At 69.8% G+C, this 57,671-nt stretch carries 50 protein-coding genes and 4 pseudogenes (1 of these 54 running past the window's edge); 22 read left to right on the forward strand and 32 right to left on the reverse strand.

Going from position 1 to position 57,671, the window contains the following annotated elements:
- The first annotated feature begins 1,048 nt into the window (after positions 1-1,048).
- The 4 genes from ectA to thpD are packed head-to-tail and all read left to right on the forward strand — an operon-like array spanning position 1,049 to position 4,131.
- The gene (ectA, locus tag IE239_RS16775; RefSeq protein ID WP_190150137.1) at positions 1,049-1,564 is read left to right on the forward strand and encodes a diaminobutyrate acetyltransferase; all 516 of its coding nucleotides are present in this window, start codon (positions 1,049-1,051) and stop codon (positions 1,562-1,564) included.
- Between the two features lie 23 nt (positions 1,565-1,587).
- On the forward strand, positions 1,588-2,877 hold the full coding sequence (gene ectB / locus IE239_RS16780; protein WP_190150138.1) for a diaminobutyrate--2-oxoglutarate transaminase: 1,290 nt from the start codon (positions 1,588-1,590) through the stop codon (positions 2,875-2,877).
- Positions 2,874-3,272 carry an ectoine synthase gene (locus IE239_RS16785; RefSeq protein WP_190150139.1) on the forward strand — a complete coding sequence of 133 codons (399 nt, stop codon included), beginning with the start codon at positions 2,874-2,876 and terminating at the stop codon, positions 3,270-3,272. Before ectB ends, IE239_RS16785 begins: the two co-directional genes overlap by 4 nt.
- A gap of 1 nt (position 3,273) precedes the next feature.
- A complete protein-coding gene (gene thpD, locus IE239_RS16790) occupies positions 3,274-4,131 on the forward strand; it encodes an ectoine hydroxylase (RefSeq protein ID WP_190150140.1) in 858 nt (285 codons plus the stop codon).
- A gap of 228 nt (positions 4,132-4,359) precedes the next feature.
- On the opposite strand, the gene IE239_RS16795 is transcribed toward thpD, so the two are convergent.
- Together IE239_RS16795 and IE239_RS16800 are read right to left on the reverse strand one after the other, a co-directional pair.
- A complete protein-coding gene (locus tag IE239_RS16795; protein ID WP_190150141.1) occupies positions 4,360-4,605 on the reverse strand; it encodes a hypothetical protein in 246 nt (81 codons plus the stop codon).
- A gap of 168 nt (positions 4,606-4,773) precedes the next feature.
- Positions 4,774-6,567: a chloride channel protein gene (locus IE239_RS16800; RefSeq protein ID WP_190150142.1), complete on the reverse strand. Its 1,794-nt coding sequence runs from the start codon at positions 6,565-6,567 to the stop codon at positions 4,774-4,776.
- Between the two features lie 224 nt (positions 6,568-6,791).
- Between IE239_RS16800 and IE239_RS16805 the strand changes: the two genes are divergently transcribed.
- The 5 genes from IE239_RS16805 (at position 6,792) to IE239_RS16825 (ending at position 12,337) form a co-directional block, all read left to right on the forward strand.
- A complete protein-coding gene (locus tag IE239_RS16805) occupies positions 6,792-7,511 on the forward strand; it encodes a hypothetical protein (RefSeq protein WP_190150143.1) in 720 nt (239 codons plus the stop codon).
- A 33-nt stretch (positions 7,512-7,544) separates the two neighbouring features.
- On the forward strand, positions 7,545-8,261 hold the full coding sequence (locus IE239_RS16810) for a DUF1775 domain-containing protein (protein WP_190150144.1): 717 nt from the start codon (positions 7,545-7,547) through the stop codon (positions 8,259-8,261).
- A gap of 95 nt (positions 8,262-8,356) precedes the next feature.
- Positions 8,357-10,126 carry a copper resistance CopC/CopD family protein gene (locus IE239_RS16815; protein ID WP_190150145.1) on the forward strand — a complete coding sequence of 590 codons (1,770 nt, stop codon included), beginning with the start codon at positions 8,357-8,359 and terminating at the stop codon, positions 10,124-10,126.
- 600 nt (positions 10,127-10,726) lie between these two features.
- Positions 10,727-11,164 carry an STAS domain-containing protein gene (locus IE239_RS16820; RefSeq protein ID WP_190150146.1) on the forward strand — a complete coding sequence of 146 codons (438 nt, stop codon included), beginning with the start codon at positions 10,727-10,729 and terminating at the stop codon, positions 11,162-11,164.
- Between the two features lie 432 nt (positions 11,165-11,596).
- Positions 11,597-12,337 (forward strand): DUF4142 domain-containing protein, encoded by a 741-nt coding sequence (locus IE239_RS16825; RefSeq protein ID WP_190150147.1) that lies wholly within the window; start codon positions 11,597-11,599, stop codon positions 12,335-12,337.
- Here IE239_RS16825 and IE239_RS16830 read toward each other — a convergent pair.
- The 3 genes from IE239_RS16830 to IE239_RS16840 all read right to left on the reverse strand — a co-directional run bounded on the left by IE239_RS16830 (position 12,326) and on the right by IE239_RS16840 (position 14,847).
- Positions 12,326-13,051, reverse strand: coding sequence for a hypothetical protein (locus IE239_RS16830; protein WP_190150148.1), 726 nt, complete (start codon positions 13,049-13,051; stop codon positions 12,326-12,328). The genes IE239_RS16825 and IE239_RS16830 overlap by 12 nt on opposite strands.
- 136 nt (positions 13,052-13,187) lie before the next feature.
- On the reverse strand, positions 13,188-13,724 hold the full coding sequence (locus tag IE239_RS16835; RefSeq protein ID WP_190150149.1) for a MarR family winged helix-turn-helix transcriptional regulator: 537 nt from the start codon (positions 13,722-13,724) through the stop codon (positions 13,188-13,190).
- Positions 13,725-13,758: 34 nt separating this feature from the next.
- Positions 13,759-14,847 (reverse strand): PP2C family protein-serine/threonine phosphatase, encoded by a 1,089-nt coding sequence (locus IE239_RS16840; RefSeq protein WP_190150150.1) that lies wholly within the window; start codon positions 14,845-14,847, stop codon positions 13,759-13,761.
- Between the two features lie 172 nt (positions 14,848-15,019).
- Between IE239_RS16840 and IE239_RS16845 the strand changes: the two genes are divergently transcribed.
- Together IE239_RS16845 and IE239_RS16850 are read left to right on the forward strand one after the other, a co-directional pair.
- Entirely contained in the window at positions 15,020-15,541 is a 522-nt protein-coding gene (locus IE239_RS16845) for a nitroreductase family deazaflavin-dependent oxidoreductase (protein ID WP_190150151.1), read from the forward strand.
- Between the two features lie 343 nt (positions 15,542-15,884).
- Positions 15,885-16,322: a hypothetical protein gene (locus tag IE239_RS16850; RefSeq protein ID WP_190150152.1), complete on the forward strand. Its 438-nt coding sequence runs from the start codon at positions 15,885-15,887 to the stop codon at positions 16,320-16,322.
- A gap of 281 nt (positions 16,323-16,603) precedes the next feature.
- On the opposite strand, the gene IE239_RS16855 is transcribed toward IE239_RS16850, so the two are convergent.
- The 3 genes from IE239_RS16855 to IE239_RS16865 form a co-directional block, all read right to left on the reverse strand.
- Positions 16,604-17,140, reverse strand: coding sequence for a copper resistance CopC family protein (locus tag IE239_RS16855; protein ID WP_229878132.1), 537 nt, complete (start codon positions 17,138-17,140; stop codon positions 16,604-16,606).
- Positions 17,141-17,172: 32 nt separating this feature from the next.
- A complete protein-coding gene (locus IE239_RS16860; RefSeq protein ID WP_229878133.1) occupies positions 17,173-17,826 on the reverse strand; it encodes a superoxide dismutase family protein in 654 nt (217 codons plus the stop codon).
- Between the two features lie 195 nt (positions 17,827-18,021).
- The gene (locus IE239_RS16865) at positions 18,022-18,792 is read right to left on the reverse strand and encodes a hypothetical protein (RefSeq protein WP_229878134.1); all 771 of its coding nucleotides are present in this window, start codon (positions 18,790-18,792) and stop codon (positions 18,022-18,024) included.
- Between the two features lie 370 nt (positions 18,793-19,162).
- On the opposite strand from IE239_RS16865, the pseudogene IE239_RS16870 reads away from it, so the two are divergent.
- From IE239_RS16870 to IE239_RS16890, 5 genes and pseudogenes are all read left to right on the forward strand, one after another.
- Positions 19,163-19,695, forward strand: a pseudogene (locus tag IE239_RS16870) (TerD family protein).
- A gap of 329 nt (positions 19,696-20,024) precedes the next feature.
- A complete protein-coding gene (locus IE239_RS16875; protein WP_190150154.1) occupies positions 20,025-20,540 on the forward strand; it encodes an NfeD C-terminal domain-containing protein in 516 nt (171 codons plus the stop codon).
- Positions 20,541-20,649: 109 nt separating this feature from the next.
- Entirely contained in the window at positions 20,650-22,083 is a 1,434-nt protein-coding gene (locus IE239_RS16880; RefSeq protein ID WP_190150155.1) for a flotillin family protein, read from the forward strand.
- A 140-nt stretch (positions 22,084-22,223) separates the two neighbouring features.
- Positions 22,224-22,571, forward strand: coding sequence for a hypothetical protein (locus IE239_RS16885; RefSeq protein WP_190150156.1), 348 nt, complete (start codon positions 22,224-22,226; stop codon positions 22,569-22,571).
- Between the two features lie 152 nt (positions 22,572-22,723).
- The gene (locus IE239_RS16890; RefSeq protein ID WP_190150157.1) at positions 22,724-23,200 is read left to right on the forward strand and encodes a CBS domain-containing protein; all 477 of its coding nucleotides are present in this window, start codon (positions 22,724-22,726) and stop codon (positions 23,198-23,200) included.
- Positions 23,201-23,539: 339 nt separating this feature from the next.
- Here the strand turns inward: IE239_RS16890 and IE239_RS16895 are convergent, their stop codons facing one another.
- Entirely contained in the window at positions 23,540-25,045 is a 1,506-nt protein-coding gene (locus IE239_RS16895; RefSeq protein WP_190150158.1) for a SulP family inorganic anion transporter, read from the reverse strand.
- A gap of 400 nt (positions 25,046-25,445) precedes the next feature.
- On the opposite strand from IE239_RS16895, the gene IE239_RS16900 reads away from it, so the two are divergent.
- Complete coding sequence (locus IE239_RS16900) at positions 25,446-25,883, forward strand: MerR family transcriptional regulator (RefSeq protein WP_373308110.1); 438 nt, start codon at positions 25,446-25,448, stop codon at positions 25,881-25,883.
- Between the two features lie 123 nt (positions 25,884-26,006).
- On the opposite strand, the gene IE239_RS16905 is transcribed toward IE239_RS16900, so the two are convergent.
- From IE239_RS16905 to IE239_RS16915, 3 genes are all read right to left on the reverse strand, one after another.
- Positions 26,007-30,881 carry a DNA repair ATPase gene (locus IE239_RS16905; RefSeq protein WP_190150159.1) on the reverse strand — a complete coding sequence of 1,625 codons (4,875 nt, stop codon included), beginning with the start codon at positions 30,879-30,881 and terminating at the stop codon, positions 26,007-26,009.
- Positions 30,882-30,957: 76 nt separating this feature from the next.
- Positions 30,958-33,003, reverse strand: coding sequence for a flotillin family protein (locus IE239_RS16910; protein ID WP_190150160.1), 2,046 nt, complete (start codon positions 33,001-33,003; stop codon positions 30,958-30,960).
- Between the two features lie 131 nt (positions 33,004-33,134).
- A complete protein-coding gene (locus IE239_RS16915; RefSeq protein WP_190150161.1) occupies positions 33,135-33,569 on the reverse strand; it encodes a hypothetical protein in 435 nt (144 codons plus the stop codon).
- Between the two features lie 530 nt (positions 33,570-34,099).
- Here IE239_RS16915 and IE239_RS16920 point away from each other — a divergent pair.
- Positions 34,100-35,161 carry a PucR family transcriptional regulator gene (locus tag IE239_RS16920; protein WP_190150162.1) on the forward strand — a complete coding sequence of 354 codons (1,062 nt, stop codon included), beginning with the start codon at positions 34,100-34,102 and terminating at the stop codon, positions 35,159-35,161.
- A 332-nt stretch (positions 35,162-35,493) separates the two neighbouring features.
- Here IE239_RS16920 and IE239_RS16925 read toward each other — a convergent pair whose 3' ends face one another.
- The 7 genes and pseudogenes from IE239_RS16925 to IE239_RS16950 all read right to left on the reverse strand — a co-directional run bounded on the left by IE239_RS16925 (position 35,494) and on the right by IE239_RS16950 (position 40,937).
- The gene (locus IE239_RS16925; protein ID WP_229878150.1) at positions 35,494-35,760 is read right to left on the reverse strand and encodes a hypothetical protein; all 267 of its coding nucleotides are present in this window, start codon (positions 35,758-35,760) and stop codon (positions 35,494-35,496) included.
- 72 nt (positions 35,761-35,832) lie between these two features.
- Positions 35,833-37,131, reverse strand: coding sequence for an ArsB/NhaD family transporter (locus IE239_RS16930; protein WP_190150164.1), 1,299 nt, complete (start codon positions 37,129-37,131; stop codon positions 35,833-35,835).
- Positions 37,128-37,586, reverse strand: a complete 459-nt coding sequence (locus IE239_RS16935) for a CBS domain-containing protein (RefSeq protein WP_190150165.1) — start codon at positions 37,584-37,586, stop codon at positions 37,128-37,130. Before IE239_RS16935 ends, IE239_RS16930 begins: the two co-directional genes overlap by 4 nt.
- Complete coding sequence (locus IE239_RS16940; RefSeq protein ID WP_190150166.1) at positions 37,570-38,814, reverse strand: cation:proton antiporter; 1,245 nt, start codon at positions 38,812-38,814, stop codon at positions 37,570-37,572. The genes IE239_RS16935 and IE239_RS16940 overlap by 17 nt, the downstream gene beginning before the upstream one ends.
- Before the next feature lie 164 nt (positions 38,815-38,978).
- On the reverse strand, positions 38,979-39,260 hold the full coding sequence (locus tag IE239_RS42970; protein WP_308435399.1) for a TrkA C-terminal domain-containing protein: 282 nt from the start codon (positions 39,258-39,260) through the stop codon (positions 38,979-38,981).
- Between the two features lie 21 nt (positions 39,261-39,281).
- Positions 39,282-39,422: pseudogene (locus IE239_RS42975) on the reverse strand (NAD-binding protein); the annotation flags it as partial.
- Positions 39,423-39,536: 114 nt separating this feature from the next.
- Entirely contained in the window at positions 39,537-40,937 is a 1,401-nt protein-coding gene (locus IE239_RS16950) for an APC family permease (protein WP_190150167.1), read from the reverse strand.
- Between the two features lie 459 nt (positions 40,938-41,396).
- Between IE239_RS16950 and IE239_RS16955 the strand changes: the two genes are divergently transcribed.
- Both IE239_RS16955 and IE239_RS16960 read left to right on the forward strand, forming a co-directional pair.
- Positions 41,397-42,101 (forward strand): alpha/beta fold hydrolase, encoded by a 705-nt coding sequence (locus tag IE239_RS16955; RefSeq protein ID WP_229878135.1) that lies wholly within the window; start codon positions 41,397-41,399, stop codon positions 42,099-42,101.
- 102 nt (positions 42,102-42,203) lie between these two features.
- Entirely contained in the window at positions 42,204-42,689 is a 486-nt protein-coding gene (locus IE239_RS16960; RefSeq protein ID WP_190150168.1) for a CBS domain-containing protein, read from the forward strand.
- Positions 42,690-42,696: 7 nt separating this feature from the next.
- On the opposite strand, the gene IE239_RS16965 is transcribed toward IE239_RS16960, so the two are convergent.
- From IE239_RS16965 to kdpF, 11 genes and pseudogenes are all read right to left on the reverse strand, one after another.
- Positions 42,697-43,446, reverse strand: a complete 750-nt coding sequence (locus tag IE239_RS16965; protein ID WP_190150169.1) for a DUF4118 domain-containing protein — start codon at positions 43,444-43,446, stop codon at positions 42,697-42,699.
- 217 nt (positions 43,447-43,663) lie between these two features.
- Positions 43,664-43,900 (reverse strand): hypothetical protein, encoded by a 237-nt coding sequence (locus IE239_RS42120; RefSeq protein ID WP_229878136.1) that lies wholly within the window; start codon positions 43,898-43,900, stop codon positions 43,664-43,666.
- Between the two features lie 211 nt (positions 43,901-44,111).
- Positions 44,112-45,416 (reverse strand): ArsB/NhaD family transporter, encoded by a 1,305-nt coding sequence (locus tag IE239_RS16975; RefSeq protein ID WP_190150171.1) that lies wholly within the window; start codon positions 45,414-45,416, stop codon positions 44,112-44,114.
- The gene (locus tag IE239_RS42125) at positions 45,413-45,562 is read right to left on the reverse strand and encodes a hypothetical protein (protein WP_229878137.1); all 150 of its coding nucleotides are present in this window, start codon (positions 45,560-45,562) and stop codon (positions 45,413-45,415) included. Before IE239_RS42125 ends, IE239_RS16975 begins: the two co-directional genes overlap by 4 nt.
- Positions 45,563-45,573: 11 nt before the next feature.
- A pseudogene (locus tag IE239_RS42130) lies at positions 45,574-46,192 on the reverse strand (cation:proton antiporter domain-containing protein); the annotation flags it as partial.
- Between the two features lie 161 nt (positions 46,193-46,353).
- Positions 46,354-48,897 carry a DUF4118 domain-containing protein gene (locus IE239_RS16985; protein WP_190150288.1) on the reverse strand — a complete coding sequence of 848 codons (2,544 nt, stop codon included), beginning with the start codon at positions 48,895-48,897 and terminating at the stop codon, positions 46,354-46,356.
- A 46-nt stretch (positions 48,898-48,943) separates the two neighbouring features.
- On the reverse strand, positions 48,944-49,627 hold the full coding sequence (locus IE239_RS16990; protein WP_190150172.1) for a response regulator: 684 nt from the start codon (positions 49,625-49,627) through the stop codon (positions 48,944-48,946).
- Between the two features lie 121 nt (positions 49,628-49,748).
- The gene (kdpC, locus tag IE239_RS16995; protein WP_190150173.1) at positions 49,749-50,360 is read right to left on the reverse strand and encodes a potassium-transporting ATPase subunit KdpC; all 612 of its coding nucleotides are present in this window, start codon (positions 50,358-50,360) and stop codon (positions 49,749-49,751) included.
- A 5-nt stretch (positions 50,361-50,365) separates the two neighbouring features.
- Entirely contained in the window at positions 50,366-52,501 is a 2,136-nt protein-coding gene (gene kdpB / locus IE239_RS17000) for a potassium-transporting ATPase subunit KdpB (RefSeq protein ID WP_190150174.1), read from the reverse strand.
- The gene (gene kdpA / locus IE239_RS17005; RefSeq protein ID WP_190150175.1) at positions 52,498-54,162 is read right to left on the reverse strand and encodes a potassium-transporting ATPase subunit KdpA; all 1,665 of its coding nucleotides are present in this window, start codon (positions 54,160-54,162) and stop codon (positions 52,498-52,500) included. Before kdpA ends, kdpB begins: the two co-directional genes overlap by 4 nt.
- Before the next feature lie 9 nt (positions 54,163-54,171).
- Positions 54,172-54,261: a K(+)-transporting ATPase subunit F gene (gene kdpF, locus IE239_RS17010; RefSeq protein WP_016434100.1), complete on the reverse strand. Its 90-nt coding sequence runs from the start codon at positions 54,259-54,261 to the stop codon at positions 54,172-54,174.
- Positions 54,262-54,677: 416 nt separating this feature from the next.
- Here kdpF and IE239_RS17015 point away from each other — a divergent pair, with 416 nt between their 5' ends.
- Both IE239_RS17015 and IE239_RS17020 read left to right on the forward strand, forming a co-directional pair.
- Entirely contained in the window at positions 54,678-55,253 is a 576-nt protein-coding gene (locus tag IE239_RS17015; RefSeq protein ID WP_229878140.1) for a hypothetical protein, read from the forward strand.
- Positions 55,254-55,659: 406 nt separating this feature from the next.
- A pseudogene (locus IE239_RS17020) lies at positions 55,660-55,938 on the forward strand (DNA-binding protein); the annotation flags it as partial.
- A 169-nt stretch (positions 55,939-56,107) separates the two neighbouring features.
- Here IE239_RS17020 and IE239_RS17025 read toward each other — a convergent pair.
- On the reverse strand, positions 56,108-56,959 hold the full coding sequence (locus IE239_RS17025; RefSeq protein ID WP_190150176.1) for a hypothetical protein: 852 nt from the start codon (positions 56,957-56,959) through the stop codon (positions 56,108-56,110).
- 332 nt (positions 56,960-57,291) lie between these two features.
- Positions 57,292-57,671 carry the 3' end of a class I SAM-dependent RNA methyltransferase gene (locus IE239_RS17030; protein WP_190150177.1) on the reverse strand. The gene runs 961 nt beyond the window's last position, so the window shows 380 of its 1,341 coding nt (coding positions 962-1,341); its start codon lies off the right edge, out of view — the gene reads right to left on this strand; it ends in the stop codon at positions 57,292-57,294.

Below are 57,671 nucleotides of genomic sequence, written 5' to 3' on the forward strand. Positions count from 1 at the left end.
ACGCGGTGTCCACCACCCGCCTGCGATTCTCCTCCGCCTGCGCCTGCGATACGCGGCCCATGACCACCTCCCATTTGGATGTCGACTGGCATCTATCTCCCTGGTGAACGGCCACTTCGACCTCACGCGAGGCGGCTACGAACCCCCTTCCCGCCCGCCACCTCCGCTCGCTGCCGGCGCAACGGCCCCGAGATGGGCGGAACGCGATCACGTGCACCACATGGCGACTCGCAGATCCGGAGCGGAGCGCCGAAGCGCACGCCAGGAAGCCATTCCGACGTCAGCCCAGGCAGGGACCGCGCCCACCGACGACGACCAAGCACGCCGGAGCTTCGGCCTCGGTTCGATAACGGTAAAGGAAGGGCAATGGTTCTACAGAGCAAAGATTGCATAGGCTCAAGATGGGAGGACTCCAGAGGTCACAGTTCGAGTCACCGAGGGGGCCCTCCCATGCGATCAGTCGTCCAGGAGGGGGCCGCCTCACGACGCATACCTGCAGCGCATCCGGCGGCCCGTCGGATCAGCTTCGCGACGTGCTTTTGACGTCCACAAGGACGGCGGCGATGCCCTCAGCGAGGCGTCGACATACCGCCGAGACTTGGTTCGCACGGGAACGCCGCGATGAGTTCACGACGCCAGAGGGGGTCGCAGCAACGAGACGAGCCCATCGCTGAAGTTTCCAGGAATTCGGAACAGGATAGCAAGCGAGGCAATTCAGGGCGGTTCCATAAGAAATCGATGAAGGTCCCGACAGTCACCCTGCACGACTCCCGCGAACCCTGACGTCGGAGCCATGAATAAATGCGCACATTTTCATTGGCGCTGAAATCCTGATCCCGAACCTCCCCCTCCCCCGTAACGAGACTGTCAAACCAGGGGATTTCCGGATCGTTATCGCAGCGTAACCCGGTTTCACAATGACCGAAATGCCCTCTGCTTATGGTGTTGTTTCATCCGTTTCATCCCGAATCGAAGTCGTCCCAGACGGGTCTCTTGTGAGAAGTTCGTGCGCTGCGGAATTCAACTTCTCCATCTAGGTTTGTCACCCATGAAATCCAGCAAGGAGACGGATTCGCCCTGCCCGACTCTCGACCTTCCCGACATTGCAGACAGCGCAGCTATGTGGCGCATCGCCCGCGACACCGGGGTCCTCGATCTCAATTCGGCCTACAGCTATCTTTTGTGGTGCCGTGACTTCTCCCGCACCTCCGTCGTGGCGCGTGACGTCCTCGGCCACCCCATAGGATTCATCACCGGATACATTCGGCCCGATCACCCGCAGACATTGGTGGTCTGGCAGGTGGCAGTGGACCGCGCGCATCGGGGTCGTGGGCTGGCCGGCCGGATGCTCGAAGACCTCGCGGTGCGCGGCGTGGGCGCAGGGGCGCGCCGGGTCGAGACGACGATCACACCCGGCAATGAACCCTCGCACCGGCTGTTCGTCTCGTTCGCCCAACGGCGCGGGGCGCGCATCGAGCGCGAGGTCCTCTTCGGCGAGGACCTGTTCCCGACGGCGCACGGGCACGAGCCCGAGATCCTCTACCGCATCGGCCCGCTGGCATGAACCGCACCGAAGGACCTACCTCAGTGACTGTCACTCAGCCTTCCCCCTCCATCTTCGAGACCCTGGAGTCCGAGGTCCGCAGCTACTGCCGCAGCTGGCCTGTCGTGTTCGACCGCGCCCGAGGCAGCCGCATCCATGACGAGGACGGGCGGACCTATCTCGACTTCTTCTCGGGTGCCGGAGCGCTCAACTACGGGCACAACAACCCGGTACTCAAACGCGCCCTGCTGGACTACCTGGAACGCGACGGCGTCACGCACAGCCTGGACATGAGCACGACCGCGAAGCGAGCCTTCCTGGAGCGCTTCCAGGATCTCGTGCTGCGCCCGCGCGGCCTGACGCACAAGGTGATGTTCCCCGGCCCCACCGGCACCAACGCCGTGGAGGCAGCGCTGAAGCTGGCCCGCAAGGTCAAGGGCCGGGAGGCGATCGTCTCGTTCACCAACGCCTTCCACGGCATGTCCCTGGGCTCGCTGGCCGTGACGGGCAACTCCATGAAGCGGGCCGGCGCGGGGATTCCGCTGGTGCACGGCACCCCCATGCCGTTCGACAACTACTTCGACGGACGCGTCGCCGACTTCCTCTGGTTCGAACGTCTGCTGGAAGACCAGGGTTCCGGACTCAACCAGCCCGCCGCGGTGATCGTCGAGACGGTCCAGGGCGAGGGCGGCGTCAACGTGGCCCGCCCGGAGTGGCTTCGCGGTCTGGCCGATCTGTGCGAGCGGCGCGACATGCTGCTGATCGTCGACGACGTCCAGATGGGCTGTGGGCGGACGGGCTCGTTCTTCTCCTTCGAGGAGGCCGGCATCGTCCCCGACATCATCACCCTCTCCAAGTCCATCGGCGGCTACGGCCTCCCCATGGCCCTGACCCTCTTCAAACCCGAACTCGACGTCTGGGAGCCCGGCGAGCACAACGGCACCTTCCGTGGCCACAACCCCGCCTTCGTCACGGCGACGGCAGCCCTGGACACGTACTGGGCGGACAGCGACAGCATGACGAAGCAGACCATCGCCCGTGGTGAGCAGACCGAGGCCGTCCTGCGCGAGATCGTCGCCGAGCACCCCGGCACCGGTGCCCGCCACCGCGGGCGGGGGCTGGTGTGGGGCCTGGAGTTCGACGACAAGGGATGGGCATCGCGGGCCAGTGCCCGCGCCTTCGAACTGGGCCTGCTCATCGAGACCTCGGGTCCCCAGGACGAGGTTCTCAAACTGCTGCCCGCACTGACCATCACCGCCGACGAGCTCGACGAAGGGCTGCGCACTCTCGCCCGGGCAGTACGCCAGACCGCGCAGGGGGAGACGAACACATGATCATTCGATCACTGACCGACATCGAGGGCACGGACCGTGATGTGACCGCCGAAACCGGAGCCTGGCGCAGCAGGCGTCTCGTCCTCGCCGGGGACGGTGCGGGATTCTCCGTCCACGAGACCGTCATGTACGCGGGCACCACGACTTCCATGTGGTACGCGAACCACGTCGAGGCTGTCCTGTGCGTCGAGGGCGAGGGCGAGCTCACCGACGAGGAAACCGGCGAGACACACCGGATCTCCCCCGGCACGCTCTACCTTCTCGACGGGCACGAGCGGCACACCATGCGTCCCCGCACCGATCTGCGCTTCGTCTGCGTCTTCAATCCGCCGGTCACCGGCCGTGAAGTGCACGACGATAACGGCGTCTACCCCCTGCTCACGGAAGGAGCCTGAGATGACCGACCTGTATCCGACACGCGGTGCGGTCGAAGTGACGACGCCCCGCCGAGACCCCGTGCTCTGGGGCGAACCGTCCGCGGAACTGGGCGACTTCGAACGTGACGGCTTCCTCACCGTGGACGAACTGCTCACCCGGACGGAAGTCCTGACCTACCGGGCCGAACTGAAGCGGTTGATCGCCGATCCGGCGGTCCGCAACAACGAGCGTGCCATCATCGAATCCTCCTCCCAGGAGATCCGCTCGATCTTCGAAGTCCATCGCATCAGTGAGGTCTTCGCCCGACTCGTCCGGGACCCAAGAGTTGTGGACACCGCTCGTCGGATCCTCGGTTCCGACGTCTACGTCCACCAGAGCCGCGTCAACGTCAAACCGGGCTTCGGGGCCGGCGGGTTCTACTGGCACTCCGACTTCGAGACCTGGCACGCCGAGGACGGCCTGCCCCGGATGCGCACCGTCTCGGTGTCGATCGCCCTCACCGAGAACCGTGACACCAACGGCGGCTTGATGATCATGCCGAGCTCACACCGCACCTTTCTCGGCTGCGCGGGAGCCACGCCCAAGGACAACTACAAGAGATCCCTGCGGATGCAGGAGGCCGGCACCCCCTCGGCGTCGGCGCTGACCGAGATGGCCCTGGAGCACGGCATCAAGCTCTTCACCGGCCCCGCGGGCTCGGCGACCTGGTTCGACTGCAACTGCATGCACGGTTCCGGGGACAACATCACGCCCTTCCCGCGCAGCAACGTCTTCATCGTGTTCAACAGCGTGGAGAACCAGCCGGTGGAGCCCTTCGCCGCCCCGGTACGCCGGCCGGAGTTCATCGCGGCCCGCGACTTCCTGCCGGTGGGATAGGTTTCCCGCGGCCCGGCCGAAGCGGAGGCGCACGGCCGGGCCGCCTGCCCTGTCGAACCTCGGAGAAGATGACGAGACCGATCAATGGCCAGGTCACGGACGCGGGGGCTCCTCAGTAACGTGTCTTCGGGGCGCCCCTGTCCGGCCGTCAGCACACCCGGAGGGCGACTGCTCTGAATGGCGTGCCCCGTCGGGCCGGGTTTCCACGGGAGCCCGCCGCCGCGCCGGTCACGTCTCGTACAGATGGGCCGAAGCCACGCGCCCCGGCCGCATGATGCGTATTTTGTGTCCCTCGCAGGAAGGGCACTGCGGTGACTGCAGCGGGGACGGTACGCGTTCGCCGTCGAGCTGGTAGTCGGCGGTGATCCGGGCGTGCTCGTCCACGGTCACGTCGATGTCGTACGCGCCTTCCCAGCCGTGTCCGCAGTCGAGGCACACGAAAGAGTACGCGCGCCGGACGTGGTTCGTGGGCATGGTTGCCTCCCGGGAGCGATGGGTGCGTCAAAGTCGCCTCTACCCATTTTTGCACAGTGCAACATAAGGGTGAAGTGCTGTGCGCTGGTCTGCGAGGGCGGAGCCGGTGCATGGGGCCCTGGCGTGTCCGGTACTCGCCCTGCCGGGGCCGTGGGGGCAGGGCGAGTTCTATGCGCCCGCCGTGTGCACCGCGCGCAGGGCGCTTTGGTGGCTGAGCCAGCCGACCGGCTCGCCGTGCGCGTGATCGAGGACCGGGACCCCTGTTCCCGCCGCCGCGAGCAGAGTGTTCAACGCCTGCGCGAGGGACTGGTCCGCGGTGACGGGCGCGGGTCGCTCGGCGAGTCGGCCGACCTGGGTGGGCACGGCGTCCGGTTGCTCGGCGAGGGCCTCGGCGACCGCCTGGGCGGTGACCACCCCGGCGTACGCGCCCGCCTCGTCCGCGACCGGCAGCGCGCCGTGGCCGGAAAGGCTCAGCAGGTCGGCGGCGTCGGGGAGCGGTGTCGACCACGACAGGGACGAGGGCAGGGGCTCCATGACGGCGTCGACCCGCTGCGCACCGAGCCGTGCGCCCCGTGCGGGACCCTCGATGTCGATGCCGCGGCGGCGCAGCTTGAGCGTGTAGACGGTGTCCCTGGACAGCACACGGCTGGTGGCGGTGGCCAGCACGATCGCCAGCATCAGCGGCAGGATGATCGAGTACTCGCCGGTGAGCTCGAAGAGGATCACCACGGCGGTGATCGGCGCGCGGGAGGCACCAGCGAAGACGGCGCCCATCCCGACCAGTGCGTACGCGCCCACCGCACCGGCGGTGCCCGGCAGCAGGTCGTGCGCGCCGATGCCGTACGCCGCACCGAGCATCGCCCCGATGAACAGGCTGGGCGCGAAGACACCGCCCGAGCCGCCGATGCCGATCGTCAGGCTGGTCGCCAGCATCTTGCCGGCCAGCAGCAACAGCAGGAAGCCGACCGCGTACCCGCCCTCGGTCGCCTTCTGCAGGACCGGGTAGCCGACGCCGTACATCTCGGGCAGGGCAAGCAGCACCAGGCCCAGCGCGAGGCCGCCGACCGCCGGGCGCAGCCACTCGGGGCCGCGCCACAGCCAGTCGCAGGCGTCCTCGATCAGGTACAGGATCCGCGAGAAGCCCACGCCGACCAGGGCGGCCACCACCCCCAGCGCGGCGAACAGGCCGTACTGCGCGAGATGGTCCACGTGGAAGTCCGGCAGGCTCAGGAAGGCCACGTCGCCGAAGGCCGCCCGGCCGATGACGCTCGCCGTCACGCTGGCCAGTACGGCCGCGCCGAACGCCTCGGTGCTGAACGTGCCCAGGATCAGCTCCATGGCGAAGAAGACGCCGGCGAGCGGAGCATTGAAAGTGGCGGCGATGCCACCCGCCGCACCGCAGGCGACGAGGAGCTTCATCCGTCCCTCAGGCACCTTCGCCAGACGGCCCAGAGTTGAGCCGAGTGTCGAGCCGATCTGCACGATCGGCCCTTCCCGGCCCACCGAGCCGCCCGAGCCGATGGTCAGCGCGGAGGCCAGCGTCTTCACGACGGCCACCTTGGGGCTGATCCGCCCACCGCGCTGGGCGACGGCCACCATCACCTCGGGCACCCCGTGCCCGCGGGCCTCCCTGGCGAAGCGGTACACCAACGGCCCATAGAGCAGGCCGCCGAGCACGGGAGCGATCAGCACGAAGTACGGGCCCAGCCACGGCACGTGCGGATTGCCGGAGCCCGGGGACGCGGCGTAGTCGCCGTGTCCGGAGAAGAGGTGTGTGAAGGTGGTGATGCACCAGCGGAAGACGATCGATCCCGCTCCCGCCCCGGCGCCGACCACCACGGCCAGTACCGGCAGCCCCCAGGGCGCGGAGCGCAGATCGGTGAGTCTCCGCGAGGGTGGGAGACCGATCGGCGTCTTCTGCGCTGCGGCCGGCCTGTTCTTGGCCGTGTGGATGGCACTCATTGCTGCCCCTTCCGTACTTTTGCATTATGCAAAGCATGTCAAGTGGGGCTATGCGAGCACGTCCGCTGGTGACGGTCTCCGGCGAGGACGACGGGCGGGCGGCACTGCGGGGCCAGGAGAGTGAACGCTGGGGGATCCGCCGCCGTACCCGCACCATGACGGGGTGCCGACGCACCGGATACGGTCGAGCCTGCGAGGGGGTAGACGTGCGAAAGGGCGCCTGCGTGTCCCTCCCTGAGAGGGGCGAGGGAGAGCGGGCGAACCCGTCGGGCGCCTGTGCCCGGGCGGGAGTCTTCGCCCTGGCGGGGACCGTCCTCGCCGCCCTCGGCCACCATGCGGCCGGCGGCGCGGCAGAGCCGTGGCGCCTTGTGGCCGCCCTTGTGCTCCTGCAGTTCGCGGGTGTCTGGCCCGCCGCCCGCCGTCGTTTCTCCCCGCTGGCCACGGTCGGATGCACGCTGGCCGTGCAGGGTGCGCTCCATCTGGTTCTCGCCTGGGCGGCCGACGGGCACCGGAGCACAGCGGTCCACGCCGGTCACGCCGTAGATGCGATGAGCGGCGGCTCGGTGACGGCCTCCGGCGACGGCCACTCCTGGCACCAGTCCTCCGCCGCTATGACCGCTGTCCACATGGGCGCAGCGCTCGCCGTGGCATGGCTGCTGCACCAGGCCGACGCGGCCGTCGCGGCCGCCTTGGCCGGCGCCCGCACGGCACGACGCGTGATCGTGGCCGCGCGTGTGCGGCTGAGACGGTTGTGGGCCAAGCTGCTGACTCGCCCGGTGCGCCGGGTGCCGCCGGTCTTGCGGCGAGCGGCGTGCCGACGGACTTGCCTGCCGATCGGATCCGGAGCGCCGGAACGTGCGCTGCCGCGCCGGGGGCCACCGGAAGACCTCGTCGTTCCGGTCCCTTCGCCATCATCCGGTCGGGTCGAAGCCCGCCCGGCCTGACGCTTCCGGAGTTCGTTCGTGCCCCTGTCTTCCGTGCAATCCCTGAATCCCGCTGCTCGCGAGTTCGGCCGCATCGCCGTGGTCGGCGCCCTCGCTCTGACATCCGCTTTCGTCCTGGCCCACCCCGCGTCCGCCCACACGGAGGTCGAGGCCGACACCCCGAGGGCTCTGGCCCGCAACGTCACCCTCACCTTCACCTCCGAGGCCGAGTCCGACACGGCGGGCTTCGCCCGGGTGCGCGTCGCCCTGCCGAAAGGCATCGAGCCGGACGACGTGACGCTCGCGCACGCCCCGAAGGGCTGGACTCTGAAGACCACCTCGGACGGCTACACGATCGGCGGCCCTGCTCTGGCGACGGGAGCGGACGCCGAACACGCGATCACCGTGCGGCAGTTGCCCGACGTCCAGGAGCTCGTGTTCAAGACCGTCGACACCTACGGCGACGGCAGGGTCTCGCGCTGGATCGAACTGCCCACGCAGGAAGCGGAGTCGGACCAGCCAGCTCCGGTGCTGAAGCTGAGGCCCGCGACCGCCGACGCGCAGCCCCTCAGCCCGCCTTCCACACGGGCGTCCCGCACACCGTCCGAAGGCCTCTCCGACGGCGGCGACGCCAGTGCCTCGGCGCACACGGAGGGTGAGAACCCGCCCGGAGGGCTGATCGCCGCCGGGGCAGCCGCCGCCCTGCTCGGGCTCGGCGCATTCGCCTGGCGGCTGAACCAGCGTCGCGCCGGGCGGGGCGGTGCGCGGTGAACCGAGCGTCCACCTTCGGCGTCCGGGTAACGCTCTCCAGTCCCGTACGTCGGCCGACACCTGGCGCCCACCGGACGTACCGGGCCCTGCTCGTCGTGGCTGTGGCGTTCACCCTCTCTCTCCTGGCCGGTGTGACCCCGGCCTCCGCGCACGCCGTGTTCACGAGCAGCGACCCCCGCGAGGGCGTCGTCCTGAAGACCGCGCCACGACAGATCACGGTGACCTTCGACGAAGCCGTCGCCCTCGTCGAGAACTCCGTCCGCGTCCTCGACCCCGACAACCGCCCGGCGACAGCGGGCGATCCGGAGCACGCCGACGGACAGGGCAACACGGCCCGCGTCCGCCTCGCCGGAGGGCTTGGCCAGGGCACGTACACCGTCTCCTGGCGGGTGGTGTCGGCGGACAGCCACGCCGTGACCGGAGCCTTCACCTTCTCCGTCGGCAAACGCTCGCCCGCCAGGCCCGCCGCCACCGCGCAGCCGGCCGTACCCAGGGCCACGAGCGCGCTGAACGAAACGGCCCGCTACGTCGCCTACGCGGGACTGGCCCTGCTCATCGGCATCACCGTGTTCGTCCTGGCCTGCTGGCCGACGGCCACGGCCCGGCGAGCCGTACGCCGACTCTTCGTGACCGGCTGGTGGGTGCTGGCGCTGTCCACCCTGGCCTTGGTGCTGCTCCGCGGACCGTACGACAGCGGCGAAGGACCGGGCGCGGTGTTCGACGCGCGGTCGCTGCGCGCCACGATGGAGACCCGGTCAGGCGTCGCCCTGCTGGTGCGGCTGGTGCTGCTGCTCGTCTTGGCCGTGCTCGTTCGGAACCGGAGGGTCCGGCAAGGCGCCGACCGGCTCGGGAGGATGGCCGGTGCCCTGTTCGCCCTGGCCATGGCAGCGACCTGGGTCGTCGCCGAGCATGCTGCAGTCGGCGTCCAGGTCCCCGTGGCGGTCGTCTCCACCGCACTTCATCTGCTCGCGATGGCGGTGTGGCTGGGCGGGCTGGCCGCCCTGCTCACCATCCTGTACCAGGCACCGGCCAAGGATCCGCTCCCTCCCGCCGCGGTCGCCCGCTTCTCCCGGCTGGCGTTCGTCTCGGTGACGGTTCTCGCCGCCACCGGCGTCTACCAGTCCTGGCGCGGGCTGGGGTCCTGGGACGCGCTGCTGCACACCGGGTACGGCAGGACGCTGTCGCTCAAGGTGTGGACCGTGCTGGTGGTACTGGCGGTGGCCGCGCAGTCACGGCGCTGGACCGGGCGGCTGCTCACGGCGCCCGAGCCGGAGCGGGCGCCGATCGCGGTGGGCGGCCGGGAGGCGGACGATCCCTGCGGCACCGTCCCGTCCAGGGCCGGGGTTCCGACGGAGCGGACAGCGCAGCGGCACGGGCTGCGCCGGTGCGTGCTGGCCGAGGTGGCGGTCGGCATGGTGGTCCTGATGCTCACCACCATGCTGACCGGGACGCAGACCGGACGGGCGGCCGAGGAATCGGCTGCACTGGCGGTTCTCGTGCCCGGTCAGCCCACTCAGTCCTTGTCGATGGTCCCTTTCGACACCGGCAGTCGCACCCTGGGACCCCTGGGGAGCGGCAGGGTGCAGATCGTCCTGGAACCCGGGCGGGTCGGACGCAACGCGGTCCAGGCGGTCGTCTACGGCGCAGACGGCGGGCTCGTACCTGTGCCCGAACTGCGTCTCGCCTTCACCCTGGTTTCGCAGGGCGTGGGTCCCCTGGATGCGGAGCTCGTGGACGAGCGCGGCTACTGGGGCAGTGACAGTCTCACCCTGCCCACGGAAGGGACGTGGACGATGCGGGTCACTGTACGGGTGTCGGAAGTCGACCAGGTCACCGTGGAGCACCAGGTCGACATCGGACCCTGACAACCCCTCGTCCCGTCTTCTCGCATTGCACAAAACGCGCGCTGAGCCTCCGGGTCGTCCATGGGCGCCTGACTCAGGGACTCGTCCGGTGTGGGTCAGGACCGAGGCGGGTGCCCAGACACGCAGCGTGGCGGACGTTCTGACCCGTCGGCTCCGGGTTCGTGAAGCAACCTGACTCTCGGCGACGGGTGACCGTCCGGGCGAGGTCGCGCTGGTCGAAGTCGATGGCGTGGATGGCGGCCCAGGCGCTGCCTATGCGGGAATCGCTGGGAAGCCGCGAAGTAGGGGCTGCCTCGGAAGTGAGCCGGCGCCTGGCGGGGCCGCGTCGCCCGAGCGGTGCGCGTCTCGGGGATGACGACTCGAGCGCAGGGGGTTCGGCCGACCGTCCTTTCGCCCCGTGCGGCCGGACGGCCGCCCGCACGGGGCGGCGACATCTGGGGCCTGATGACGGCGATCACGTCGGCGGGACGAAAGTCTTCGCCGGGTGTTGATGCCGATCTTTACCCTGTGCAAAGATGCAGGCGTGGAAGCGCTGCTGGTGCTTCCTGGTGCGCCGGGAAGTCTGGTCGGCAACTGTTGCCGAGCCGATCCGGAAAGCCGATGCCACCATCTCAGCCCGACCCGCAGGATGACGAGACGGTCGGTGCCGCACTGACGGGCGGCGACGAGTCGACCCTGCCGCAAGAGCCCCATGAAGCGGCTTCGTCCTCGAGACTGTCCGTCCGCCGGGAGAGCGGAGGACGCCTTCCGCCGCGACTGGAGTTGCATCTCGCCGGAGAGCTCGACGCCGACACCGCGCATGCACTCCGAGAGCATCTGGCCGTGCTCGCCGCCCACTCCGCCGGCGGCTTGCTGGTGCTGGACCTGTCGGGCATCACCTTCTGCGACTACCCGGGCCTGTACACCCTGCTGAGTATTCACCGGACCCTGCCCCTGGCCGGTATCGACGTGCAGTTCACCCGAGCCAGCGGGGTGCTCCGGGCCACTGCGGAGCGGGCGGGTCTGACCACCCAGCTCGCTTTGGGGGACGCGTCCTGAGTACGGGCCCGTGGCCGCCTCCGGAGTCGGCAGGAACCCACGCACCCGATGTTCTGAAGGGCGGAGCGACCTCCGCCGCGTGCCCGAGGGGCTTTGTGGACCGCTGCGGCGGACCGACCGTCGAACCGCGTCTCCCGGCGACTCTGAACACCGGCTCCGCCGGCTTCGGCCACACCCTCCCCAGGAGACCGCCCAGACTGCCCGTCTCGCAGGTCACGCCTCCCCCGCACCAGCCCGTAAAGCCCGTCACCACCCTCACTCCACCCGAGGGAGTACCGACCGATACCTGCACCACCGGCCGACTGCCACTCCGGGGCGAGGACTGTGACGCACACCACACCATCTCATGCAAAATTTGTCTCCTGCAATGATCCGGGGACGCCGCGCATCCGTACCTCCTTTCGTCCGTACTCCTCTCGTCCGGAGGCACCCATGCCCACATCGCGCAGCAAGATGGGAACGGTCTTCGTGGTCGGCGCTCTCGGCCTGACCATCAGCGCTCTCGCCTACCCGGCCATGCTCGGCATCCAGACCACATCGAGCGACACTTCGCGCATCATCGCCAACACCCAGTTCGGTCCGCTGACGGAGGCGGACCGCGACTTCGTCGTCAAGGTCCGCGCGGCGGGCCTGTGGGAGTACCCCCTGGGCGAAATGGCCATGAAGAAGGGATCGACGCAGGAGATGAAAGAGGCCGGCAAACACCTGATCGTCGGGCACGCCGGTCTGGACGCGATGTGCCTCAAGATCGCGCCCATGCTGAACGTCACGCTGCCCAATCAGGCCAGTCCGCAACAGCAGCAGTTCGTGGCGACCTCGGCGGCGGAGTCCGGCAGGCAGTTCGACAGCACCGCCGCCAACATCATGCGCGTCACCCACGGCCAGATCTTCCCGGTCATCGCGAAAATCCGCGCGACCACCAGGAACACCCTGGTCCGTCAGCTCGCCGACCTCGCCAACGACACCGTCCTGGACCACATCACCGTCCTGGAGAACACCGGCGTGATCAACAGCGAACTGGTCAACTTCCAGCAGTCCACCCCGCCCAAGCTCCCGAAGGACCAACTCACCCCGCCCCCACCCCAGCCCGGCGCCCCCATCGTCGTCCTCGCCGCCCGCCCCGACCTCAACATCAACACTTCGGCCCCGACGCCCAGTCCGTCAGCCGGATGACCATTCGGTGCCGGCGCCGTCCCGTCGGCCGGCCGACGGGACGGTCATCCGGTACGAGCGCACGACCGCGACGACCGTGGCCGCGACGAGAGCGGCCGCCCACCCGGTCAGGCCGAGCAACGCACGCAACGCCCCGACACCCGCCCCGACACCGCGCGGAGGCACCCGTCCCCGCGGGTCGTAGACGACGGCAAGGGCGTCGCCGGGGCGGGTGGCCTGCCCACAGCCACGCCAGACCCGCACCTGCAGCGGCACCCCACGCCGGTCGGCCACGGAGCAGAGATAGCGACCACGGCCGCCCCGCACCGCCCCCTCGTCCCGCACCGACGTCACCACCACGGACTGCACCCGCCCCTGCTCCCCCAGTACGACGCCGGCGGCGGCCTGCGGCGCCTGGGCCGCGAGGCAAGCCGCGAGCACGGCGACGACGCCCACCAGCGCCCGGCCCGCCCGCACCACGATCAGGTGGACAACGAGCGCGAGCGCACACACCAGGCCGACCGCACCGTCGGCCAGCCCCGGGCGCCCCGTCCAGGCCCCGAAGACGGACGTGCCGACGATGCTCGCGACGGCCAGCGCCGCCGCGAGAACGCCCTCCCCGACCAGCCACCACGGAGGGAGGCCGACGAACTCGGCAGGCCCCCACACACTGGCACGCAGATGCCCCGCCAGACGGGGCTCCACATCGCGGGGCGCGCGACGCCACCAGCGCATGCGCCACTCACCCTTTCCCGTCCCGATGCGGCGAACCGCGCCCGCACTTTTCTTGCATTATGCAAAAGGTCGAGGAGTCCGGGAAGGGCGGGCCCGTCCGCCTCTCGGCCGGCGCAGCGCGAAGGCGGCCGGGGGCTTACGCCTCTCGGGCCCCTGCCGCGTCCGCCCCCCAGCCGAGCGGATGCGGTTCCGGTTCGTCCGCTTCGAAAGCGGGCGGCTCCCCTCCCGCCTCGTTGAAGGCGCCCAGCGCCTCGACGAGCGCCAGCCGCTCCGTCGGCCTGAGCCGTGCGACGATCGCGGCGATCTCCTCACGCCGCCGGGCCGTGACCTCCTCGACGGTGCGCCGACCCTCGTCGGTGAGCTGCAGCAGGGTCTCGCGCCGGTTGCCGGGGTTGGTCTGGCGGTCGGCGAGCCCGGCGGCGATGAGCCGGTCCACCATGCGCATGGCCGTCGACGGCGCCACCTGGAGCAGTTCGGCCAGGGCGACCAGCTTGGTCGCCCCGCGGCTGGAGAGCACGACGAGCATCCGGAACTGCGCGAGGGTCACTCTCTCCTCGACCGCTGCGATCGAGCGGGCGGAGACGGCCACCAGCAACCGGGACGCGGTCAGCACCGCTCGGGTGACCTCGTCGACATCGTCCATGGCCCCCACGGGGCTCTCGTGCTGCGGCATACATCCTTTCTATCGCGCCGAAGCACCTGCTCACTCACGCGTCGCGAACAGATTTTCCCTTCCCATGACCATGGAAGCGCAGCAGGAGCATGGCCGCGTCGTCGTGCGGAGGGCCCGCCGCATGCCGCATCAGATCCTCCCGCAGGGCTTCGAGGGCCAGCTGCGCGTCGGGGTCCTTGAGCAGGTACGCCCGGTCGGCGAGCGGGTAAAAGGCCCCCCGCTCGTCCCGGGCCTCGCTGACGCCGTCGGTATACAGCAGGAGTTGCGCTCCGGGCTCGAAGTCCACCCGGTAGGGCTCGGGCCCCTCGGCCCCGTGGACCCCCAGACCGAGCGGCAGCGCGTAGGCGGGCGGCTGTGGGAAGCCCACCGTGCCGTCCTGGCGTACGACCATGGGAGGCGGATGACCGTAGTTCAGGAAGACAGCCCCGCCGGCCGAACCGATCTCCGCGAGGACGGCAGTGACGAACTTCTCACCCTCCAGCTCACGGGCCACGCTGCGCTCCAGCCGCTCCCCCAGCCCCACCAGGTCGCTCTCATCGTGGGCCGCCTCCCGGAAGGCGCCGAGCACCACGGCGGCCGTCTCCACCGCGGCCAGGCCCTTGCCCTGGACATCGCCCACGATGACCCGGACACCGTGCGGGGAGGGGACCACCTCGTACAGATCCCCGCCGATGCGCGCCTCCGCGACGGCGGAGGTGTAGGAGACCGCCGCCTGCAGCGGGCCGGCCGTCCGCGGTACCGGGCGCAGCAGCACCCGCTGGGCCACCTCGGCGATCGACCGCACGCTGGCCAGCTCGGCCTCGCGCCGCGAGCGCATCACGGCGGCCGCGACGCCCGCGCCCGTGACCCCGACCACCGAGATCAGGGCGGTGAACCCGCGGCGCCCTTCGAAGAGGCCGTCGTACAGGCCGAGAGCCAGGCAGAGCACCAGCGCCAGCACGCCGATCAGTGCGGTACGCCGCCAGCCTCCGACCAGCCCGGCGAAGGCGGGCCCGAGCGAGACCAGCGGCAGGAACCCCACCCCGGGTCCCGCCACCACGTCCGCCACGGCCACCACGCCCATCGCGGTCACCGGCAACCAGGACAGGAGCCGGGATCCGGACGCCTGCCGGCTCATGATCATGGACGTCCTCCTCAGGTGGTCGCGGTGCTCGAAAACGGCCTTCTCCCTCCGCAGGCGCGCTCTCGTATTTAGACTATGCAATGGTTGTTGCGCTGAAGCGGCGCTCACACCGGCCCTTTACCCAATCGAGGCCGAACACCGGCGCCTCCGACGACACTCCGGGAAGACGACGATGCCCCACAGAGGAACCCGTGACACCCGCCCTCAACTCCCCACCGGCTGGCGACGCCTGGTCGCGCGCGCACCTCTCCTGCTCTTCCGCGCCGGACTCGGGCCGGTTCTCGGCAAGCGGTTCCTCCTCCTGCGCCACGTCGGCCGCACGACGGGCCTGGACCGCCACGTCGTCCTCGAAGTAGTGGCGCACGAGACCCTGCACCCCGGCTGGACCGTCGCCTCCGGCTTCGGCCACGGCTCGGACTGGTACCGCAACCTGCGCGCACACCCGAAGACCGTCATCCAGATCGGCAACCGCCACCACGCCGTCACCGCCCGCTTCCTCTCCCCCGACGACGGCGCCCAGATCATGGCGGACTACGCCCGTCGGCATCCCCGCACGGCCCGCCGCCTCTGCGCGTTCATGGGCCTGCCCGCCGACGGCAGCGAGGCGTCGTTCCGCGACGCGGGCCGGGCCATACCGTTCGTCCGCCTCGAAGCTGCCGACGGACACCGCCCGCAGCGCCGCAGACGTAGGTGACGCCCTGGCCGGGGACATGCGAGGAGCCGTATCCGGCGGCGCCTTCCTCCTGCGGGGCGACGATGATCTCCCCGAGCCCTGGGGACGCGTTCCCTGTCTCGTGCACACGACGCAGCCAGATCCGCTGCGGCTCAAGCGCGGGCAAAGCCTCCCCATGAAGCGGCACATAGACTGGCGATCTCATTTTGCACTGTGCAATGATTGTGCGGGGGAGCCGAGCCGACGGCCGGTCGCCGTTTCGGCGCCCAGGAGTGAAGCTGACACGGTTGATGCGGCACGGAACGGCGCACTGGCCGTCGGCAGGCCCCCCCGGATCCGGCCAGAAGGGAGATGGGCAGGCACCGTGACTGCGCCCGAGCCCACCGGCCCCACCGATCCCGAGAGCATCTGGCTGAAGTTCCTCAACGACAACGAAGAAGCCATTCGACGCTCCGCACCACGGGAACCCTCAGCACTGGAACGGCTGTTTCCGCGCGACAGCGCCCCTGTCCGCGAAGCCGACTGCGTCGGTGACGTCTGGCAACCGGACGACGACTGGCCCGGACCGGCATGGCAGGACCTGAGCATCCGGGAAAGGGTCCGCAGAGGGCTCCGCGCCCTCGGCGCGGTCGCCGCCGTTGTCGCACTGCTGGGGATCTTCTCCTGCCTGCCCCGGGGCGCGCCGGGACTGTCCGAGGAACAGAACACCCCCACGGCAGGGCAGTCGGAAAGCATCTTCGAGCCACCGACGACCGAGGGCGCGCTTCCCTCCCCGGTGCGTCCCCGAGGCAGCGACGAGTAGCTCGGCCCGGCACGCCTGTCGCGGCGACCGTGTGAGCACCCGTCGACCAGCAGACGAGTTGCCGACACCCGGCAATCTCACCCCTGCCACAGTGCACGTCAACGGCCTGGCAATGCCGCATAAGGAACTGCGCCAAGCCGGCAAACTGCTGAGCACCGTCTGACCGCCCACCAGCCTCTGATCTGGGGCCGTGGCGCGAAGCAGGATCCCTCGCGTGTCGCGGGAACCCCGCTCGGGCCGCACCCGCCTGAGCGCGGCCCGAGAGATGAACAGGCTTCAGGTCATTCGGCGGCTCCCCCTTCCGCCGGCAGTCCTGTTCGGCGTCGTCTGCGGACGGCGACGACCCCTCCGCCCGCGATCACGGCGACGGCCCCGGCGAGAACGGCCGTCGCGTTGGCGCCTCCGAGGCCCAGGACGGTGTCGGCACCGCCGGTGTCCGGAGCCGGCAGGCTCAGATCGGCGCAGGCGGACGGGGGCTCGAAGGGCTTGGCGCCGTCCACGACCTCGAACTGGAACGCGCTGGTCTGGGCGTCCCCGTCGCCGGCGGTGACCGTGTAGGTGAGGGTGACGACACCCACGGGCAGCGGGGGGACCGCGGCGCACGCGGTGCCACCGCCGGTGACGACCGGCGCTCCGACCGGGACGGTCGTGCCGTCGGCTCCGACCATTCCGATCTTCGGCGGGACGCCGGACTTCAGGTCTTTGAAGGTCAGCGCGACGACGTCGGTCCCGGCCGCGACCTTGGCGCCTGGTGCCGGTGTGGCGTCCTCGAGTGCGGTGTGGGCGTACGCGGGTGTGCCGCCGAGAAGCAGCAGCACACCCGCGCACCCGAGCGGTCCTGACGCCGCCCTCAGAAGTCGAAGTCCGCGCATGCGATCCGGTTGTCCTGTGCCTCGCTGGGGTGGACGACGATCGCGACCGCGTCCCTGCCGGTCTTGCGGGAATTGTTCACTGTAGTCATTCCCATCCCGGACTTGTCGGCGGTGAACATCAGGTGCACCTCGTTGGGGGGCGTGGTCGCACCGCCCTTCTCGAACCGGAAGTGCTCCCCGCCGTTCTTGGCGGAGCAGTGCTGGGCGTGCAGATGGGCCATGTAGGAGGCACCGGGCTTGAGACCGGTCAGGGACACGGTCACGGTGGTGCCCTTGGAGCCTTGCGCGAGCCAGGCGCTGCCCGCGACGTCGTCCATGCCCGGCGGGCGGGTGTCGAGAAGCGTGAAGGCGCCCTTGACCACGGTCGCTCCGGGGATTTTGTCGGCGGGGGTGGCGGACGGGTCCCCCATGTCCATCCCCGCCATCCCGTCCCTGCCCTTGGCGGAGGACGAGGCGGAGGAGGCAGTCTGGGCGGAGGCGTGGTCCGCCGAGTCGCCGCCGCAGCCGGACAGCAGGACGGACGTGGCGGCCACGAGGACGCCGAAGGCGACGAGCCGGGGTCCACGGCCGAGGGGCCGGGGGGACCGCGGATCACCGGCCGCGTGTGCGGGCACGGATATGGCGTGGTGCATCAAAGAATCTCCCGATCGATGGGCGGGCTGCGGAGCCCCGCCACGACGCGGCGCTTTCGGCGGACACCGAACAGCTCGCGCGCCGGACGTAGGGCACGCCGAGGCCGAAGTGGACGGCCGACGCGCGTGAAACGGGCACGTCGGCCATGCGCCTGCCCCGGCCCAGCACCCGGGCCCGACACAGGAAAGGGTGCTTCAGGGCCGTACGACGGGCAGGGGGCCGGCAGGCGGACGAACGACTGCTGAACCCGCCGACGGCGGTCCTCTGCGGACGACGGCATGCCTCAGCAGTACGGGAGCGGTCCGCGCCGTCTCCCCCTCGGTCATGGCTGCGCATACCGAGGGGGCCCGCCGGTCGAGGGCGGGGTGCGCGAGCACGCGGCAGATCCGTCGCAGCGGCGCGAACAACACCACGGCCAGGGCCCGGCCCACCTGGTGTGCGGCCGCCTCGCCTCGCCACAGCCACAGTCCGCACACGACGGCGGCCGACAGATGCGCCAGGTACATCCCGCCGGAGCCCTGTTGAGCCACGACGGACTCGAGGAGCGCAGCGAAAGGCGCTCCGGGCGTCCCGGCGTGCCCCAGGGAGAGGCCCGCATCCGAATGGTCCATGTGCACGGCCATGCCGGAATGGGAGAACATGATCCCGTGGTCCATGCCCGGGGCTTGTCCGACGGGCGGTAGGCCGGCCCGTCCACGGACGAGCACGTGGGCCAGATCGAACAACAGGTGCAGCAATCCCTGCGCGACGACGGTGGCACCGACCACGGCGGCGGCCCCGCGTTCCCCGCCGGTCAGCCACCAGGCGCCCCAGGCCGTCCCGGCCAACGCCGATCCCAGGGTCCACCAGGGCAGGACGTCACCGGACATCACGGCGTGACCCAGCGCCGTCGTCACCACGCAGACAGCCGCGAAGACACCGGCCCGCAGCAGACGCGGGGCACGGGCGCCCTCCCGGTTCTGCATCAGGTGACCTCCCCGGCACGCTCCGCCGCCGCGGCACCTCCGGGACATCCGACAACTCCTCGAACCTGTGGGCTTCCCGCTTCATACGGACGACGGCGTGCCCGCGTTCACGCACAGGGGGGTGGCGAGTGCCGCGTCGGCAGACAACCTGCGACCACCTGGAAGGGGCCTGGAGCACCGATCGGCGGCCACTCGTGACCGCGGAACACCGATGGCCGGAGCTCCACGGGCAGCGAGGTGACACTGGACGGTGTGCGAGCACGCGCCGCGCCGCACGGAGCTACCGGGCTTCAACGGGGTGGCGGCAAGCCATACTTGGCATGCGGGAGACATCGCGTGGTGGCTTGACAGCGAAAGAGGCGACAATCCGGTGAGCAATCGCAGCAACGGGCTGGAGAAGGTCGAGGTGCGGCTCAAGTGGGACCCGAGTCCCCTGAATCAGCCTCCTCATCATCTCGACATCATCGCCGCGACCTACTCGGCGGACGCCCCCTACGGGCGGCCGGTGTACATCGTCCACTTCGACAGCCGCTCACCGGACGGCACCATCAACATGAGCCGACACAGCCAGACCGGCCAGGGCTTCGGCTACGTCGAAGCGATGACCTTGAACTCGATCGCCTCGCTCCCTCCTTCGCACGAGTGGTCGTGGGCGTGGCGATCCACCAGAACACCGGGCCCAAGACCTTCGGCGACCTGTCGAACGCCGGAGTTCTGGTCGTGGTGGGGTATGCGGAGCTGCTCAAGAACGACTTCGCGAAACTCGCGGGAGCCACCGCCGGAACCGTCGCGGAGTTCGTCAGGGACGCCTCCGGAACATGGGAGTTCCATGAGATGGTCCGAGGGTTCGGCAGCGAGCCGATCGTCTTCGGCACGGAGATGGGCTCCGCCCCGCGCCCCTGACCGAACCACAGCACGAAGAGATATGGCCGGCCACCGTGCCCGCGAACACCACGCATCCCGTCATCCGACGGCGAGGGCGGCGGACGGCGGACGGCGGACGGTGCTGCTTACCAAGGGGACGGGACGTTGCGCCATGCTCCGGCAACCTCGCTCGGCGCCCCTCGGCAAGCATGAACCAGTTCCCCCGGCTGGGGAGCGCGCCGGGCGGTGCGGAGTCCGGCATTAAAGAAGCGTAAAGATTGCCGGCAACAGGCAATGTCAGTACCACCCGAAACGTGTGAGCATGCACCCGACGGCACGGCGACGCGATGGACGGGTGGTGGGGGCGGATGGGCTGGTTTCTGGGTCTCGGCATCGCGGGAGTCGTGCTCCTCGTGCTGTCGCTCGTCCTCGACGGCGTCCTCGAAGGGCTCTTCGACGGCGTAGGCGTGCTGGACGGTCTCTTCGACGGCCTGCTCTCGCTTCCGGTCGTCGCCGGATTCGTCTCCATGCTCGGCTTCTGCGGTGCGATCGCCATGGGCACCACGGGTGTGGGCGCGGTCGGTGCGACCGCGATCGGCGTTCCGGCCGGGATCGTCGCGGGCTGGCTCGCGTACCGCCTCAGCCAGGTGCTCCTGCGAGACCGGTCCGGTGCTGCTCCGCGCGACGTCGATCTGCTCGGCGTCTCCGGATCCGTGGTGACGGCGATTCCGGTCGGCGGCTACGGCGAGGTGCTGGTCCATCTGGCCGGGCAGCCGGTGAAACTCTCCGCGAAGAGTCCGTCGCCGGTCGCTCGGGGGGTCGAGGTCTGGGTGGAAGAGGCGCTGTCTCAGACAGCGGTGTCCGTACGCCCCGTGGATCACTGACCGCACCGCACCGCCGCACCTCCCGGCGCGCCGGCAGCGCCGGTGCCCACTTCTTCACACGAACCCGTATCGATCCGCCGTCCCCTGGGAGGGCTGAGGGGGAATCACCATGAGTCCAGTCGTCTTCGCCGTGGTGGGAGTCGTCGTACTCCTTGCGCTGCTCGGCCTGGTCGTCGTCACCCGTTACAAGGTCGCCGGTCCCAGTGAGGCGTTCATCGTCACCGGCCGGCGCGGCAAGCAGGCCACCGATCCGGAGACCGGCCGGGTCTTCACCGACAACAGCGGGCAGAAGGTCGTGGTGGGCGGCGGTGTGTTCGTCGTGCCGTTCGTGCAGCAGAAGTTCACCCTCGACCTCTCCTCGCGGCACATCCCGGTGGCGGTGCGCGGCGCGGTCACCCTGCGCGGTGTCAAGGCCCACCTGGAAGGCGTGGCCATCGTCAAGGTCGGTGGCAGCGAGGATTCCATCCGTGCCGCTGCCCAGCGGTTTTTGATGCAGCAGGACGGGATCGTCGGGTTCACCCAGGAGGTGCTCTCCGGCGCGCTGCGTGCCATCGTGGGCCGGATGTCGGTGGAGGACATCATCCGCGACCGGGCCGCATTCGCCGGGCAGGTCGCGGAGGAGGCCGAGGCGAGCCTGTCCGGGCAGGGCCTGGTGCTGGACGCCTTCCAGATCCAGGACATCAGCACCGAGGGCTCCTACCTGGAGGACCTCGGCCGCCCGGAGGCCGCCCGCGCCAGGCAGGAGGCCGACATCGCGGAGGCGGTCGCCCGCCGCGCGGCCGAGCAGGCCCGGCTGAAGGCCGAGGAGGAGATCGCCATCGCGCAGCGGACCTTCGCGCTGAAGCAGGCGGAGATCAAGGCCGAGACCGACGAGGCCGCGGCCCGAGCAGCTGCGGCCGGTCCGCTGGCCGAGGCAGCGCGGCGGCAGGAAGTGCTCGCCGAGCAGGAGAAGGTCGCCGAGCGGCAGGCCGCGCTGACCGACCGCGAGTTGGACACCAAGGTGCGCAAGCCCGCCGACGCCGCCCGGTACCAGGCCGAGCAGGAGGCCGAGGCCCGCCGCATCGCCCTGGTCAAGGAGGCCGAGGCGGACGCCCAGCGGTCGAGGCTGACCGGTGAGGGCGAGAGGGCGCAGCGCGCCGCGCTCGCCGACGCCGTCCGTATCGAGGGTGAGGCCGAAGCCGCCGCGATCGGCGCGAAGGGCGCCGCCGAGGCGGAGGCGATGCGGAAGAAGGCCGACGCGTTCGGCCAGTACGGTGACGCGGCCGTGCTCCAGATGCTCGTCGAGGTCCTGCCCCAGGTCGTGGCCAAGGCGTCCGAGCCGCTCAGCGCCATCGACAAGATGACGGTGATCTCCACCGACGGTGCCTCGCAACTCTCTCGCACGGTCGCCGACAACGTCGCCCAGGGCGTCGAACTCCTCAGCTCCACGACCGGAGTCGACCTCGCCGAGCTGCTGAAGGGTATGACCAAGCGGGACGGCGGTGCGCAGCCGGGGGCCGCGGCATCGGCCGAAGCCAACGGCAAGATCGAGATCACCGGCTGACGCCGGTACGGCAGTGCAGTGAGCCCGGGCGGCTGCGAACCGCCCGGGCTTCAAGGACGGACGTCGGCGTCCCCTGATCGCCGACGAGCGGTCGCGAACGCCTTGCGGCCGCTCGGCCGTCTCGAGAAGGAGTGTGGGAGATGTTCCTGTGGGCATGGTTGATCGGCTGGTCGGCCTTCGTGCTGCCCTGGTCGATCGCCTCGTTGCGGGGCTGGGCGCCGAAGCGGGTCCGCAGTCGTACGACGCCCTGGGGCATCCGAGTCCGGGGTGTCGCCATGCTGGTGATGTGGGTCGGCGGGCTCGTCGTCCCGCTGGGCAGGTGGGGCGGGCTCGTCGGCAAGGACGCGATGTTCCTCCTGCCCGTGGTGGAGGCCGGTCTGCTGCTGTTCGCGTCGGGACTCATCGCCGGCTCCCAGCTCGGTGACCGGTTCCGCCGCAGCGCCGTCCCTCCACAGATCGGCGGCCAGGGCATCGGCGATCGGTCCTGATGGCGTCGCCGCGGACCGGCTGGGGCTTGTTCTCCCTGATGCGGTGGTTCCACCGGTGCCGCCGCGTATCTTTCGCATCAATGACCTGGCCCGCTCGCCGATGACGTAAGACGGTGAGTGAATAAACCTTTCCAGCAGATGAGGAGCCCGCCATGCGCGCGCGTGACCTGGCGGCCGAGTACGAGACGGTGAGCGTCGACAGCGATGCGATGGAGGCGGCCCGGCTGATGGCTGAGCACAGGCTGCCGGCCCTGCTCGTGGTGGACGAACGGGGCGAGCCGAAGGCGATCCTTCCCGCCTCCCAGATGATCAAGATCCTGGTGCCCGCCTATGTCATCGAGGACCCCGCTCTCGCCGCCGTCATCGACGAGAAGCACGCCGACCGGTTGTGCCAGGCCCTGGCGGGCCGACGCGTCGGCGACTGCCTCTCCAGCAAGGCCGATCCGCCGCCGATCGCCGACCCCGACGACACCGCGCTGGAGGTGGCCGCGCTGATGGCGCGGGTGCGCAGCCCTCTGGTGGCGGTGGGGACGAAGGACAAGGCCGGAACGCACGTGCTCGGCGTGATCACGGCCTCGCACCTCCTGTACGAGCTGCTCGGCGCCGGGGGGACATCGAGCCCGGCGTGACCGAGGGCTGCGAGGTCGGCGCATCCGCCCTGGGTGGGCGGGTGAGACTCGGACAGCCGCTCGTCGGGCCCCTCGTCGGCGCCGGGCTTGTGCAGTGGTTCTGGGTGCGCCGCCGCTTCTGGCCGGCAGCGGCGGGGGCCGTCTTGTCGGCGTTGCCGTGCTGTGGCAGCGCCAGGGCTGGATCGAACGCGATCCGACGACCGGCATCGGGCAGCGGCCAGCGCCGCCAGACCGCACCAAGGCTCTGGCGGAGATTCAGACCGCGGCCCTGTGGCGACTGGAGGTGGCACTGCGGGACAAGACGCTGTGGAAGATGCGCTACGAGTCGTCGGTGAGCTGTCAGTGGCTGCCGGCGAGTTCGCCGGTGAGCTTGCCATGGAGGTCTGCGCTCGGGTCGTTCAGGCCAATGATCTCGACCGTCTTGCCCCGCTGGGCGTACTTCGTCTCGATCGCGTCCAAGGCGGCCACGGAGGAGGCGTCCCAGACATGGGCGGCGGACAGGTCGATGACGACCTTGTCCGGGTCGGTGGCGTAGTTGAACTGGCCGACGAGGTCGTTGGAGGAGGCGAAGAACAGCTCGCCGGTCACGGAGTACACCACGCTGGTGCCGTCGGGGTCGGTGACCGAGGTGACGTGGGCGAAGTGGGCGACGCGCTTGGCGAAGATGGCCATAGCGGTGAGGGAGCCCGCGACGACGCCGATGGCGAGGTTGGAGGTGGCCACGACGACGACCACTGTAATGATCATGACGGTGATCTCGCCGGTGGGCATCCGCCTGAGGGTCTTGGGGGCGATGGAGTGCCAGTCGAAGGTGCCGAAGGCGACCATGACCATGACCGCGACCAGGGCGGCCATAGGGATGTCGGAGACGACCGGGCCGAAGACGACGCACAGCACCATCAGGAACACGCCGGCGAGGAAGGTGGACAGGCGGGTGCGGGCGCCGGAGACCTTCACGTTGATCATCGTCTGGCCGATCATGGCACAGCCGCCCATACCGCCGAAGAACCCGGTGACGATGTTGGCGATGCCCTGGCCGATGGACTCGCGGGTCTTGGAGGAGTGCGTGTCGGTGATGTCGTCGACCAGCTTCGCGGTCATCAGCGACTCCATAAGGCCGACCAGCGCCATCGCGAGGGCGGAGGGGGCGATGGTGGTCAGGGTGTCCAGGGTGAACGGCACGTCCGGCAGGCCCGGCACCGGCAGCGAGGACGGCAGTTCACCCTTGTCGCCGACGGTGGGCACGGCGATACCGGCCGCGACGGTGATCACGGTGAGGATGACGATGGAGACCAGCGGGGCAGGGATCACCTTGGTGACCTTCGGGAAGAACACCATCAGCGCAAGACCGCCGATGATCAGCGGGTAGACCGGCCAGGGCACGTCGTGCATTTCCGGCACCTGCGCCATGAAGATCATGATGGCGAGAGCGTTGACGAAGCCGGTCATCACCGAGCGGGGCACGAACCGCATGAGCTTGGCCACGCCGACCGCGCCGAGGATCACCTGGAAGACGCCGGCCAGGATGACGGTCGCGACCAGGTAGCCGAGACCGTGTTCACGGTTCATGGGTGCGATGACGAGCGCGACTGCGCCGGTGGCGGCGGAGATCATCGCGCGGCGTCCGCCGACGATGGAGATCGTGACGGCCATGGTGAAGGAGGCGAACAGGCCGATCGCCGGGTCGACTCCAGCGATGATCGAGAAGGAGATCGCTTCGGGAATCAGGGCCAGGGCGACGACGAGACCGGCCAGGATCTCGGTGCGCCAGACCTTCGGGCTGTTCAGCCAGTCCGGCTTGGGGCCGCGCGGCCGCCCAGCGGGAGTCACAGCAACAGAAGACAAGGAGATGCGTACCTGTCGTGCTCGGGCACACCGCGGGCAGGCCGGGCTGTGCGAAAAGGGAGCGCAGGAGACCGGCTGGCATCCCGCGGGCGGCCCGAGGCGGGCCGGGAAGTCGTGGGGGGACGCGAGCCGGTGGGCTGGGCGGTGGCCGGCCGGGCAGGTCACGTCCGAGGGCGAAGGGTCACGGCGGGCAGGCGGCGGCGATCGGCGTCATGGACTCGCGCACGCTCTCTCCTGCAAGAATCGGATCTTCGCCGGGGGCGCCATCGGCCCCGGAACGGCGGCAGCGGGCAGCTGGGCCGCCCTCACCTTCATCAACTCTACCCTAACGTTAGAGTAGAAGTCGGCAGGGTTGCACGGTACGCGGGCCGCCACGACGGGAAGGGCCAGGGACACAGGCGTGGACGACAAGCACATGCAGATCGGCGAGGTCGCCGCGCGGACTGAGCTGTCCCTGCGCACCATCCGGCACTACGAGGAGACCGGCCTCGTCATCCCCTCCGCCCGGTCCCAGGGCGGGTTCCGCCTCTACACCGAGACCGACGTCGCCCGGCTCATAGTCATCCGCCGGATGAAGCCGCTGGGTTTCACCCTGGAGCAGATGCGCGACCTGCTGGACGCCACCGACCGCCTCGACTCCGGCTCGGAGTTGGCGGCCGGTGAGCGGGAGGACCTGCTGGAGCGCGTACACGGATTCCAGGAGGCCGCGCAGCTGCGAGTGGCGGACCTGCGGACCCAGCTGGCACGGGCGGAGGAATTCGCCGCCGCACTGGGCGAGCGTCTGGCGTCAGCGCACCCTGGTCAGAGCGCATCAATGACTCCCGTGGCGGGGCCTTGACCTCAACTGAAGCCCGGGTTCTAGCCTGCACCTCAGCCACGACCAGCCCCAAGGAGCTCGTATGTACACGCCCGACGGCGGGCCATACCCGCGCCGGGCAGCGCAGGAAGGGGACGCTTCACGTCATGCCTTCCCCTCACCCCGGGCCGGCCGGGCGGCGTGCCGGGCCGGGGCGCTTGCCGTCGGACGGCGCGGGTCTGCGGCGTGGTTGATCGCCGCCTCGACGGCCGCCATCCGGTCGGCGAGCAGGCCGAGGGCTGCGATCGCCCGGTCGAGCGGGGCGCCGTCCGGGCTTCCGAGACTCTGCACGCGGACGTACGTCGCCTTCAGCTCGCGCCAGCGCAGCATCTGCTGGGCGGTCAGCGAGTGCCGCAGTTCGGCCAGCTTCAACAGGTTGGCCTCGGCGCCGGTGGTCAGGGCCTGAGCCTCGGCCTTGTAATGGTCATCGATCAGCGCGGACAGTTCGGCGTCGTTCATGACCGGCTGGATGCGCTGGGCGATCTTGTTCATGTTGCGGTACGAGCCCTGGAGCTGGAAGGGCGGTTCGGTGCGTGTGGCGTCGGACTGGGCCGCGGAGGCGATGTAGGCGCTGTTCACCGCCATCACGGTGTCGCGGGCCGTGAGCAGGTGGCGCAGCACGGCCAGGATCCGCTCCAGTTCGGCGGGAGCGTAGGGATGGGTGAGCTGGTCAGCGCGGGCCGTGGTGTCGCCTTGGGCGAGCCGGACCAGCAGGTCGAGGTCGACGCGCTCGCGGCCGGCGAGTGGGGCGAGCACCGGGTTCGCGGTGAGGGCGTTCTCGATGAAGCTGAGCGCGAAGGCGGCCTGCTTGCCGGTCAGGATGTCGCCGAGGTTCCAGACGTCGGCGCGGTTGGCGAGCATGTCGGGGACGCTGAAGCGGGCGCCGGACTCGGTGTAGGGGTTGCCGGCCATGCAGACGGCGAAGCGCTTGCCGCGCAGGTCGTAGGAGCGCGGTACGCCGTCGCGGACGCCGTCGATACGGCGGGTGGCGTCGCACAGCGGGATGAACTTCTGCAGCAGTTCGGGCGAGGTGTGCTGGATGTCGTCCAGGTAGAGGAGGGTGTTGTTGCCGGCCGCCAGCGCGAAGTTGATTTTCTCGACCTCTTGGCGGGCGGTGGCGTTCGGTGCCTCGGCCGGGTCGAGGGAGGTGACCGTGTGGCCGAGAGCGGGGCCGTTGACCTTGACCAGGATCAGGCCGAGGCGGTCGGCGACGTACTCCATGAGGGTCGTCTTGCCGTAGCCGGGCGGGGAGACGAGCAGCAGCAGGCCGCCGGTGTCGGTGCGCTTGGACTCACCGGTGGTGCCCAGCTGCTTGGCGAGGCTGTCGCCGATCAGCGGAAGGCAGACCTCGTCGATGAGCCTGCTGCGCACGAACGAGGACATGATCCGCGGCCGGTACTCGTCCAGGTGGAGCCGGGTGTGTTCGGCGGCCACGAGCTCCGTGCGGCGGCGCTGGTAGGCGCGGTGGCCGGGGACATCGTGTGTGCGGAACGCGTGGGTGCGGGCGAGGAACTCGTCGATACGGACGGGCAGGGACCCGGCGGTGATGCGCGGGTGGACGCCGAGCAGCCCGCGGACCGTCTCGGTCGTCTGCGCGTCGGAGCCGTAGCGGGCCAGGTCGGGGCAGAGTTCTGCGGCCACCGCCTCGGCCAGGTCGCCGGGGGTGGTGTCCGTGCCGGTCGAGGCGGTGTAGGAGGACAGCCACGCCTCGACGAGCTGCTTGCGTGCGGCCAGTCCGCCGAGTGCGGTGAGGTCGTCGTCGTAGGCCGATGAGCCCACCGTGCGGCGGAACTTCTCCAGCAGGGTGCGCGCACTCCCGCTGACGACGAATCCGTCAGGGCCGCTCGTCAGCTCCTCGAAGAGGTAGGCGGCCGCCGCTTCCGTGCCGATCGCCTCCGCCAGCTCCTGCCGCAGGTCGTCGATCGCGGGGGCCAGGCCGAACGTGTCCCGGGCGCGAGCCAGTGAGACCGCGCGCCGCTGCCAGTCCTGCCGGGCCTCGGCGGTCGTTCCGTGGGCCCAGAACAGCTGGGCGGCGGCACGCGCCGCAGGCTCGTGGCGCAGAGGGCCGGCGTCCGCGTACAAGCGCAGGAGCGTGGTCAGGATCAGGGCCGCGTCGTGGTCATGGACACCCCGCTCGTATCCCTCGTCGTAGGCGGTCTCCGCGGCCTGTCGTACGAGGGCGGGCAGGTCGGCCTCCTCCAGGGCCGCCGGGCCGTGCTCGTCGAGCAGCCGGGCGGCGAGGTGCTCGGCGCGGTAGACCTCCGGCGACTCCGACGGCAGGGGCCGGTGCCAGTACGGGCGGGTGGCGGCGAAGTCGAGGTCGGTGACCGGTGAGCGGTAGTCGGTGCCGGTGAGGGCGAAGGCGAGGCCGTCACCCTGTGGGACGAGGGTGAGGTCGAGGGGCTGGGTGTTGACCGCGAAGCGGTGGGTGCCGAGGCGGAGGGTGCGGCCGTCGTCGGTGTAGAGGTCGGTGCGATCGCGCAGGGAACGGAGCGCCTCCTGCCGGGCGGCCTTGAGGCGGCCGTCGAGTTCCTCCGCCTTGACCTGGTCGCCGAGTTCGCGCAGTTCGTCGGCGACGCGGCGGACCTTGGCGACCATGGGATCGGAGGTGAAGTACGTCGTGACGGCGTCCGTGTTGGCGAGCGTGGCGGCACGACGCGTGACGGTCCGCAGGACGCGGGCCGCCGAGTCGGCGAGGCGTTCGGCGCGGCGGGCGCGGGCGTCGGCGAGGGTCTGCTTGCGGGCGGAGAAGGTCTCGTGAACCTCGTCGCGCTTGTCGGCGAGGTCGCCGAGGAAGTCGTCGAACTCGGCGAACCGGGACTCAAGGTTCTCCAGCTGGACGAGCATGCGGGCGAGTTGCTCGTCGCACGCCTCGGGGCTGTCCGCGGCGGCGAGCGCGCCGGTGACCGACTGGCCCAGCAGGGCGAACTCGGCCGCGAACTCTGACCGTCCCTCCCGGTCCAGGAGTGCGCGACGGCGGCCGTCGAGCAGGGCGCGGGCGCGGTTGACGCCGCCCAGGACCTCGGCGATCCGTTCCAGAACGGACGTACGGACGGTGGCGTCGCCGATGTCCAGCCCGGCGACGACCTCGGTGACCGTGCGCAGGCCGTCGGTGAGTTCGTCGAGGCGGACGGCGACGGGCGCGGCCTCGGCGACGCTGGCGATCGCCTCCGCGCCGGCGACGAGCTGTTCGATGTCGGCCTGGTGGTCGGCGAACGCGTCCTCGCGCGCGAGGTGGGCGACGGCCCGCTGCCCGAAGGTGGCGAGGTCGCCCTCGATGTCGGAGGCGAGTTCGTCGATGCGCGCGGTGTCGGCGTACCGCATGTCCTTGAGGGTGAGCAGGTGGCCCTGGGCGTGCCGGAGTTCGGTCAGACCGGTGACCCAGGCGGCGGCGCTGCGCGGGGCCTCGCCGCGCAGACGCCGTACGACGACGGCGACCCGCTCCGCGGCCTCCGTGAGCGCGTCCGCGGCCTGCCGAATGAGTGCCTGGACGGTCTCGAACTCGGCCAGGACCTGCTCGGCGGTGACCCGCACCTGCGTGAGCGGCTCGTGCAGATCGCCGAGTCCGGGCTCGCCCAGCCAGTGGTAGGAGTCCGCCGCCCGGACGCAGGCCGCGGTCAGCGCCTCGTACACCTCGCTCGTCGGGATGGTCTCGGTGACGGCGCGGGTGATGGACAGGCAGTCAGAGATGCCGCGCACCAGGTCGGCGTTGCCGACGCGGGCGAGCGGACCGGTGCCCGCGGGCCTGGCGGCGGCGTGGGTGTCGGAGACGAACGGCGAGTTCCACAGCTGGACGGGGTGGACGCGCTGCGGTTCGTCGCTGTCCGCGCGCAGCACGACGAGCGCACCGTCGTCGAACAGCGCCCAGCCGTGGCAGGACAGCGGGGTCGCGACCTCCTTGCGGATCACGTTGTACGGCAGCAGCAGACTGCGTCCCTCCGCACGCGCGTGGAAGGCGAACAGCACGTCCTCGCCGTTGGGCGAGCGGACCGCGCGCTCGAACTCCAGGCCCTCGGTGACGACCGCGTCGAAGGTCTTGTACGCGCCCGTGGCCAGGCAGTACCCGCCGGGGAAGACGATCCCCTGGTCCTCGGGCAGCCGACGGCACGCCTGCCCGATCCCGTCGAGACGGACGACCGTCCTGGTGCGGGTGTTGAACACCAGGTGGCGGTCGGCGTCCTCCTTGTAGGGGCGGATCCGCAGCAGGGTCAGGGCCCCCACGCGCGCGTACGCGATGTCCGCGTCGGCGAGGGACTGCAGCGGCTCGTCGACAAGGTCGGCGTAAACACCCTCGCCCGTCTCCGTGTTGTTCTCGACCTTGACGGTGAGGGTGCCGCCGACGGTCTCGACGAAGACCTCGCCCTCGATGGAGACATGGGGGTGGCGGCCGAGGACGTGGTCCTCGCGGGAGGTCTGGGTCCACTCGAAGTCGTGGGCGGGCGGGAAGACGTGGTCGCGCTCGCCGCGCGCGTCGAGGAAGGACACCTGGCCGTCGTCGGTCACGGCCCAGCGCAGGACGCGGATGTCCCCGGCCCTCTCGCCGGTCTGGAAGACGGCCAGCAGCCTGCCGTCGACGCGGCGGAGCTGGAGGAGGTGGGCCTGCCGGTAGTAGCGGTAGAGGGCGGCGAACTCGCGGACGAAGGCCGGGTCGTCCAGCAGGCCGGGCACGGCGTCTTCGGGCAGCCGGTTCAGGTCGCGGTCGTGCAGCGCAAAGACGTCGGCGACGGTCGTCTCCGGCCCCCGGCCGAGGAAGACGTTGTGGCCGAAGAGCAGAACGCCGCCGACGGAGACGATGTCCCGGGGTACGCAGGTGTGCTCGGTGCGCAGACGCTCGGTGCCGGCGAGTTCGAGCCGGGTGGAGCCGAACTCCTCGGTGCGGCGGGCGTTCAGCGCCTCGGCGCGGCGGGCGAGTTCGGCGGCCTGCGCGGTGAGGCGGTCGCGCAGCACCTCGTATGTGCCGGTGTCCAGGCCGGTGGTCATGGAGTCCCTCTCAGAACGTCGGAAAAAGCGGTCCGGAGCTGCCGTCCCCTGTGCGGCAGCTCCGGACCGCGGCCTGTCAGACCCTGGCGCTGCCGTTCAGGGCCGCGAGCGAGGTGTCGGCGACACCCAGTTCGCCGGCCCTGCTGAGCAGCTGCTCCAGAGCGCCGGAATCGGCTCCGCCCGTCTTCATCAGCTTCATCAGCAGCGCGGAGACGGTCAGGTTCTGCACGTCCGCCGTGGAGACGGAGCCGAGGACGCGACTGAGGTCGTCGGTGAAGCTCGACGAACCGTCCAGCCAGGGCCCCGCGAGAGCCTGGGCCGTCTCGGAGTGCTGGACGAACCCGTCGACGCTCTTGCCGAGCGCGATCGAGGAGACCAGCCGGTCGAAGAAGACCGACTCCCCGCCGACGATGTTGATGTCGGCGTTCTCCAGTCCCGTGGCGAGGATCGTGGCCTGCGCCTCGGCGACGTGCTTCTGCATGTCCAGTCCGGCGAGCCGGATCTCCTTCTCGGCCTGGAGCCGCAGCCGGTACTCCTCGTGACCGCGGGACGCCTCGTCGAGCGCGGCCATCGCCGCCGCCTTCTCGGTCAAACCGGCCGCCTCCGCCTTCAGCTTCTCGCCGATGCCCTCGGCCTCGGCGAGCGCCTTCGCCCGGACGCCCTCCGCCTCGGCCCGCATGCGCGCCTCGGCTGCCTCGGCCTCCGCGCGGCCGGCCTTCTCGATGACCTCGGCCTCCTTGTCACGGACCTGGACGGCCGCGAGGCCCTCGGCAGCCGTCTCGGCCTGGATGCCCTCGGCGAGGCGCAGCTTGGCCTGCGCGTTGAGGTCGGCGCTCTTCAGCCGGGCCTCGGCGAGGGTGAGTTCCTCGGCGGCGCGGTGGACGGCGGCCTGCTCGGCGGCCTCGGCGGCCTTGATGTCCTTGACCAGCTTCTCCTGCGCCTCCGCCTCGGCGGCGATGATCACGGTCTGCCGACCGCGCTCGGCCTCCTCCACGGCCCGCAGCTTCTTGATGGCCTCCTCCTGCTCGGCGACCGTGCGGTCCACGGCGACCCGCTCGCGGATGACCTCGGCGATCTCCCGCTTCTCGCCCTCGACCTCCTTCGAGGCGGCGATCTGCGTCAGCTGGGTCTCGCGCTCCCTCGCGATGACCTCGAGGAGGCGGTCCTTCTCGATGCGCTCGTTCTCGATGGCGATGACCCGCTCACGGTTCTTCTGCGCGACGGCGACCTCGCGGGCCTGGTTCTCCCGCTGCACGCCGAGCTGCTCCTCGGTCCTGAGGAAGGCGGACTGGGCGCGCAGGCGTTCCTCCTCCATCACCCGCGCCGTCTCGGCCTCCTCACGGGCCCGCACGGTCTCGATCTCCCGGCGCTGCTTGATCTCGGCGTCGGCCTGGCGGCGCTCCAGCTCCAGGATGGCCTCGCGGGCGTCGACGTTCTGCCGGGTGATCTCCTTCTCCTCCGTGCGCTGGGCCTCGTTGGTGCGCACGTGCTCCACGGCCGTCAGCTCGGTGATCTTGCGGATGCCCTGGGCGTCGAGCACGTTGGCCGGGTCGAGCTGGGTGAGCGGTGTCTGCTCCAGGTAGTCGATCGCCGCGTCTTCCAGGTGGTAGCCGTTGAGGTCGACGCCGATCAACTCGATGATCTGGTAGCGCAGTTCCTCGCGCTTGGTGTAGAGGTCGGTGAAGTCCATCTGCTTGCCGACGGTCTTCAGCGCCTCGGAGAACTTCGCGTGGAACAGCTCCTGCAGCGTCCTCTGATCGCTCGCCCGCACGGTGCCGACGGCCTGGGCGACCTTGATGACGTCCTCGACGGTCTTGTTGACCTTCACGAAGAACGAGATCCGGATGTCCGCGCGGATGTTGTCCCGGCAGATCAGCCCTTCCTTGCCGGCTCGGGTGATCTCGATCGTCTTCACCGAGATGTCCATCACCTCGGCCTTGTGCAGCACCGGCAGGACCACCTGACCGGTGAAGGTCACATCGACCTTGCGCACCTTGGAGACGATCAGCGCCTTCCCCTGCTCCACCTTGCGGAACAGCCGGGAGACGACGAACAACACGACGGTGACGACGAGCAGGCATGCGGCGATGAGCACGCCGACGCCCACGGTGATGGCATCCATACGAAATCCTTGAATTCTGCGAGGAGTTGGCGCCTCGACGGCGAGGCGGGTGGCCCGCTCCGCTGCGGGCATGCGCGTCGGGCGTGCGTCAGTCGTGAGAGCGCGGTCCGGCCGTGGGGCCCGTGGACGGCTCAGCCGCGCGCAGGGGGACTGCCGGGGTCGTACGGAGCACTGCTCGCCGCAGCCCGGCGGTACAACCCGGGGCTGCCCGGGAACAGCCTGGCGATAAAGGCCGCGGACCTTCTTGTCACCGGCCAGGCGACGAGGGTGGACAGGACCAGCAGTGCGACCCGGGCCGCGGCACCCCCGGAACCGGTCAGACGTGCCAGATCCATCAGGAGCATTCCGGTGATGCTGACGAGCCAGGCACTCACGATCACGACGGAGGCGGCGACGGCGACCGGCATCCCGCCTAGCGACCTGGTCAGCAACGGGGCGTCGGCGTCGAAGGCGCGCACGTCGGCCCGGCCCAGCAGAACAAGCACCCAGAAACCGAGAGCGACGACCAGCGCTGAGGTGAGGGTGACGGTGGGAAACCGCACGGCGGCGTGCACGATCTGACCCATGTCCGCACCCCCGAGCCGAGTTCCCGAGTCCCGGCGCCCGCCCTTTCATCAGGGCACGGCACCGGGACTGCTCCCCTTGTTTCCGCTGCCCCCATCTTGAACTGCCCATGTCGTGTGGCGCATTGCCGTGTTCCGGCAGTCTTGATGCCACCTTGATGCCGGGCGACGACAACTTCGGCGAGTGCCGGGCCGTTGTCTAACCTTGCCGTCGTCGTCCGGCCTGGTCGACAGCAGCATCGAGGAAGAGGTGGGCCGAGTCGCGTACGGAGCCGTAGGAGGCCGCCGGGTGGTGGACGGCCGAGCAGACGGAGGCCGGCTCCGCGTCGGTACCGTCGTGACCGCCAGGCGGCCGACACCGTCGCAGATCGACGCCCCGTGCCCCGAGCGCAGGCGCCACCATCACCTCAGTATCAGCGAGGGATCCCGATCCGCCGTTGATGCCAGGCTCCTCCCACCGCCCCTGATCTGCCAGTCTTGTCCAGCGTGCGTCAGGAACGCGTCGGCAAGGCGCCAAGAAAACCGGAGGACGTGTGACAGGGCGGGAGGTCCCCGACGAGTATCTGGACGGGTATGTCCAGATACTGACCGAGGTGTGTGCGACGGGTCGCCGCTTCACCAGGGACGAGTTGGAGTCCCTACGAACCCGGGGGGAACGCGCCGCCGAGGCCGGCTTCGGCCTGCGGGCCGTTCTTCGCCGGCACTTGGCCGTGGCCCGCGACCACTGGCCCGAGCTCTCGGCCGCGGCGGGTGATCGCGCGCTCGCCGCCGTCGAGCAGGCGATCGACGCCTTCGCCGAGGGGCACGAACGGGCGCAGCTGCTCGCCGTGCGGCAGGAGGAGGCGGTGCGGCGCGAGTTCATCGACGACCTGCTCTACGGTCGCAGCGACCTCGGCCGCCTGTCCGAACGGGCCGAGCGCTTCGGTCTGCTCCTCTCCCGCGCCCACGCCGTCGCCGTCGCGCAGGGCGACAGGCCGGTCGAGGAGACGGACCCGGCCACCCGGCAGGTGGAGAGCGCCGTGGTCGGCCGGTTCGGCGAGCGGCGCATTCTGCTCACCACCAAGGACGGCAGGCTGATCTGTATCGCGCCGGGGGACCAGGACGACGTGCTGGCGTTCTTCGCCAAGCAGGCGTACGCGGCCACCGAGGGCGGCCAGGTCGCCATCGGACGTCCCCACCCCGGTGCCGGGGGCGTCGTCCACTCCTACGAAGAGGCGCTCAACGCCCTCGACCTGGCAGACCGGCTGCAGATCCACGAGCCGGTGCTGCGCGCGGCCGACCTCCTCGTCTACCCGGTCCTGACCCGCGACCGACAGGCCATGGCCGACCTCGTCGGCAACACCCTCGGCCCGCTGCTGAGCGCCCGAGGCGGCGCCCGGCCCCTCGTCGAGACGCTGACGGCGTACTTCGACTCCGGCTGTGTCGCCGCCGAGGCGGCCCGACGTCTGAACCTGAGCGTGCGGGCCTTCACCTACCGCCTGGAGCGCATCCACAAGCTCACCGGCGCCGACCCCGGCGATCCCGTCCACCGCTACACCCTGCAGACCGCGGTGATCGGGGCGCGGCTCCTCGGGTGGCCCGACGACGAGGTGTGACGGCCGACAGCCCATCGTGAGCCGCTGTTCCCGCGCTGACGATCAAAGCCCGGTGACAGTCCCTCCTCCTCCCCGAACGCCGCCTCCGGCGTGGGCGCGGACGCCCGTGCCGGTGCCAGTGCCAGTGCGGAACCCGTTGCGCCCAGGCCCTTGGCAGGGCCGCCGAGCGCCGGCCCGACGCCTGCCGCCGTGCCCATCGATGAGACGGACACTCGCGTGGGCGAAGACTCAGCAGGCGACGCCGATCCGCAGCCGAGGAAGGACAAGAAGGGAAAGAAGGGCTGACAGGTCTCCCGTCGGAGGCGGACCTGCCCTACCAGTGGCAAGGGACGTCACGGATTCCGGTCCGTGCCATCCGCCTGGGACGTCAGGTCGGCGATCTGAGCGACGAGCGCCCCGGTGAGCACCGCCCAGGCCACAGCGCCAAAGCCTGCGGCCTGCCAGCCGACGACAGAGACGAGCACGGCCGCTGCGGCTCCTGCCGCGACGGCCCACCGTCTGGTCAGGAACGACCACTGCCGACGCACGCTGCCCGGACGACGGATCTCCACCAGTCCGGTTCTGATCACCAGCATGGCGATGACGGCCAACGGCGCCATGAGAGAGGCATCCACGCCCGTTGCTCTCCGATCCGGCGTGATGGACAGGGGATTGGCCCGCTTCGAGCGGCGTCAGCCGAGTGCGAAGTAGCGCAGCCAGACGTAGCCGAGGGCGAGGGACACGGTCACGCCGGTGACGACGAGGCCGTACTTGGTGAACTGCCAGAAGGAGATGGGCTGGCGGTTGCGTTCGGCGATGCCGAGGACGACCACGTTGGCGCTGGCGCCGATGGCGGTGGCGTTGCCGCCCAGGTCGGCGCCGAGCGCGAGGGCCCACCACATGACGTGGTCGCTGCCACCGCCCATGTTCTGCACGAGGTCGCTGGTGATGGGGGCCATCGTGGCGACGTAGGGGATGTTGTCGACGATGCCGGACAGGACCGCGGAGGCGCTCAGCATGGTCATGGAGCCGCCGAGTTCGTTGTCACCGATCACGTCGGCCAGGGCCTTGGAGATCTCGCCGATCACACCGGTCTCGATCAGGCCGCCGATCATGATGAAGAGGCCGGCGAAGAACGCCAGGGTGGGCCACTCCACCTCTTGCAGGACCTCCCCGGTCTCCGCGGTGGAGAGGGCGATGAGCAGTCCTGCGCCGAGCAGGGCGACGACGCTGGGCTCGTAGTGCAGCACCGGATGCAGGACGAAGCCCACGACCACGAGCGCCAGGACCACGAGGCCCTGAATGAGCAGCGTCCGGTCCTTGATGGCCTCGCGCTCCTCCAGCGCCATGATCTCGGCGGCGCGGTCACCGTCGTAGACGAAGGACTTGCGGAACATCACCCGGCACAGCACAAGGAGTGCGATCACCAGGACAACCACGATCGGTGCCAGGTGGACCAGGAAGTCGTTGAAGGTCAGCCCGGCCCTGCTGGCGATGATGATGTTGGGCGGATCGCCGACGAGGGTCGCCGTGCCGCCGATGTTCGACGCCATGACCTCGGCGATCAGGAACGGGACGGCCGGCAGAGCGAGGCGCTCGCAGACGAGCAGCGTCACCGGTGCGATCAGCAGCACCGTGGTGACGTTGTCCAGCAGGGCCGAGGCCACCGCCGTGATCACGACCAGCATGGCCATCACCCGGAAGGGCTTGGCCCTGGCCTTCTTCACCGACCAGATCGCCAGGTACTCGAACATGCCGGTCTTCTTCAGCACGCCGACGATCATCATCATGCCCATGAGCAGGAAGATGACGTTCCAGTCGATGCCGCTGTGCTCGGAGTAGAACGCCGACTTGTCGTCGGTCGCCCGGATCGCGAGCATCAGGCCGGCACCGCCGAGGGCGACGGCGACGCGGTGGATCTTCTCGCTGATGATCAGGGCGTAGGAGCCGACGAAGACGACGACCGCCGCCCAGCTCTGCCAGTCGTTCACGGTCCTCCGATGAAGTGCTCCAACAAGACGTTCGCGGTGATCGCGCCCAGTAACGTGACGGCGCCGCCGTCGTGCTCGATCACCGCGACGACGGGGCAGTCCTTGCGTCTCATGAGGGCGGCGACCTCAGACGGCGAGTCCTCCGGGCCCACCAGGCCGGGCGTGGTACGTCGCCGGGGCAGCCAGTCGGCCACCGACCGCCCAGAGAGCGTTTCCTGGGAGCCGTCGTCCATACGATCGGCGATCAGAGTCAGCAGGGGATCCAGGGGGTCGGATTCGGGTACCAGGGCGCTGAGGAGCTGGGCGGTGGGGACGATCGCGTACGGGCAGTCCACCTGGTCGAGCACCAGCAGAGCGGGGAGTCGTTCGCGCACCAGCAGCCGGGCCGCGTCCTGAGCGTCGTCGTCGACCCGTACCGTCGGATACGGGCGGGCCAGGTCACGCGCGAGCGTCAAGACGGCCCTCCTCGGGCGTGGTGGTGGCGGGCTGGTCCTTGTCCGGGATGCCGATGAGTTCGTCGACGTCGAAGGCTCGAGCAATCGGGACGTCCGTGGAACTGTGGGCGATGATCGAGAAGGCGATGCACACCGCGATGAGGGTGAACGCCTCCTCGGCCTGCGGGATGCCGGACTGCAGCACGAGCAGGCCGTAGACCACCGAGGCGAAGCCCTTCGGCCCGAACCAGGCCGCCACCAGCTTCTCCTTGCGCGAGATCACGCTCGTGCCGAGCAGCGAGATGAGCAGCGAAGCCGGGCGGATCAGCACGATCGCCAGGACCACCGCCACGTACCCGCCGAAGGACAGATCGCCGAACAGCTGCGGAGTCAGCAGCGCGCCGAACACCAGCAGCGCGGCGAACTTCGCCAACTCCGCCAGCGCCTCACCGAGCGGCTCGAAGGATGTCTTCGCCTCCGGCGAGACGTGCGCCAGGGTCGCGCCCGCCGAGAAGGCGGCGAGGTAGGGGTTGGCGTGGGTGAGGTGGCAGGTCGCGTACAGGATGATGCCGGTGGCCAGCGGCAGCAAGGGCTGGAGTTTGGGCTCCGCGCCCAGCAGCCGGAAGCGTACGAGACCGTTGACCAGCAGGGGCAGTACGACGCCGAAGACCAGGCCGAGCAGCAGTTCCACCGCGATGGTGGAGCCGGAGGCGTCCGCGCTGTCCGCGGTGGGGCCCGCGGCGGCGATCAGCATCAGCACGACGGGCAGGGCGAGCCCGTCGTTGATGCCGCTCTCCACGTTCAGCAGCTGCCGCAGCTTGGCCGGGACTTCGGCGCGTCCGACGATCGCCGATGCGAACACCGGGTCGGTCGGCGCCAGCACGGCTCCGACCAGGAACGACGTCGTCCAGTCGAGGCCCACCAGGTAGTGGGTGACCAGGGCCATGAAGACGAACGCGAGCGGCATGCCCAGGCCCAGGGCGCGTGCGGGGTTCTTCCAGTTGGCGCGCAGCTTGGGCAGGGACACGTGCATGCCGTCGGTGAAGAGCACCGCGAACAACGCAAGGTCTGCTGTGACGGAAACGATCTCGCTGTCCGGCGTGATGTGGATGAGTCCGAGGAATCCGTCGCTGACCAGCGCGCCGCCGACCAGGAAGAGGAAAGACGTGGAGAGCACCGTCCGCGCCGCCAGGCCCGACAACAGCACCGCCACCAACAGTGCGGCACCGAACACCACCACGAGCACCATGGCGGCCACCTCCGATCGGAAGAGAGACTTGTCCCCTGCTCGCCGACCAGGCTTCCCGGCACACCACGGGGAACCCTACCTGCCCTTGATACGTCTTTGACAGATCACTGACGGGCACCACGGAGGCACGGGCGTTGCCGGAACCCGGCAACATTGTTCGGTCTTCAGCCGAGCTCGGCGAAGGTCTCCACGGCGTGGGTCTTGCCGGTGACGACGATGACGTCGCCCTTCTGGACGACCGTCTCGGCGGTGGCGTAGGTGAAGTCCTCGCCAGGGCGTTTGATGCCGACGACCGTGACGCCGTATCTGCTGCGGACCTGGCTCTGGCCGAACGGGACGCCGGTGGCGATGTCCGGGGCGACGGTCTTCACCAGGGCGTAGTCGTCGTCGAACTCGATGAAGTCCAGCATGCGGCCGGTGACCAGGTGGGCGACGCGCTCGCCCATCTCGTGTTCGGGCAGGACGACGTGGTGGACGCCGAGGCGTTCGAGGATCTGGCCGTGCTGGCGGCTGACGGCCTTGGCCCAGATGTTGGGCACCCCGGCCTCGAGGAGGTTTGAGCTGACCAGGATGCTGGCCGCTATGTCACTGCCGATGGCGACGACGGCGCTGGTGAACTCTGACGATCGCGATCTCGATCGTCAGATGGGCACGGGGAGTGGTCAGCCGGTGCCGCAGGGCACGACTACCGCTCCGGCCGCCGTGCCGTACGCATCACGACGTCACTCCGCCTCGGCGCGCGCCTCGACGTCTTCGATGCCGGTGGGGCGGCCGGCCCGGGCCCACCGTGCGTACAGGCCGGCCGCGATGAGCAGGGTCGCCGCCAGGGACAGCATCGGCCAGCCGCGCAGCAAGTTCACCGCCAGGGTGAAGGCGACGGCCACGGCGGCCAGGCCGTTGATCCACATCAGGGCCGTCTTGTTCTCGCGGTGCGCGAAACGGGCCATGGCCATGAGGCCGACCAGGAAGCTGACGAAGACCGCTACGGCGTAGAAGAGGACAAGCTCCTGTTCCTGACCCGCCGCGGCCACAATGATCAGCGCGGCGGCGGCCAGGTAGACGACCACCGACCAGTAGGGGGTGTGGTGGCGGTTGACCCGGCCGAGGACCGGCGGCAGTACTCCGGGCCGTTCGGGTGTGCCGGACAGGGCCTTGAGCAGTCCGGGGCCTGCCTGGAAGGAGGAGCTGGCCGCGGCGAGCAGGAGCAGCGAGCTGGTCAGCTGGAAGGCGCTGTAGAGCCAGCCGGGTCCTGCGGCTGCGTGGGCGATGTCGGCGATCTGGGTGGAGTCCGTGCCGGGGATGCCGATGTGCAACTGCACGGCCAGCGCCGTCAAGGCCAGAGTCAGCCCTCCCACGATCACGACCAGCAGCGCGAGCGTCCCGCGACCGAAGCGGCGGCGGTGGTTGTCGTCGAGCTGGCCGAGCTGGGCGATGGCGGTCGATGGCGCCTCGATCCCCGTGGCCAGCGCCATGGCGACCGGGAACGCCAGGACGACCGCGAGCATCGCCGAGCGGCCTGGGTCGGCCGAGGTGGCGGCGTGGCCGGTGGCATGGGGTGAGGTGAAGCCGAGGATCAGCACGGCCACGGAGATGATGACGAACGCCACGGTCATGAAGGCGAACAAGAGTCGTCCGCCGTGCCCGAACCAGGTCAGCCCCGCCACTACGACCAGCAGCAGAAGCGCCATCGGGATGCGCAGCGTGGCAAGCCCGGGGAAGAGGGCGATGACCGCGCTGGTCGCAGCTGCGATCGAGATGCCGATGGTCAGGACGAAGTCGACGACCAGCGCGCCGATGGGCAGGAACGTCCAGCGCGCGCCGAACGCCCGCCCGGCCGCGGCCGCTGCGCCGCCGCCCTTGGGGAAGCGCTGCACGAGCTGCCAGTAGTTGGCGGTGACGACCACGACGAGCCCGATGACCAGGCTCATCGTGGGCAGCAGTAGCGCGAGGTCGCCGTGCAGGGCGCGCAGTGCGGCCTCGATCGCGTATGCCACCGAGGAGACGGGGTCGGCGATCACCGCGAAGGCGAACGCGAAGAAGAGAACGGAACGGCGCGGGCCACGGACGCCCGCGACAGCAGACGGAGCAGCCGCGATGGCGGCGGCCGACTTCGAGACGGTCACGCGAAGACCTTCCTTGGCGTCCTTGGGGACGCATTCGTCGAGGGCAGACACTTCGCCGACCAGACTTCCCGGCACTCCGCCCCCGACACTACGTCAGGGAAGCGCAAGTAAGGCGTTAAGGATGCGTCAGGGTTCCCCGCCGGGCACCGCCCGTCGCCAGGGACGACGGCCGGCGCGACACGGCTGCCAGGTAGTCGGCCGATCCGGGCCGTTTCACGGCTCCCCTCGGTACGCCGGCGTCAGCCTGGTTCCGATACCGGCCTGCAGGGCTACGCTGCCGACGTGCCCTCCGTCTATCGCGGCCCCAAGTGCCGTCAGCAGGTGCGGGAATGGTGTCTTAAGCGGCTCGATGAGTGGGGTGTGCCGCACCACCGACGGGAGATCTCGACAGCGGCCGGTGCCACCAGTGTCGTCACGGTTGGCCCGGACCCGGCAGCCGCGTCGCCGACGGTGGTGCTGGTGCCTGGCACGATCACGAACGGTGCCGTCTACCGGCACATCGCCGAGGCGCTGGCCGCCCGGTGGCCCACGGTGGTGCTCGATGTGCCGGGGCAGCCCGGGCTGAGCGCGGACATCCGTCCGTGCCGCGGGCGGTCGGCGTGGTACGGGCAGTGGCTCACTGAGGCACTGGATCAGACGGTGCCGGGCGAGGCCCTGGTCGTCGGGCACTCGCTCGGCGGAGCCATCGTGCTCGCCTCCGCCTCCCTGCGGATCGCATGGCGGGTCGTGCTGTCCAGCGCCGGGCTGGTGCGGCTGCTCGTCCCGCCGGCCGTCTTGGTCAGGGCTGTGCCGTGGCTGACTCGGCCGACTGTGCCACGGGCAGCCCGGATGCTGCGGCCCATGGTGGCTCCGGGTGGTCGCGTGCCGGATGAGCTGGCGGAGTGGATGGCGCTGGTCGCCCGCTGTTGCCGCAGCAGCCTCGCCCCTCCCCCGCTGCCTCCGGCGCGCTGGCCGAGCGCCGGGCGGTGCCCTGTCTGGTGGCCACCGGCCGCTACGACGTCTTCCTGCCGCCGCGGCGGGTGGGTCCGGCCGCCCAGCGGCACCTGGGCACCCGGTTGCACGTCCTGGACGGCTCGGGGCATCTGCTGCTGGACGAGGCGCCCGACGAGATCGTCGCGCTGGTGGGGCGGGCCCTGGCCGCGTAGGGCGGGGATGGCGCCTTAGGCTGCGTATGTTTCCCTTCGATGACCTGGCGTATGGGGCGGGGCAGTACGACGCTGGGCGCAGGGACGTTTTGAGGCATCCATGAAGGGAGCAGTGCCGACCGTGCGCGCACGTGACCTGACGGTGGAATACGAGTCGGTGTGCGTCGACAGCGATGCCCTGGACGCGGCCCGGCTGATGGCCGAGCACAAGCTGCCCGGGCTGCTCGTACTGGACGAGCGCGGGGAGCCGAAGGCCATCCTGCCGGCCTCCCAGATGATCAAGGTATTGGTTCCCGCCTACGTCATCGAGGACCCCACGCTCGCCGCGGTGGTCGACGAGCAGCACGCCGACCGGCTGTGCCAAGCGCTGGCCGGCCGCCGCGTCGGCGACTGTCTCTCCAAAACCGCGGCCCCGCCGCCGATCGTCGACCCGGACGACACCGCGCTGGAGGTCGCCGCGCTGATGGCGCAGGTGCGCAGTCCCTTGGTGGCGGTCGCAGAGAAGGCCAAGGACGGCACGCATCTCCTCGGCGTCATCACCGCCTCGCACCTGTTACACGAACTCCTGGGCAAGACGGGCACGTTGAGCAGCACGCCGGGTGCCTGACCCCGGGTCAGCGGTCGAGTACCGGCCCCGCAGTGTCCAGTGCCGCACCGACGTGGTCGGCCAGGCTCACGGCGACAAGGCGCGTCTGCAGGGACGGCGGTGCCGCGCCGGGTTCCGGCAGCAGCATGAACCGGCCGAGGTAGCGGCCGCCCACCTGGGCGCGCAGTTCGATTTCCTCGCCGGGCCAACCGTCCTTCTCCAGGTCCCAGGGCACCCGGCCGGCGGTCACCGAGCCGTCCTGGTCCAGGCGAGGGTGTCGTCCGAGCAGCGTCCCGTGCTCGAAGCGGCAGCTGCGTAGTCCCAGGATCTCGACGAGCTGCTGCCGCACCTGATCGACCACGGCATACGGGGAGGCCCCTGCCTGGACCAGGCTCGCCGTGTCGTGGATCCGCGCCAGGTGAGCCGCGTCGGTGACGGTGACCAACTTCAAGGTGCGGGCGCGGGCCGCCAGTTGGGAAACGGCCACGCCTACCGCAAGCAGCAGCAGCGTGGTGGTGATGTCGTCGCCGTGGGAAATGGTGAACCGCTGGTAGGGGCGGGTGAGGAAGAAGTCGAACCAGGCCGCCGCCGACAGCGCGGCCAGCACCCCGGCGGCCCGGCTGCCCAGGGCCGCGACCGCCACGACGACCACGACCAGGATCAGGGCCAGGTTCGCGGACGTCATGTGCGTACGGAAGGGCACCAGGACGAGCGCGATGACGAGCGGCGCGAGCAGAGCAGCCGCCAGGGCGATCCGGTCACGCAGGGGCATCCGCATGGTCCACCACCTCACGGGAGCGAGGAGCGGCCCCTTGCCCAAGGGGCCGCCCGTACGGGGGTCGACGCGATACGACGGTCGACAAGGCAAGAATCCCGCTGCCGCTCCCGCCCCGCTACTGGGACGGGCACGCTCTTGATGCAATCCTGACGCTTCTCTCACCACGGTGGACGTGCGGTCGGGACCATCCCGCGCCGGACTCGCACCCACCATCACGTCAGCCGGTCTTCCCGCCCCATCGCATGTCGGCCTCTTCCCACTCCACGTCCCACTGCCGCACGCGTTGCCGGGCCAGGCCCACGCACACCATCCGGCCGCAGCCCCACACCGTCCCGGCCGCGCCCGAGCCGACCAGAGCGCCCGTCAGCACCGCGCGGAACGTCCCGTCCCCTCCCGCGCTCACCAGGCCCGCCAGCACAGCACCGGCTACGGCGAGCACCCAGGCAATGATCATGAGCCAGGCTTCGGCGACATCGCTGCGTCGCCGTGGGGGTCCCCCGCTCGTGCGAAGCCGGGAGTGGGGAGGGTTGCGCCGCCACCGCCACCACCGGACCGCTGTACGAGAGGTACTCGCCACCGCCGACACCCCCTCGTGAGAGGACAGACGGCACCCGTCTCCAGTGTGCTACCGACGGCCTTGCCCAGATCCCCGCGCGCAGGCCGGCTCAGGCGAGCACGAAGTACCGCAGCCACAAGTACAGCGCACTGATAGCGACCGTGACGAGCGTGACGACGAGTCCGTACCTGGTGAACTGCCAGAAGGAGATGGGCTGCCGGTTGCGCTCGGCGATGCCGAGGACGACCACGTTCGCGCTGGCGCCGATCGCGGTGGCGTTGCCGCCCAGGTCGGCGCCGAGGGCCAGGGCCCACCACAGCACATGGTGGCCGTCGGCGGCGCCGCCCATGTCCTTGACCAGGTCGGCGGTGATGGGCGCCATGGTGGCTACGTAGGGGATGTTGTCCACGATGCCGGACAGCACGGCCGAGCCGCCCAGGAGGGTGAGGGTGGCGCCGAGTTCGTTGGCGCCGGTGGCGTCCGCGAGGACGCTGGAGAGGTCGCCGATGACGCCGGTCTCGATGAGCGCGCCGACCATGACGAACAGGCCGGCGAAGAAGGCGAGGGTGGGCCACTCCACTTCGCCCAGGACCTGCCGGGTCTCCACCTTCGAGACGGCGACGAGCAGGCCGGCGCCGAGCAGGGCGACCACGCTCGGCTCGTAATGCAGGACAGGATGGAGGACGAACCCGGCGACGACGAGGGCCAGGACGGCCACGCCCTGCCACAGCAGCCGCGGGTCGCGGATGGCCTCGCGCTCGGTCAGGGTCATGACCTGCGCGGCGCGCTCCTCGTCGTAGACGAACGCCGTGCGGAACATCACCCGGCACAGCACCAGCAGCACCGCCGTCAGCAGGGCTGCGATCGGGGCCAGGTGGACCAGGAAGTCGTTGAAGGTCAGTCCGGCCCGGCTGGCGATGATGATGTTGGGCGGGTCGCCGACCAGGGTCGCGGTGCCGCCGATGTTCGAGGCGAACACCTCGGCGATCAGGAACGGCGCGGAGGCCAGGCCGAGCCGTTCGCACACCAGCAGGGTGACCGGGGCGATCAGCAGCACGGTGGTCACATTGTCGAGCAGCGCGGAGGCCACCGCGGTGATGACGACGAGCATCGCCATCACCCGGAAGGGCCTGCCGCGGGCCCGCTTCACCGACCAGATCGCCAAGTACTCGAACAGGCCGGTCTGCCGCAGCACCCCGACGATCGCCATCATCCCCAGCAGCAGGAAGACGACGTTCCAGTCGACGCCGGTGTGCTCGGAGTAGAACGCCGCCTTGTCGTCGGTGGCGCTGATCACGAGCATGAACCCGGCGCCGCCGAGGGCCGCGACCGTGCGGTGGACACGCTCGCTGATGATCAGTACGTACGCGCCGACGAACACGGCCACGGCCGCCCAGCTGTGCCAATCACTCATACGACGGTCTTTCTCTCCTGTCCGACGTCGATGCTCTCCTGGCCGTCCTCTTCCTCGGGGATGCCGACCAGGTCCTCGACGTCGAACATGCGGGCGATGGGCACGTCGGTGCTGGAATGCGCGACGATCGAGAGCGCGATGCACACCGCGATCAGCGTCCGTTGACGGTCAGCGGCAGCAGGATGCCGAAGGCGAGGCCTAGGGCCAGCTCCAGCGCGATCGTCCCGAGCGACGCCTCGCTCGTGTGATCGGCGACCGGGCCTGCGGCCGCGATCAGCAGCACCACCACCGGCAGCGCGAGGCCGTCGTTGATGCCGCTCTCGACATTCAGCAGTTCCCGCAGCTTGGCCGGGACCTCCTTGCGGCCCACGATCGCCGATGCGAACACCGGGTCGGTGGGTGCCAGCACCGCGCCGACCAGGAACGACGTCGTCCAGTCCAGGCCGACCAGGTAGTACGCGACCAATGCCATGAACACGAACGCCAGCGGCATGCCCAGGCCCAACGCCCTTGCGGGGTTACGCCAGTTGGCGCGCAGCTCGGCGAAGGAGACGTGCTGGCCGTCGGTGAACAGCACCGCGAACAGCGCCAGGTCGGCCGTGACCGACACGATCTCACCTGTCCGGCGTGATGTGGATCAGTCCGAGGAAGCCGTCACTGACCAGCGCGCCGCCGGCGAGGAAGAGGAGAGAGGTGGACAGCACGGTGCGGGCGGCGAGCCCGGACAGCAGCACCGCGATCAGCAGAGCCACCCCGAAGACAGCAACGAGTACCACCGGAAACGCCCCCGATCGGAAGAGAGATCACACCTCTGCTCGCCGACCAGGCTTTCCGGCACACCGTTGGGAACCTTACCTGCTCTTGGTACGTCTTTGACAGATCGCTGATGCGCACCAGCCGGGCGTTCAGGTTGCTGGGTTCCGGCAAGGAACACCGTCTACGGAGTTACGGCGTGGCCGTCGGTGGGGGCGTGGCTGGGGGCAGCCGGGAGGGTGAGGACCATGGTGAGGCCGCCGCCGGGTGTGTCTTCGGCGGTGAGGGTGCCGCCCATGGCCTCGGCAAAGCCGCGGGCGACCGCGAGGCCGAGGCCGACCCCGTTGCCGCGCGGGGCGTCGCCGTAGCGCTGGAAGGGCGCGAAGATACGGTCCTTGGCCTCGTCCGGGACGCCTGGGCCCCGGTCGACGACGCGCACCTCCACGCGGTCGGCGAGCGCGCTGGCCGACACCACCACCGGCTCGCCGTCCGGGCTGTACTTGACCGCGTTCTCCACGACGTTGGCGACGGAGCGCTCCAGCAGCCCCTTGTCGACGGCGACCATCGGCAGGGTTTCGGGGATGTCCAGGGCCACGGCCGCCTCGGGGTCGGGGATGCCGACGAGCGCCAGGGGGACGACCTCGTCCAAGTCCACCTCGCGGATCAGCGGCTCGACGGTGCCGGTCTGGAGGCGGGACATGTCCAGCAGGTTCCCGACCAGGTGGTCGAGGCGGTCGGCGCCCTCCTCGATCGCGGCGAGGAGTTCGGCCTGGTCCTCCTCGGACCACTCCACGTCGTCGGAGCGGAGGGAGGTGACGGAGGCTTTGATCCCGGCGAGCGGGGTGCGGAGGTCGTGGCTGACGGCGGCGAGCAGGGCGGTGCGGGTGCGGTTACCCTCGGCCAGTTCCTTGGCCTGGTCCGCTTCGGACTGCAGGCGCTGGCGGTCCAGGACGACGGCGGCCTGGGCGGCGAAGGCGGCCAGTACGCGGCGGTCCTCGGCGGGCAGCACACGGCCGGACAGGGCCAGCGACATGTGGTCCCCGACCGGCATGTCCACGTCGGCGTCCTCCGGCCGCTCCACCGGCTGCCCGGGGCCGACCCGGCCCGCGCAGGTCCACGGCTCGACGTCACTCGTGCGCTCCAGCAGGGCCGCCGACTCCATGATGAAGGTCTCGCGGACCCGCTCCAGCAGCTCCTCCAGACCGGTCTCGCCACGCAGCACGTTGCCCGCGAGGAAGGAAAGGATCTCCGACTCGGCGCGCAGCCGGGCCGCCTGGTGAGTACGGCGGGCCGCCAGATCCACGACGGAGGCCACGGAGACCGCCACCCCCACGAAGATCACCAAAGCCAGGATGTTCTTCGGATCGGCGATCGTGATGCGGTGCACCGGCGGCGTGAAGTACCAGTTCAGCAGCATCGTGCCGACCGCCGCCGAGGCGAGCGCCGGAAAGAGGCCGCCGAGCAGGGCCGCCGCCACCGTCAGCGTCAGGAACAGCAGCATGTCGTTGGTGAGACCGAGGTCCGCATCGACGTGGGTGAGCAGCAACGTGAGCAGTGCGGGACCGCCGATGCCGGTGAGCCAGCCCCACAGAACACGGGAGCGGCCAAGGCGTGCGCCCCGGGCCACCGGCAGCCCGCGCCCCTTGCCCGCCTCGTCGTGCGTGATCAGGTGGACGTCCAGGTCGGGCCCCGAATCGCGGGCCACCGTCGCACCGACGCCGGGGCCGAAGATGTACTGCCAGCTCTTGCGGCGGGACACACCAAGGACGACCTGGGTGGCGTTCACGCCGCGCGCGAAGTCCAGCAGAGCAGCGGGGATGTCGTCGCCGACGACCTGGTGGAAGGTGCCGCCCAGGTCCTCCACCAGGGCGCGCTGCACGGCCAGTTCCTTGGGCGAGGCCGAGGTCAGCCCGTCGCTGCGGGAGATGTAGACGGCCAGCACCTCGCCGCCGGCACCCTTCTCCGCCAGCCGTACCGCGCGGCGGATCAACGTGCGGCCCTCGGGGCCGCCGGTCAGCCCGACCACGATCCGCTCGCGCGAGCCCCAGATCTTCGACACCCGGTGCTGGCTGCGATACTCGTTCAGGTACTCGTCGACCCGGTCGGCCACCCACAGCAGCGCCAGCTCGCGCAGCGCGGTCAGGTTGCCGGGCCGGAAGTAGTTGGACAGGGCCGCATCCACCTTGTCCGGCTTGTAGATGTTGCCGTGCGCCATGCGACGGCGCAGCGCCTGCGGTGACATGTCGACCAGTTCGATCTGGTCCGCGCGGCGCACCACCTCGTCCGGGACGGTCTCCTTCTGCCGGACACCGGTTATCGACTCGACGACATCCCCGAGGGACTCCAGGTGCTGGATGTTGACCGTCGAGACGACGTCGATCCCGGCCGCGAGCAGCTCTTCGACGTCCTGCCACCGCTTGGCGTTGCGCGAGCCGGGGATGTTCGTGTGGGGCAGCTCGTCGACGATGGCCACCGCGGGGCGCCGGGCGAGCACTCCGTCCACGTCCATCTCGGTGAAGACGCTGCCGCGGTATTCAAGCTCCTTGCGCGGCACCTCCTCCAGGCCGTGCAGCATCACCTCGGTGCGCGGCCGGTCGTGGTGCTCCACGAAGGCCACGACGCAGTCGGTGCCCCGCTCGATACGGCGGTGCGCCTCGGACAGCATCGCGTACGTCTTGCCGACGCCCGGTGCCGCGCCGAGATATATCCGTAGCTTGCCGCGTGCCATCTTCTCGCCTCTGCGGTCGTGTGCGGTCAGGAGCATGGAGAGCGCGTCATGACTCGAAGCGGTAGCCCATTCCCGGCTCGGTGATCAGATAGCGCGGGTGGGCGGGGTCAGCTTCGAGCTTGCGCCTCAGCTGCGCCATGTAGACCCGAAGATAGTTGGTCTTGCTTCCGTACGACGGGCCCCAGACCTCCTGAAGCAGTTGCTTCTGTGTGATGAGGCGCCCGGGGCTGCAGACCAGGATTTCCAGCAGATGCCACTCCGTCGGGGTGAGGCGTACGTCGCGTCCGTCGCGGGTCGCCTTCTTGGCCAGCAGGTCGACCGTGAAGCCGTCCGTGGTGACCACGGTCGTCTCGGGGGCCAGCGGCAGGGCTTCGGTGCGACGCACGGCGGCGCGCAGCCGGGCCAGGAGTTCGTCCATGCTGAACGGCTTGGTGATGTAGTCGTCGGCGCCCGCGTCGAGGGCTGCGACCTTCTCCTCGGACGCGCGACGTGCGGACAGGACCAGGACGGGCACCCGGGTCCAGCCACGCAGCGCTTTGATCACCTCGACGCCGTCCATGTCGGGCAGACCGAGGTCGAGCACCACCACGTCGGGCTGGCGCGCGGCGGCCAGCCGGAGCGCAGTGGCACCGTCCGGCGCCGCGTCCACTCCGTAATGCCGGGCCTGCATGTTGATCACAAGGGCTCGTACGAGCTGTGGATCGTCCTCCACCACCAGCACCCGGGTCATCGGCGTGCGGCCTTCCTGTCATGGGTGGGGTCAGGGCTTTCGAGGCGGCGGCGGGAGCCGGCGGGGCGGGGATTCCCAGCCCCGCCCCGCCGGCTCCCAGTCGCCTCTGCCGCTAAGGCCATCAGTTCCTGGCCAGTTCCTTGATCGCGATGTTGAGTTCGAGGACGTTGATCGTCGGCTCGCCGAGGAACCCGGCGGTCCGGCCGTCGGTGTGGTCCTTCACCAGCTTTCGGACCTGCGCGACCGTCAGACCGTTGTGCTCGGCCACCCGCTTGACCTGGATGTCCGCGTACTCCTTGGAGATGTCCGGGTCGATCGCCGAGGCGGAGCCGGTGACCGCGTCCTTGGGGACCTCGGACTGCGGTACGTCGTTGAACTCGGCGACCTGTTTCTTGGCCGCCTTGACGTTCTTGACGAGGGTCGGGTCACTGGTGCCGAGCTGGCTGGAGCCGGTGGACAGCGGGTCGTAGCCGCTGTTGGAGGGGCGGCCCTGGAACCACTTCGGGTCCGGCTTGTCGGTGCCCTTGATGTTCCAGCTCTGGCCGATCAGCGCGGAGCCGACCTCCTTGCCGTCGACCTTCACCATCGAGCCGTTGGCCTTGTCGTGGAAGGCCAACTGCCCGATACCGGTGACCGCCAGCGGGTAGAGGACGCCGGTGACGACGGTGAGGACCAGCAGCATGCGCAGGGAGGCCCACAGCATCCGCGCGGTGTTCGTAACGGAGTTGTTCATGGCCTTCAGCCGATCCCAGGGATGAGGGAGATGAGCAGGTCGATGATCTTGATGCCGATGAAGGGGGCGATCAGTCCGCCGATGCCGTAGATCCCGAGGTTGCGGCGGAGCATCTTGTCGGCGCTCATCGGCCGGTACTGCACACCCCGCAGGGCGAGCGGGACCAGCGCGATGATGATCAGCGCGTTGAAGATGACCGCGGACAGGATCGCGGAGTCCGGCGAGGACAGGTCCATGATGTTGAGCCTGTCCAGGCCCGGGTAGACCACCGCGAACAACGCCGGGATGATCGCGAAGTACTTCGCGACGTCGTTGGCGATGGAGAACGTCGTCAACGCGCCCCGGGTGATGAGGAGTTGCTTGCCGATCTCGACTATCTCAATGAGCTTGGTCGGGTTCGAGTCGAGGTCGACCATGTTGCCGGCCTCCTTCGCGGCCGACGTACCCGTGTTCATCGCCACGCCGACGTCCGCCTGAGCCAACGCGGGCGCGTCGTTCGTACCGTCACCGGTCATCGCGACCAGTTTGCCGCCCGCCTGCTCCCGCTTGATCAGCGCCATCTTGTCCTCGGGCGTGGCCTCCGCGAGGAAATCGTCGACGCCGGCCTCGTCGGCGATCGCCTTGGCGGTCAGCGGGTTGTCGCCGGTGATCATGACGGTTTTGATGCCCATGCGGCGCAGCTCGTCGAACCGCTCCCGCATGCCCTCCTTGACGACGTCCTTGAGGTGGATCACCCCGAGGATGCGAGCGCCGTCAGTGTCCTCGACGGCGACGAGCAGCGGTGTGCCGCCCGCTTCGGAGATCCGGTTGGACAGGATGTCGGCGTCGCCGGACACCTCGCCGCCCTGCTCCCGCACCCAGGCGATGACCGAACCAGCCGCGCCCTTGCGCACCTTGCGTCCGTCGACATCCACGCCGGACATCCGGGTCTGGGCTGTGAAGGCGATCCACTCGGCGTGCGCCAACTCACCCTGGTGCCGCTCGCGCAGCCCGTACTTCTCCTTCGCCAGGACGACGATCGAGCGGCCCTCGGGCGTCTCGTCGGCCAGCGACGACAGCTGCGCCGCGTCGGCCACCTCGGCCTCCGTCGTACCCGTCACCGGCACAAACTCCGACGCCTGACGGTTGCCGAGCGTGATGGTGCCGGTCTTGTCCAGCAAAAGGGTCGACACATCGCCCGCCGCCTCGACCGCCCGGCCGGACATGGCCAGTACGTTGCGCTGCACCAGCCGGTCCATGCCCGCGATGCCGATCGCGGAAAGCAGCGCGCCGATCGTCGTCGGGATCAGGCAGACGAGCAGGGCCACCAGCACGACCATCGTGAGGTGCGTGCCCGCGTAGTCCGCGAACGGCGGCAGGGTGGCCACCGCGAGCAGGAAGACGATCGTGAGCGACGCGAGCAGGATGTTCAGCGCGATCTCGTTCGGCGTCTTCTGCCGGGCCGCGCCCTCGACCAAGGAGATCATGCGGTCGATGAAGGTCTCGCCGGGCTTCGTCGTGATCTTGATGACGATGCGGTCGGAGAGAACCTTCGTACCGCCGGTGACGGCGCTGCGGTCGCCGCCGGACTCGCGGATGACCGGGGCCGACTCACCGGTGATCGCGGACTCGTCGACGGACGCCACGCCCTCGACGACGTCACCGTCGCCGGGGATGATGTCGCCCGCCTCACAGACGACCAGATCGCCGATGGTCAGCTCGGTGCCGGGCACCTGCTCCTCCCCCTTGCCGTCCTTGGACAGCCGGCGCGCCACGGTGTCCGTCTTGGCCTTGCGCAGGGTGTCCGCCTGCGCCTTGCCGCGGCCCTCGGCCACCGCCTCCGCCAGGTTCGCGAAGACCACCGTCAGCCACAGCCAGGCGCTGATCGCCCAGCCGAACCAGTCGCCCGGGTCCTTGAAGGAGAAGACCGTCGTCAGCACCGAACCGACCAACACCACGAACATCACGGGCGACTTGACCATCACCCGCGGGTCGAGCTTGCGGACGGCGTCCGGCAGCGACTTCAGCAGCTGCTTCGGGTCGAAGAGACCCGCGCCGACGCGTCCCTCTTCCTTGTGGCCGGTGGGCACGTCGCTGTGCGGCGCCCGGGTCGGGGTAACCGTGGACATCGAGTCCTCTTGCTTCTTGATGTTGGCGGTCATGACGCCAGCCCCTCGGCGAGCGGGCCCAGCGCGAGAGCGGGGAAGAACGTCAGACCGGTGATGATCATGATCGCTCCCACGAGAAGGCCGGTGAACAGAGGCTTCTCGGTGCGTATCGTGCCCGCGGTCTCCGGGACGGACTTCTGCTCGGCGAGCGAGCCGGCCAGCGCCAGCACGAACACCATGGGCAGGAACCGGCCCAGGACCATGCACAGGCCCAGCGTCGTGTTGAAGAAGTCCGTGTTCGCGCCGAAGCCCGCGAAAGCCGAGCCGTTGTTGTTCGAGGCCGAGGTGAAGGCGTACAGCACTTCGGAGAAGCCGTGTGCCCCGATGTTGGTCATGGCGTCCTTGCCTTCCGGCAGGGCCATGGCCACCCCGGCGCCGATCAGTACCAGCGCCGGCGTGACGAGGATGTAGCAGGCCGCCAGCTTGATCTCGCGGGTGCCGATCTTCTTGCCCAGGTACTCGGGGGTACGGCCGACCATCAGGCCGGCGAGGAACACCGCGATGATCGCCATGATCAGCATGCCGTAGAGGCCGGATCCGGTACCGCCGGGCGCGATCTCGCCGAGCATCATGCCCAGCAGCAGCACGCCGCCGGACAGGCCGCTGAAGGAGTCGTGGAAGGAGTTGACCGAACCGGTCGAGGTCATCGTGGTGGAGACCGCGAACACCGAGGACGGGCCCTCACCGAAGCGCTGTTCCTTGCCCTCCATTGCGCCGCCCGCGAGTTGCGAGGCCGTGCCCGGATGGGCGTACTCGAGCCAGGTCACCGCGATCACGCCGGCGAACCAGATGATGCCCATCGCGGCCACGATCGCGTAGCCCTGTTTGACGTTGCCGACCATCTTGCCGAAGGTGCGCGGCAGAGAGAACGGGATCACCAGCAGCAGGAAGATCTCCAGCAGGTTGGTGAAGCCGTTGGGGTTCTCGAACGGGTGGGCGGAGTTGGCGTTGAAGAAGCCGCCGCCGTTGGTGCCCAGGTCCTTGATGGCCTCCTGGGAGGCGACCGCGCCGGGGCTGATGGCCTGCTTGTCACCGGTCAGTGTGGTGATCGTGTGGATGTCACCGAAGTTCTGGATGGCGCCCGCCGCGATGAGCAGGACCGCCGCGACCACCGAGATCGGGATCAGGATGCGGACGATGCAGCGCACCAGGTCCGCCCAGAAGTTGCCCAGGTCGCCGGTGCGGGACCGGGCGAAACCGCGGACCAGCGCCACCGCGACGGCGATGCCAACGGCCGCGGAGACGAAGTTCTGCACGGCCAGACCGGCGGTCTGGGTGACATGGCTCATCGCCACCTCGCCCGAGTAGGACTGCCAGTTGGTGTTCGACACGAACGACGCGGCCGTGTTGAACGCCTGGTCCGGGCTGATCGGCTTGAAGCCGAGCGACAGCGGCAGCTTGTCCTGGACCCGCATCAGCAGGTACAGGAACAGCACGCTCACCGCGGAGAAGACGAGCATGCCGCGCAGGTACGCCGGCCAGCGCATCTCCGCGTCCGGGTCGGCACCCACCGAGCGGTAGATCCACCGCTCGACGCGCAGGTGCTTCCCGGACTGGAAGACGGCGGCCATGTAGTCGCCGAAGGGACGGTGCACCAGAGCGAGCGCGCCGACCAGCGCGATCACCATGAGCACATCAGCAAGAACGGAGCTCATGTCGGGGACTCAGAACCTCTCCGGGAAAATCAGGGCGAGGACGAGATAGCCCAGCAGAGCGACGGCCACGACCAGGCCGACGATGTTCTCGGCGGTCACAGCTTCGTCACCCCCTTGGCGACGAGAGCCACCAGCGCGAACACCGCGATCGTGACGACGACGAAGGCCGCATCGGCCATCGCAAGCTCCTGGAAGAGGTTCGGAAATCCGTAAGAGGATCGGACCGCTACAGGAAACCTGCCTCCCGGGCCGAATTCGAGGGTGCTTAACGGCTCCCTTACGCCGGCCCGTACACCCTTGACGCATCCCATACGCCCAGCCCCGCCAACCCTGTCTCATCATCACGTACGACGTCCGGGCAACGCCGACGACGGGGCAACACCCTGGCCGACCCACAGCCTGAGCCGGGCCCACGCGCCCGAGCGACGGGCAAAGCGTTAAGGACGAATCGCCGACCCGTTAGCAACGCGTCAAGAAACACGGAAGGGCACAGCTACGGGCCTACCTTCGGCGTTATGGGGCGCCGTATCGATGGGCACGGGATCGACGGGATCGATGGAGATTCCGGCGAACGTGCCCTCCCGTCCGAGGGGCTGGTCCACGACCGTCACTGGGCCACGGAGCTGCGCAGCGCGATCGCGTGCGCCGGCTCGTTCCTTGGGCTCCTACTGCTGGTGGACGCGGCGGCCGGGACGTCTTCCCCGGCGCGCGTCGCCTTGTGGAGTGGACTCGCGCTGTTGCTGTTCCTCGTCCTGGTGCCACCGCGAGTGACTGCCGGCGAGGGATGGCTGGGAGTACGCGGTCCCTGGCGCACGCGCCTGGTGCGGACGGACCGTCTGGTGTCCGTACCCACGAAGGGGAGCGCAGGCCAGCGCCTGGTCCTGCGGGACGCGCTGGGCGGCCGGGTCGAGTTCGATCCGCGCATCCTGACCGCCAACCCTCTCCTGTGGCATCGCCTCGACACCGACGTACGCATCTCGGCGAGCCGGGGGTCCCTGCGTCAGGGGTGGGCCGCACTGGGCGGGCTGTCGGAACGCGTTGACCGCGAAACGGCGTTGGCGATCTTCAAGGTATCCGGCCTGGAGGAGTAGCCGGGCGGTTCGTCAGCCCGCCCCCCTGGCTATGACGTCGTCAATCAGGCTCTGTCAGCGATCACGGAGAGCCGTCACGGTCGGTGAGAGTGGCGTTCAATTCCCGCGTCTGCGCCGGGGCGCGCCGTACCAGATATCGCCAGACGTGACGCTCCCTCAGGTACGTCGAGACCGGGCCTCGGCATGCTGGACGCCGCATGCCGTGAATCGACGCTGGCCATCGCCTCTCCGTGATAGGGCCCAGCAGGGATCCATGTCGCGATATAGCGTTAGCCTTCTTCTCGCGCCGCTGCCTGCGTCGCGCGGAGACGTTCGGCAGGACCAGGACGGAAGTATGTCGGGAGAGATTTCACCCATCGGGGGAAGGACTCCAGCCTCGAATCGTCGCCCGAGCTGAGGGCCTCTCATCCGGACCGGGAGCCCCCGCGACGTCGTCGCCGTCTTCATCCCCGAATACGTCGTCGGCCACTGGTGGGAGAACCTCCTCCACAACCAGTCCGCCCTCTGACTCAAGAGCCGCCTCCTCTTCACCCCCGGCGTGATGGTCACCAACGTCCCCTGGCAGCTGACCTCCTCCGCCCGCGCCGACCACCCGGCCGGCCGCGCCCCCGGTTCCGTCTGCCGCGGCGAACCCCCGAACTCAGCCGAGCGCCCGGACAGCCCTCTGGGATCCCGACGCCCATAGCAGGCCCCACCTCAGCAGAGGCCGACAGTCTGGTGCTCAGCGGAACTCCGCAATGCGTGGCCGCAACCCGAGCACCGTGAGCAGGCCCGCGACAAGCAGTGCACCGCACGTCCACGGCAGCAGCCCGGACACGGCGGACCGGCCACCGCTCACCGAGGCGGCGAAGTGCTCACGGTTGATGGTGATCAGCTGGTCGAGCGCGTCGCGCGTTGGACATGCCCGGTTCCCAACTGATGCAGAAGGCGACCGCGGCACGCTCCTTCCCGTGCGCCACCAGCGCGCGGATCTTCCGGTCGTCGCGCTGGTAGGCGGCGTACGTCTCGACCGTCTTCTCGGCCGCCGCCCGCTCCCCGGTGAAAGTGATGTTGTCCAGCTCGCGCCGGAACTCGCCGGTGAAGCGCAGGTCGTCGTGATCGGCACGGTAGGCGTTCCACGACCGGCCGAGCTCGCCGTCGTACGAGGCGAGGGTCGCGCCCTTGAGGCCGTACAACTGCTGGGACTTGGCGAGGAACGACCGCGCGTACTGGTCACGGCGCTTCGGATCGAGGAGGTAGCGACTCTCATCGGCGTTCGCGTCGTACGCGATGGCGCGGGCACACGAGAGGGCGACGACGGAGTCGAACGCGTCGCGCCGGGCCCCGCGCAGATGCCCGGCGGAGGCGGACAGCATCTGGCCGCCGAGGACGACGGCGAGCAGGGTGCAGACAGTCGCGGCCAGAACGCCGGGGTTGAGGGTCCGGTGGAAGCGGCGGGCCAGGTACCACTGCAGGACACCGAGCGCGGCGAGCGGCAGCCCGCCGAGCACTGCGGCGGCGGCGAGCTGGGCGGACAAGGCCGAGCGGGCGCTGTCGTACTCGTCCTCGAAGGCACGGTTGTTGGAGGCCACCAACGCGCGTGCCCCGGGCAGGAGTCGGGCCTGGAGCAGATCGGTGGCCCTACGGTAGTCCCCCAGTGCGGCCGCCTTGCCGCCGGCCCGGCCGTCGTTCTCCAGAGCGCGAGCGCCTCGACCCGCTGAGCTCACCACCCCGGTTGCCCGACGTCCCCGAACCGCGAGCCGACGACCTAAGGCCCTTCCTCGGGCACTGGAGCCCTTACGGACCGACCTATTGAGCGCCCGCTCCGCCAACGTCCGACCCGCCGAACTACGGCATGCAGGAACTCGGCCTAGTTTCCTTCGAGTTCCTGCAAGACAGCCCGCGGGCACGCGCCCTCCACCTGGCACGACCTGCACAATCAGTCAGGTGACATCCCGTCAGAACGAGCGTCATTTCAGCGTCACGAGCGTCATTTCAGCGTCAAGATATCGCCGGTAACGCCCACACCGCACATAATGCGCACGCACAAAAGCGCAGGTCAGGAGCCCTTCGCGGCCGGTTCGAGGATGGCGACACACTCCACGTGATGCGTCATCGGGAACAGGTCGAACGCCCGCAGCGTCCGCACCCTGTACCCCCCGTCCCGGAAGTACCCGAGGTCGCGGGCCAGTGCGGCCGGGTCGCAGGCCACGTAGGCGATCTTGCGCGCGCCCAGGGACGACAGGTGCTCCACCGTCTTCTTGCCCGCTCCCGCCCGCGGCGGGTCCAGGACGATGAGGTCGACCTCGGTGATCCCGGTGCGCGGGAGCACGCTCTCGACCTTGCCCTGCTCGATCCGCACCCGGTCGAAGCCCGCGAGGTTGTGCCGGGCGTCCTCGACGGCGCGCTTGCCGGACTCGATGCCGAGCACCGCGCCCT

This window comes from Streptomyces humidus (assembly GCF_014649655.1).
GTDB lineage: Bacteria > Actinomycetota > Actinomycetes > Streptomycetales > Streptomycetaceae > Streptomyces > Streptomyces humidus.

Bases quoted from the DNA above. Each gene is read 5' to 3' on its own strand.
- IE239_RS16905 (WP_190150159.1), bottom strand. From the start codon at position 30,881: ATGACCACCGGCCTGGACACCGGCACATACGAGGTGCTGCGCGACCGC.
- IE239_RS16800 (WP_190150142.1), bottom strand. From the start codon at position 6,567: ATGAGTGCCATCCACACGGCCAAGAACAGGCCGGCCGCAGCGCAGAAG.
- IE239_RS16825 (WP_190150147.1), top strand. From the start codon at position 11,597: ATGCCCACATCGCGCAGCAAGATGGGAACGGTCTTCGTGGTCGGCGCT.
- IE239_RS16860 (WP_229878133.1), bottom strand. From the start codon at position 17,826: ATGCACCACGCCATATCCGTGCCCGCACACGCGGCCGGTGATCCGCGG.
- kdpC (WP_190150173.1), bottom strand. From the start codon at position 50,360: ATGAACAACTCCGTTACGAACACCGCGCGGATGCTGTGGGCCTCCCTG.
- IE239_RS16835 (WP_190150149.1), bottom strand. From the start codon at position 13,724: ATGCCGCAGCACGAGAGCCCCGTGGGGGCCATGGACGATGTCGACGAG.
- IE239_RS17015 (WP_229878140.1), top strand. From the start codon at position 54,678: ATGGGGCGCCGTATCGATGGGCACGGGATCGACGGGATCGATGGAGAT.
- IE239_RS16985 (WP_190150288.1), bottom strand. From the start codon at position 48,897: ATGGCACGCGGCAAGCTACGGATATATCTCGGCGCGGCACCGGGCGTC.
- IE239_RS16975 (WP_190150171.1), bottom strand. From the start codon at position 45,416: ATGAGTGATTGGCACAGCTGGGCGGCCGTGGCCGTGTTCGTCGGCGCG.
- IE239_RS16880 (WP_190150155.1), top strand. From the start codon at position 20,650: ATGAGTCCAGTCGTCTTCGCCGTGGTGGGAGTCGTCGTACTCCTTGCG.
- IE239_RS16940 (WP_190150166.1), bottom strand. From the start codon at position 38,814: ATGGTGCTCGTGGTGGTGTTCGGTGCCGCACTGTTGGTGGCGGTGCTG.
- IE239_RS16990 (WP_190150172.1), bottom strand. From the start codon at position 49,627: ATGACCCGGGTGCTGGTGGTGGAGGACGATCCACAGCTCGTACGAGCC.
- IE239_RS16885 (WP_190150156.1), top strand. From the start codon at position 22,224: ATGTTCCTGTGGGCATGGTTGATCGGCTGGTCGGCCTTCGTGCTGCCC.
- ectA (WP_190150137.1), top strand. From the start codon at position 1,049: ATGAAATCCAGCAAGGAGACGGATTCGCCCTGCCCGACTCTCGACCTT.
- kdpB (WP_190150174.1), bottom strand. From the start codon at position 52,501: ATGACCGCCAACATCAAGAAGCAAGAGGACTCGATGTCCACGGTTACC.
- IE239_RS16890 (WP_190150157.1), top strand. From the start codon at position 22,724: ATGCGCGCGCGTGACCTGGCGGCCGAGTACGAGACGGTGAGCGTCGAC.
- IE239_RS16785 (WP_190150139.1), top strand. From the start codon at position 2,874: ATGATCATTCGATCACTGACCGACATCGAGGGCACGGACCGTGATGTG.
- IE239_RS16865 (WP_229878134.1), bottom strand. From the start codon at position 18,792: ATGCAGAACCGGGAGGGCGCCCGTGCCCCGCGTCTGCTGCGGGCCGGT.
- IE239_RS16840 (WP_190150150.1), bottom strand. From the start codon at position 14,847: ATGATCATGAGCCGGCAGGCGTCCGGATCCCGGCTCCTGTCCTGGTTG.
- IE239_RS16925 (WP_229878150.1), bottom strand. From the start codon at position 35,760: ATGGCGCCGTTGGCCGTCATCGCCATGCTGGTGATCAGAACCGGACTG.
- IE239_RS16910 (WP_190150160.1), bottom strand. From the start codon at position 33,003: ATGGATGCCATCACCGTGGGCGTCGGCGTGCTCATCGCCGCATGCCTG.
- IE239_RS42120 (WP_229878136.1), bottom strand. From the start codon at position 43,900: ATGATCATTGCCTGGGTGCTCGCCGTAGCCGGTGCTGTGCTGGCGGGC.
- thpD (WP_190150140.1), top strand. From the start codon at position 3,274: ATGACCGACCTGTATCCGACACGCGGTGCGGTCGAAGTGACGACGCCC.
- IE239_RS16875 (WP_190150154.1), top strand. From the start codon at position 20,025: ATGGGCTGGTTTCTGGGTCTCGGCATCGCGGGAGTCGTGCTCCTCGTG.
- IE239_RS16845 (WP_190150151.1), top strand. From the start codon at position 15,020: ATGCCCCACAGAGGAACCCGTGACACCCGCCCTCAACTCCCCACCGGC.
- kdpA (WP_190150175.1), bottom strand. From the start codon at position 54,162: ATGAGCTCCGTTCTTGCTGATGTGCTCATGGTGATCGCGCTGGTCGGC.
- IE239_RS16795 (WP_190150141.1), bottom strand. From the start codon at position 4,605: ATGCCCACGAACCACGTCCGGCGCGCGTACTCTTTCGTGTGCCTCGAC.
- IE239_RS16820 (WP_190150146.1), top strand. From the start codon at position 10,727: ATGCCACCATCTCAGCCCGACCCGCAGGATGACGAGACGGTCGGTGCC.
- IE239_RS16965 (WP_190150169.1), bottom strand. From the start codon at position 43,446: ATGCGGATGCCCCTGCGTGACCGGATCGCCCTGGCGGCTGCTCTGCTC.
- IE239_RS42970 (WP_308435399.1), bottom strand. From the start codon at position 39,260: ATGGGCGAGCGCGTCGCCCACCTGGTCACCGGCCGCATGCTGGACTTC.
- IE239_RS16830 (WP_190150148.1), bottom strand. From the start codon at position 13,051: ATGCGCTGGTGGCGTCGCGCGCCCCGCGATGTGGAGCCCCGTCTGGCG.
- IE239_RS16915 (WP_190150161.1), bottom strand. From the start codon at position 33,569: ATGGGTCAGATCGTGCACGCCGCCGTGCGGTTTCCCACCGTCACCCTC.